Origin of the sequence: Paraburkholderia rhizosphaerae (assembly GCF_004366595.1) — a bacterium.
In the GTDB taxonomy this organism is placed as follows: Bacteria; Pseudomonadota; Gammaproteobacteria; order Burkholderiales; family Burkholderiaceae; genus Paraburkholderia; species Paraburkholderia rhizosphaerae.
In genome coordinates this window covers 1-57,671 of the sequence record NZ_SORE01000019.1, presented here as the reverse complement: position 1 = coordinate 57,671, position 57,671 = coordinate 1, and the positions used below count along the sequence as shown (strand labels likewise).

Genomic DNA, 57,671 nt, shown 5'->3' with positions numbered 1-57,671 from the left:
CCTGGTTTTCCGTTCCCCATCTCCGTCTCCGCTTCTCGGTTTCTGTTTCTCGGTTTCCGCTTCCCGATCCCGTTCACCAACGCATCAGCGCCGCCTCATCCGCCGGCTGTGCACGCTACACAGATCAATGGAATTTTCCGCGCCGGCTTTCGTTTTTGTTCCGTCGCATAACAACGGCCGCACTTTGCGAGCCGCTCGCCTGCGAACGGACAAGGTGAGCAATCATGGAGACGAACGGACCCGGCTGCGTGTTGCGCCGGAATGCGTCACATGTGGTGGACGCAGAACTGGAACATCTGGAATGGGCGACGCGGCAGCCGATGCTGGACCTGCTGGATGCGCAATATTGGCGGCGTCGGGTGCTGGCGCTGCAAAGCGGCTATCAGCTGACGCAGCAACAGGGAATAAGGATCGAACGGATGTTGAGGCGGCTTGCCGGACCAGCCGTCTAGAACCAGCGGCGAGCCGCCGGTCCTTGCCAGCGGCGCTTACTCGTTATTGCCCGAGCCGCCGTGATTGTTGTTGCCGTTGTTATTGCCGTGACCATCGCTGGCGCCCGCGCCGAACAGGCGTCGCCGGCGCGTTACCACGACCGGCGCGTCGGACCCGGAGCGTTCGGGTGTGCCCGGCGCATTACCATATGACTCACGCGGTTCACGGGGTTCACGCGGCTCGCGGGGTTCCCGATGCGAACCGTGCGAACCATGTGGCCCACGCGACGAATGTTCGCCATGCGACGGACGACCGGCGCGCGGCCCTGGGCGCGTGCCGGTATCGAGCTGGATCGTCGAGATGGCGCGCTTGTAGATGCCCTGCAGCCCGACAGGCGTGCGCAGCATCACCAGGTACTGATCGAACGACTCGATGCACCCCGTCAAACGGATACCGTTGACGAGATAAATTTCGACGCGCTTTCTTTCTTTGCGCGCAGCGTTCATGAAGTCGTTTTGCGGATGCGATTCTGCGGAGGGCATGGACGATTGTGTGTGAAGTACGGTTGTTCGCCGGGATTCTACATGGGTCGGCGCATACGCGCGCTGATCGGCGAACCAGACGCCCACTATAACGGCTTGCGACCGCATAAGCATCCGTTAAATACGATGTGTAACGTTGCGTTACGAATCTTTGCATCTTGCGTGGTGACGCACGTCGGGCGCGCCCCGACCTGGTGCGATCGTCCATGCGGTTGCAAGCGTTTGGTAGAGAACAAAACGCGATATGGCATAACTTTAAAAATCGGCGGGAAGGGACGGAATAAAACGCTCCGGAATCTCGTTTTGTTCACGAGTAGTACCTGGTTTCACATTCGACGAATACCGTCCACCTGCTTTCGGACCGCAAGGCCCGTACCTAAAGGAGAGATGTGCATGAAGATGACACGACTCGTCAGCACCCTGTGCATGCTGGTCGCGCTTGGCGCGGCGACGCTCGCGACGACCGCCTGCAGCGATATGAATAGCGGCAGCGGTGGTGCCAGCAGCGGTAGTAGCAGCAGTTCCGGCGGATACTGATCCGCACACAACGCGAGGGTCGCTAGCCGGGTGAATTTCGAAGCGGAAGTCGTATCCTGGCTCCCGCAGTTGCGCCGCTATGCACGCGCGCTGACGGGGGATCATGCTTGGGCGGACGATCTGGTTCAGGATACGGCCGAGCGTGCGCTCGCCCGCTGGTCGGCGTTCCGGCCGAACAGCAATCTGCGCGCGTGGCTGCTGACCATTCTCCGGCACCTGTACATCGACCAGCTGCGTGTGCGTCGCGAGGTTGCGGTGGACGACGAAAGCGCGCCATGGCGCAACCTCGAGGCGCCGCGAGGCGAGGTCGATGGACTGATGTTGCGCGACGTGCAACGCGCCCTTTACAGCCTGTCGGTCGAGCAGCGCGAAGTCGTGCTGCTCGTCTGCGTTGAAGAGCTTAGCTATCAGGAAGCGTCGATTTCACTCGGTGTACCGGTCGGAACGATCATGTCGCGCCTGTCGCGTGCACGCGAGCAAATGAGGCAGATGTTGACGGAAGGCCCGGATCAACAGAACTCACAGGAAAACAGGCACAAGTCCCCGTCGCTGAAAGTGGTGAGAAATTCTTCATGAACAACGACGCCCACCATCCCGAATCCGCGCCCGATCTGCGCATGCTGTCGGCGTTCGTCGACGACGAGTTGTCAGATCGCGAGAAGGCCGCGGTGCGCGAGCATCTCGCGCACGACGAGCAGGCGGCGGCTCAGGTCGCTGCCTGGCGCGCGCAGAAGGCCGCATTGCGCGCGTTGTGCGGCGGCGTGGCCAGCCGCGACGATGCGCAATTCATGGTCCTGCGTTCCCGGTCGTCGTGGTGGCGGCGCACCGCGATCGCCGCGTGCTGGCTGGTCGCCGGCGCAGGGCTCACGCTGGCGCTGCAGCCGCTCGTGCCGCGCCTGACGGGCGGCGAGACGATGTCGTTCGCGCGCCGCGCCGATATTGCCTACGCGGTGTACACGCCCGAGCAGCGTCATCCGGTCGAAGTCGCCGCGGCCGAGGAAGAGCATCTGATCAACTGGCTGTCGAAGCGTCTGAATCGCAAATTGTCGGTGCCGTCGCTGCAGGAGTACGGCTATTCGCTGGTCGGCGGGCGGCTGTTGCCGGGCGAAGCGGGACCGGCCGCGCAATTCATGTACGAGAACCAGACGGGGGGGCGCCTCACGCTCTACGCGACCGGCGTGCCGAAGGACGAGACCGCATTTCGCCTGTTCCGTGATGGCAATCGACGCACGTTCTATTGGGTCAGCGACGGCATGGGCTACGCGCTATCCGGTCCGATTGCCGAGGGCAAGCTCCGTTCGATCGCGATCGATGTGTGCAGCGCGCTCGGCGGCCGTCCGGAAGCGTGGCAATAGCACGCAACGCAACCTGCCGTGACGGTTACGGCAAGGTTCATCACGCGAGGCCTCTGTCAAACAACGAGGGTAGCCGGCGCGAATGCCGGTGAACCCGTGTCGTGTCAGTCTCGCAGCCGTCTCTCAGCCGCCGTGCATCGCATGCTGGCGATGCTTCATTCCACGAGCCGTCGAGCCGCCCGGAAATACCGCGTAACGAAGCCACTGTGCGGCCCGTCGAAAGCGGCGGAATAGCGGTGCGCATCACCGCGTTTATAGATTGCAGGCCCGTCGTCGCAGTGCATCAACGCAACGGCGATGCCCGGGCTACGCAGGCGAATCGACAGGGCCTTCACGGCGTCGACACACGGTTGTGTCGCGGTGCCGCACCGTCGAAGCGGGATACAGGATGCGCACCATATCTGTCATTGCAGTCGTGCTGTTCGTGTTTGCCGGTTGTGCGGCGGCGGCGCCGCCGATGTTTGCAGAGCCGGCCGGTCCGCAGCACAATGCGCTGCCCGGCGACGAATTGCCGGGGGCGCCAACGGACAGTGACGACCCGTCCGGCGGCGACCCGCAGTACGCGCAGCAGTTCGCTCAGCCCGCGGAGCAGGCCGAGCAGGCCGAGCAGGAGTGCCGCGAAGTTACCGGCAATGCTGAAATCGACGGCCAGCAACAGCCGATCACCGGTCTCGCGTGTCGGCAACCGGACGGCACATGGCGTATACAGAAGGCAGACGACAATAGCGGTGCGATTTATCCGGCACCTTACGATCCGAATCAAGTGTCTGGCGATGACTATGGTCCGTACCCGTACTATCCGTACTACTGGGGGCCGCCGTTTGTGCTCGGCGTCGGCGCGACGTTCGTATTCGTCGATCGCTTTCATCACTTCCACCACATCAACGATGTCCATTTCGGACATCCGTACGGATTCAGCCATTTCCGTCGAGGCTTTCATGGCGGGTTCCATGGCCGTGGCGGATTTCCCGGCGGCTTCCACGGCGGCGGCTTTCATGGAGGCGGTGGCTTCCACGGCGGCGGCGGCCACGGTCGCTAGCGCGGGCACGCGCGGCGCGCGGTCGGCGCGATGGCGTTTCACTCCGCGGCGATGCGGCAAGATCGGGGGCGCCGTATGACGCCGCCCGCGATCCGCATCCTGCCGCCTGGCGTGACCACCACGCAATTCGAGCGCGCGCTTGCCGCGTGGCAGTCGCTGCTCGGTAGCGAGCATGTGCTCGACGGCGCGGCGCTCACGCCGTATCTCGATCCGTTTGCGCCGGGTCCCTCCGGCGCGGCGTTTATCCCTTCGGCTGCGCTGCTGCCGTCATCGGTCGAAGAGATTCAGGCGGTACTGCGGGTCGCGAACGAGTACCGCGTTCCGCTATGGACCGTATCGACCGGTCGTAACTATGCGTACGGCGGCGCGGCGCCGCGCCTTGCCGGTTCGGTGGTGCTCGACCTGCAGCGGATGAACCGCGTGCTGGCGGTCGACGACACGCTCGCGTATGCGCTCGTCGAACCGGGTGTCAGCTATTTCGATCTGTACAACTACCTGCACGAGCACGGCCACAAGCTGTGGGTCGATCCGCCGGCGGCCGGCTGGGGCAGCGTGGTCGGCAACACGCTGGAGCGCGGATTTGGCTACACCGCCTACGGCGATCACGCAGCGACGCAGTGCGGGATGGAAGTGGTGCTCGCCAACGGCGATGTCGTGCGCACCGGCATGGGCGGGATCGAGATCGGCACATCATGGCAAGCGTACCGGCCGGGCTACGGTCCGTCGTTCGACCCGATGTTCATGCAATCGAACTACGGCATCGTCACGAAGATGGGCCTGTGGTTGATGCCTGCTCCACCCGCGTATCTGCTTGGCGAGATCCAGTTTCATGACGAGCGCGATCTCGAGGCGATCGTCGATATCCTGCGGCCGCTGCGGCTGGACGACACGATCACCAACCATGCGGTGATCGAAGGCGGTTTGCGCCGCGCAGCGGGCCTGTCGCCGCGCGCGCAATGGTATGACGGCGATGGTGCGATGCCCGATAGTTCAATCGACGCGATGCTGAAGAAGCTGCAGGTCGGCCGCTGGAACCTGCATTACGCGCTGTACGGCGCGCCCGAACTGATCGACGCCCGCAATGCGATTGTGCAGCGTGCATTTGCGCGCGTGCCGGGCGCGTCGATGTTTGCGAAAAAGTATGCGGGCGACGCACAGCCGACCGGCGGCGGCGACCGCAACCTCGCGGGCATTCCCGCGATGACCGCATTCCGGATGCTCGACTGGCGCGGCGGCAGCGGCGCGCATATCGACTTCTCGCCGATCTGTCCGGCAACCGGCCGCGACGCGTTGCGTCAGTACATGATGGTGAAAGGGCGCGCCGCGTCGTATGGATTCGATTACTACGGCGGCTTCACGGCGGGTGTGCGGCACCTGCATCATATTTTCGCGGCGATCTTCAATCGCGACGACACGAAGCAGAGCGAACGGGCGGGCGACCTGCTGCGCGCGCTGATGAGCGACGTCCGCGCAGCCGGGTATGGCGAATACCGCTCGCACCTTCTGCATATGGATTATGCGGCGGCACAGTACAGCTTCAACGACGGCGCGCTGCTGCGCCTGTCGGAGACGGTGAAGGATGCGCTCGACCCGGCGGGGATCCTGTCGCCGGGCAAGCAGGGGATCTGGCCGCGCGCGTGGCGCGACAAGCGAGGCTATACATGATGGCCTGTCAGCACCGGACGCGGGTCCTGGCTCGCATTCACACTCGCGCGCGGGCGAGGTATTGACGATGGACCGGCGCACGTTCATCGCGACAGGCGCTTGGTATTCAACCGGCGCGTGGGCGCCGGCGTGGCTTACTGTTAACCATGCCGAAGCCGCCGGCGCCGTGCCAGGCGGAATCGCGCGAGCGTCCGCGCGCCAGACGCTCGCACTGTTCGATGCGACGCTTGCACAAGCCGACGCATTCACCCGTCATGCTTCACGTCTGCGCATCCCGGCATTCGACATCGGCGACGATATCGGCGCGCTCTGGCACACTGCGCTCGCGCCGCGTGTCACGCAGACTCCGTCGACGCTGCTCGGACTGATTCGCGCGTCGGATTTCTTCGTGTTGACGCGTCTTGCATTGCGCCCGGACCGGCTGGTTGCGCGCACAACCGACGCAAGCCGGCCGCATGGCAACGCGGCGGTTTCATTTGTGATCTGCGTGTAGCAGCCTGACGCGCATGGATCAGAAACGGTACGCGGGATTCTTCGGATCGAAGGTTTCGTCGTCGAAGGTTTTCGGCGTGATCGTCTGGAAGACGATACGTTCGAAGATGCGTCCATCATTGTCGTACGACTCGATGGTGCGAAAGTACGGGTGTCGCAGGTCGAGCCCGAGCGTTTCCCTTTTCGCGTAAAACGCCGGCATGCCCGTGCTGGTTTCGTACGTAAACGCGACGACGCGCACGCCATTGAGCGTCTTGACTTCGATGCGCGTCGGCCGCGTGACGCCCGCTTGCGCATATTTTTCGCCTTCGGACAGAAACTGCCTCGCGATGTACTCGGTGCCGAGGTCGCGCACCTGATGGTTCGATTGCGTGTGCGCGAGCGCGCCGTTCAACGACGCCCATACCGGCATGATGTTCAGGAAGCCGCCCAGGTGGCCGTACATTTCGTCGCTGCGCCGGGTCTCGTCATAGATGATCTCCTGGCCCGCATGCGCGCCGTCCGGCAGCCATTTCGCGTAGATCCGGATCGGGTCCCGCGTGACGCGCACCAGCATGTGGTCGGGCTTGTTTGGCCACACGCCGCGAATGCGCTCCTGGCGGATCATCGTGAACTCGTATGACGGGTAGCCGTTCGGGCCGTCCTGCACGTAGCGCGGCACTGTCAACGGATCGAACGACTGGAAGAGGGCGGTGAGGTCGGCGTCGTCGAGTTTTTCGAGCAAGCCGCTTTGCGCGGCCTGGCGTAGCCAGCGCACCTGGTCATCGGGCTTGAGCTTGCCGGCTTCGCTTGGTGGAACCGTTGGCGCACTGACGGTGCTCGCAACGCCGGGCGCGCTGACCGTGCTGGTGGCGTTCGCCGGTGAAGGGGTTGCAGTGGATGCCGCGGGTGTAGCAGGCGCGGCAGGCACAGCGGACGCAGGCTCGAGCGCAGGCGACGAGTTTGCTACCGGCGCCTCGCTTTCCTGCGCAAGCGCCGCAGTGGCCGCGCTTAGGGCCATCGCGCAGGCGAGCCGACAAACCGCGCGCAGCAATGGTGCGCGGCGAGTCGAATTCGTCGATGGCGGGTGCGGCATGAGTGGACTCCCTCAGGAACCGGTGACGGCAGAGCTGGTGACGGCCCTTCGCGCCGCACATACGTTGTATCAGGCAGGTTTTTGCTTCGCGAGTTCCTGATCACGCAACTCACGGCGCAGAATCTTGCCGACATTGGTTTGCGGCAGATCGTCGCGAAACTCGACGAGCCTGGGCACTTTGTACGCAGTCAGATTCTTGCGACAGTGTTCTATGACTTGCGCTTCAGTCAATGAAGCGCTGCGCCGCACGACGAACACCTTGACGCGCTCGCCTTGCGCCAGATCAGGCACACCGATCGCCGCGACTTCGCGCACGTCCGGATGCATCGCGATCACGTCTTCGATTTCATTCGGGTAAACATTGAAGCCCGACACGAGAATCATGTCCTTTTTGCGGTCGATCAGCCGGATATAGCCGAGCTTGTCCATGATGCCGATATCGCCGGTGGCAAGCCATCCCGCGTCGTCGAGGACCTTCGCTGTTTCATCCGGACGATTCCAATAGCCTTTCATCACTTGCGGACCTTTCACACATAATTCGCCCGCTTCACCTATATCAGCCCAGCTGCCATCGTCCTTGCGAAAACGCACGGCCGTCGACGGCGCGGGCAGTCCGATCGACCCATCGAAGTCGCGCCGATGCTTCAGGTCCACCGGATTCATCGTGACGATCGGCGAGCACTCAGTGAGCCCGTAGCCTTCGATGATCGGCACGCCGGTGACGGCCTTGAAGCGCTCGGCAACCGCTTTCTGCATCGCCATGCCACCGGCCATCGCGAGCTTGAGCTTCGAGAAATCGCGCTTGCAAAATTCTTCGTTGTCGAGAAACGCGTTGTACAGCGTATTGACGGCCGTGATACCCGTGAAGGTTTCGTGACGGATGATCTTCATCACGCGCTTCGTGTCGCGCGGATTTGCGATCAGGATATTGCGGCCGCCCAGCAGCATGAAGATCATCGCGTTCAATGTCAGCGAGTAGATGTGATAAAGCGGCAACGGCGTGAGCACGGTTTCGATGTCGCCGTCGAGCTCGCGCTCCGACCACGCCTTCGCTTGCAGCACATTGGCGATGATGTTGCGATGCGTGAGCATCGCGCCTTTCGCGACGCCGGTGGTGCCACCGGTGTACTGCAGGAACGCGACGTCGGTCGGGTTCACGGGCACCGGTGCGCTCGCGCGGCGCGCGCCGAGCGTAAGCGCTTCGCGCAGGCGGATCGCTTGCGGCAACCGGTAGGCGGGCACCAGCTTCTTCACGTGCTTCATCAGCGCGTTGATACAGCGGCCCTTTACGTTGAGGCCGTCGGCGAGCAGATCGCCGAGTGCGGTGATCACGATGTTCTGGACACGTGTGCCGGGCAGTGCGTCTTCGACAGTCCTGGCGAAATTCTCGAACACGACGAGCGTTTGCGCACCGCTGTCCTTCAGTTGATGGGCAAGCTCGCGTACGGTATAGAGCGGATTCACATTGACGACCACCGCGCCCGCTTTGAGTGTGCCGAACAGCGCGACCGGATACTGGAACGTGTTCGGCAACATGATCGCGACGCGCTCGCCCGGTTTGACGCCGATGCCTTGCAGCCAGCTCGCAAACGCGTTCGCCTTACGCGCGAGTTCGCCGTACGTGAGGTCGGCGCCGATGCTGACATACGCGACACGCTCGCGATACTTTTGCGTGCATTCGTCGAAGAGCTGCACGATCGATGCGTACTGCGTGACGTCGATCTCGTGCGGCACGCCCGGCGCGTACGACGCGTACCAGATACCGTCGGTATCGGGCGCCGGTTGCGGCGGCGCATGCGAAACGCGTACGTCGCGGGCGGGCGGCAGCGACTGGGTCGGTTGGTTCATGGTCGTCTCCTGATTTTTTTGTGCGTGATCGGTTGTACAAATAGTATGGCAGCCGATTGCATGGGTTTTCGAGGATACGGACGGCAGCGACGAACCGGCAAGAGACCGGCGTCGGTAAAGCCTTCTAATGGATTGCGGGCATGTGCGCGTCGCATCGCGGCAGCGGCACGATAAAAAGGCCGTGCCGAGGGGGGCGGCACGGCCTTGGGTTTCGGCCCCGGTCTGAGCCTTGAGTTTCGACCTGCAGTCCGGGCCTCGGCTTCGGCTTGCTCCCGTTGGGCGTCACGCACCCAACCTGGCGGAACAAGCCGGGGCCGCGCCGCGCCTACTGGGTTGTCGCGGTAACCTGCTGCGCGGACTGCGTCATATCGATGCCGCGCCGTTCGCGGCTGAACAGGATCAGCACCGCAATCACGACGGCCACCGTGCCGGCGACGACCGCCATCGCAAGCCCATAGTTGTTGTTGTTCGCGGCCGCGAACGACGCTTGTAGCGTCGCGTTGACCGATGCGAGCAGATTGCCCAGCTGGTACACGAGACCGGGGAAGGTCGCGCGAATCTCGTCTGGGGAGATTTCGTTCAGATGCACCGGAATCACACCCCATGCGCCTTGCACGGAAATCTGCATCAGGAACGCACCGATCGCGAGCATCACCGCGGTCGACGAAAACGCCCACAGCGGCAGCACCGGCAGCGCGATCAGCGCGGCGATGCAGATCGCGCGGCGGCGGCCGATTCTCTCCGAGATCGCGCCGAACAGCAGGCCGCCGACGATCGCGCCGATGTTCAGCGTGATCGTGATTAGCGCCACGGTATGCGGATCGAAATGATGTTGTTCGCGCAGGAACGTCGGATACAGATCCTGCGTGCCGTGCGAGAAGAAGTTGAACGCGGTCATCAGGATGATCGCGTAAATCGACAGCATCCAGTTGCGCTTGAACGTGGTGAGCAGGCTTGGACGCGGCTTCTTTTCCATCGCAATCCATGCGGGCGATTCCGGCACGTGCGAGCGCACGTACAGCACGAGCAGCGCCGGCACGACGCCGACGAAGAACATGCCGCGCCAGCCGATGTACTGGTACAGCACGCCGAATACGATCGATGCGAGCAGGTAGCCGCTTGGGTAGCCTGCCTGCAGCAGACCGGACACGAGGCCGCGCGACTTCGTCGGCACCGTTTCCATGGTCAGCGCGGAGCCGACGCCCCATTCGCCGCCCATCGCGATGCCGAACAACGCGCGTAGCACGAGCAGCGTTGCGAGGTTTGGCGAGAACCCGGACAACAGTTCGAGCAGCGAGTAGATCGCAATGTTGACCATCAATGTCGGCCGGCGGCCGAACTTGTCGGCAAGGCGACCGAAGATCAACGCGCCGAGCGGGCGCATCGCCAGCGTTAGCGTAATCGCGAACGCGACTTCCGGAATTTCCGTATTAAATTCGGCCGCAATATCCTTCAGGATAAAGACCATCAAGAAGAAATCGAATGCGTCCAGTGTCCAGCCGAGATAGGCGGCGATCGTGACGTTTCTTTGCTCGCGTGTCCAACTCATCGTCTTTTTTCTCCTCTTACCGATTGTCACTTTGCGTGGTGAGCGTTGAGCATTCCGCGTTCCCCGTGGCGCGGGCGCCGGACGAGTGTACGCCCACGCTTAGGTATCTGCATTCAATCGCGTATCGATTCAGTGGTATTCCCTGGGGATATTCGAAGAATTGCCGTGCATGTTTTGTAAATGTAATAAATGAATTGATATGGATAATAACCAGAAAGTTATTGGTAATTTCAGGTCGAAAGTGAGCCAGTCCGCGAAGCGTAAATTGGCCGGAAGCTGGTGTCGAATACCGACGACCATCTGCGCAACCACGGTTTTTTGCTGATGCCCGACAAGGGCTGGGCGCTGTCGCCGGCGTTCGATATGAATCCGACCGCCGATGCGCACGGATTGAAGCTCAATATTAGCGAGGCGGACAACGCGATGGATCTCGAACTGGCGTTTTCCGTCGCGCATTATTTTCGTGTGCCGGTGGCTGCGGCTGAGGAGATCGTCGAACGGCAGCGGCGGATTGTGCCCCGGTGGCGCAGGATCGCGGAGTCGTTGGGTGTCGCGGCGCGTCAGCAGGAGCGTATGGCGACGGCGTTCCGGCTTGCTTGATGTCTTCAGCCGGGAGTGCAGCGCGCAGGCGCTTTGCTTGCTGGGCCTGAAAATGAAAAAGGCCGGCATTGCCGACCTTTTTAAACCGTGGTGCCCAGGAGAGGACTCGGTCACACGTGCGCGACCCCGGCCGCGCTTGCAAGCGCGGCCTTTCGAGTCCTCACGCAAAGCGCGCAGGCGCTTTGCTTCCTGGGCCTGAAAATGAAAAAGGCCGGCATTGCCGACCTTTTTAAACCGTGGTGCCCAGGAGAGGACTCGAACCTCCACGGTGTTGCCACCGCTAGGACCTGAACCTAGTGCGTCTACCAATTCCGCCACCTGGGCACGTTTCAAGCTAGACCGCTATTGTAGCGGGATGATGCAGTGTGTCAACTTCGACGATCGAACTTCGAAACGAATGAAAATCGAATCGAAGAGCAGCGTCTAAAAATGATAAAGGCCGGCAAGCGCCGACCTTTTCATCAAACCTTGGTGCCCAGGAGAGGACTCGAACCTCCACGGTGTTGCCACCGCTAGGACCTGAACCTAGTGCGTCTACCAATTCCGCCACCTGGGCCAAGTGTTCATCTTTTCGCCGCTCCGCACTTTCAACCAACGTGGAACAGCAAAGACCGCAATTATAGCGAGCTGTCTGGTTCTGTCAAGCGCCGAGCGGAACCTGCGCACTGCGCGCCGAATGCACGCCGGAAGCCCCGTGCACGCGGCCTTCAACGCGCTTCGCATTAAGAGACGGATGATAGAATGGCCGGGCAGTACGTTGACAGAGCGAGCCAGGCGCCCTCATCAGGCATAAGGCCAGGGCCAAAGCGGGCAAGCCGCCCGGCGCCGCCGCACTTCATCCGCCGACGTCCACGCACCGAGAAAAATCATCGATAAGCCCTTGAGCAAATATCCGTATCCGATTCCGAGTCGCGAAGAAATCCTCGGCGTGCTGCGCACGAGTGAAACGCCGCTTGCTGCGAACGACATCGCCGAGGCGCTTTCGATCAAGCGCCAGGAGCGCGAAGGCTTCTTCAAACGTCTGGCCGCGATGGAACGCGATGGCCAGATCCGGCTCGATCAGCGTGGGCATTATCAGCTGACCCATCCGTCGAATTTCGTCGCCGGCCGCGTGCAGGGCCATCGCGACGGCTACGGCTTTCTCGTGCGCGACGACGGCCAGGACGACCTGTTCCTGCCGAACGGCGAAATGCAGAAGGTGATGCACAACGACCGCGTGCTTGCGCGCATCGTCGGCTATGACCGGCGCGGGCGGCCGGAAGGGCATATCGTCGAAGTCACGGATCGCGCGAACAAGCGCGTGATCGGCCGCCTGCTCAACGAGAACGGCGCACTGATCGTTGCCCCCGAAGACAAGCGCATCGGCCACGACATCCTGATCACGCAGAACACGAAAAAGGCGAAGGTCGGGCAGGTCGTGGTGGTCGAGCTAACCGATTTTCCGAGCCGGCATTCGCAGCCGCTTGGGCGCGTCGTCGAAGTGCTCGGCGATATCGACGACCCGGGCATGGAAATCGAAATTGCGGTGCGCAAGTACGGCGTGCCGCACGAGTTCAGCGACGCGGCGCTCGAGGTGGCCGCGAAACTGCCGGACGAAGTGCGTCCCGCGGACATGCGTCACCGTATCGATCTGCGCGATGTGCCGCTCGTCACGATCGACGGCGAAGACGCACGCGATTTCGACGACGCGGTGTATTGCGAGCCGGTCAAGGTCGGCCGCGGCGATGGTTTCCGCCTGATTGTCGCGATTGCCGACGTGTCGCATTACGTGTTGCCTAACAGCGGGCTCGACGTCGACGCGCTCGAGCGCAGCACGTCCGTGTATTTCCCGCGCCGCGTGATCCCGATGCTGCCGGAGAAGCTGTCGAACGGGTTGTGCTCGCTGAATCCGGCCGTCGATCGTTGCGTGCTGGTTTGCGACATGGTCATTACCGCACGCGGCGAAATCAAGGCCTACCAGTTCTATCCGGGCGTGATGCATTCGGCCGCGCGCCTCACGTACACCGAAGTTGCCGCAGTGCTCGCGAATACCAAGGGTCCGGAGGCGGCACGCCGTGCGTCGCTGCTGCCGCACCTGCAGAATCTGTACGGTGTGTACAAATCGCTGTTCGCGGCGCGCCAGAAGCGCGGCGCGATCGACTTCGACACCACTGAAACGTATATCGTCTGCAACGCGCAGGGCAAGATCGAGCAGATCGTGCCGCGTCATCGCAACGACGCGCACAAGCTGATCGAAGAATGCATGCTGGCGGCGAACGTCTGCGCGGCAGACTTCATGAAGCGCAACAAGCACGCCGGGCTCTATCGTGTGCACGCAGGGCCAACTGCAGAACGACTCGAAAACCTGCGTACATTCCTGCGCGGCATGGGCCTGACGCTGACCGGGGGCGAGACGCCGCACGCGAGCGACTACGCGGCGCTGATGGCGCATATCCGCGACCGGCCCGACGCGCAGATGCTGCAGACGATGCTGCTGCGCTCGATGCAGCAGGCGGTCTACAGCCCGGACAACATCGGTCACTTTGGTCTCGCCTATGAGGCGTACGCGCACTTCACGAGCCCGATTCGCCGCTATCCGGACCTGCTCACGCACCGCGCGATCTACGCGATCCTGCAGGGGCGCAAGTATCAGCCGGAGACGCCCGAGGGCGTCGTGCTGAACACCGCGCTGTCGCCGCGCGCACGCGCGATGCAGGCCGACGACGAAAAACGCAGTGGCCGCCGTCGCGAGAACACGGCGATCTGGGAAGAACTCGGGCTGCATTGCTCGTCGAACGAACGGCGCGCCGATGAAGCATCGCGCGATGTCGAAGCATGGCTCAAGTGCTATTTCATGCGCGACAAACTGGGTGAAGAGTACGGCGGCATGGTGAGCGGCGTGACGTCGTTCGGCATCTTCGTGCAGTTGGATGCGTTGTTTATCGAAGGGCTCGTGCATGTGACCGAACTCGGCTCCGACTATTTCCAGTACGACGAAATTCGCAACGAACTGCGCGGCGAACGCACGGGGATCCGCTACCGGTTGTCGGACCGTGTGCGCGTACAGGTCAGCCGCGTCGATCTCGATGCGCGCAAGATCGATTTCCGTCTCGTGCGCGACACGCCGATCAAACCGCCGTCGAGCCGCGGCGTGGCGCTCGATAAGTCGGGCGGCGAGCGTGGCGATAACGGACCGCGCGTGCGGGCGCTGCCGGTGAGCGAGGGCGGGCGCCGCAAGAAGGCCGCGCCAGCGGCGAGCGTCGCGGTGAAGGAAGCGCGCGCGGCGCGCAGCGCGGCGAAAAAGCGTGCGGCGTCGGCGAAATCAGCGAAGGGGCAGGCGAGAAAGAAGCGCTGACGCGGACCGTCCCGAGTTGGTCCGACACGTATCGCGCGCAACGCGGCGGCGGCCTGGGCCCGATTGTGACGCTGCGCCGACCGTGCCGATCGGTTGGTCTGGTGTTGCATCGAGCCGCTAGTCGCGCGCAGCATCGTCGCGCACTGTTTGTCACTATCGATGGCGCCCGTTCGGGCGCGTCATCAAAGGTTGTCCAGTCATGTCACGTCTTAAGGTTCTATACGGGTTTCATGCGGTGACCGCGCGTCTGCGGCACGATGCGTCGACGGTCGAAGAGATCTACTACGATCAGAGCCGGCGCGACCGCCGCATGAATGAATTCCTGCATGTCGCGAAGGAAGCGGGCGTGCGCGTGATTGCCGCCGACGAAACGCGTCTGTGGGGTCTTGCACACACCGAGCGCCATCAGGGCGTGGTTGCGCGCGCAACCGATTTGCCGCTTGCGCAAAATCTGGCTGAACTTCTTGACGTGCTGAACGGGCCGGCGCTGCTGCTCGTGCTCGATGGCGTGACGGATCCGCATAACCTTGGCGCCTGTCTGCGCGTCGCTGACGCAGCGGGGGCGCACGCAGTGATCGCACCGCGCGACCGTGCGGTCGGCCTCAACGCGACGGCGGCGAAGGTCGCGAGCGGCGCGGCGGACACGGTGCCGTATATCACGGTCACGAATCTCGCCCGCGCGCTGCGTGAACTGAAGGACGCCGGCGTGTGGGTAGTCGGCACCGCCGGCGATGCGCCGGCGAGCCTTTATCAAACGAAACTCGATGGACCGGTCGCGCTCGTGATGGGCGCGGAAGGCGAGGGCATGCGCCGTCTCACGCGCGATACGTGCGATGAGGTGATGCATATTCCGATGGCGGGGAGCGTCGAGAGCCTGAATGTGTCGGTGGCGAGCGGGGTTTGTCTGTTTGAGGCGGTGCGGCAGAGGGTGGCGGCGACACGCGCATAACGCTCGGCCGGCATCTTGCCGGCACGTCAAAAACTCGTACCACACAATGACCTTCGCCCGACCCCACCAGTTCGCCGCGTCGCTCACCCGCGCATCGATCGCTTGCGCCGCGCTGCTGCTCGCCGCCTGCAGCACCACGACGATCGACCGCGGCACCTATTACGCCGACGTAAGCCATCCCGCGCGCTACGCGGACACCCGCATCCGCTTCCTCGTGATGCACTACACGGAAATCGACGAAGCGCAATCGCTGAACGTGCTGACGACCGAGCAGGTGAGCGCGCATTACCTGGTGCCGGCGGCACCACGCACTAAAAATGGTGAGCCCGTCGTCTGGCAGCTCGTGCCGGAATCGCAACGCGCGTGGCATGCGGGCGTCAGCTTCTGGCAGGGCACGACTGAGCTGAATGCCGCGTCGATCGGCATCGAAAACGTGAACCTCGGCCCGATCGATACGCCGCAAGGCCGAACCTGGCAGCCGTATCCGCCCGCCCAGGTCGACGCGTTGATCCGCCTGTCGAAGGACATCGTCAGCCGCTACGGCATTCCGCCAACGCGCGTCGTTGGGCATAGCGATATCGCGCCGCAACGCAAGACCGACCCAGGTCCGCTGTTCCCTTGGAAGCAGCTGTACGACGCGGGCGTCGGCGCATGGCCCGACGCGGTGACCGTCACCGCCGACCTGGCCGGCCGCGCGCCGGACGCGCCGGCGGACGTGCGCGGCCTGCAGCAGAAACTCGCGCGCTATGGCTATGACGTCGCGACCGACGGCATCCTCGACGAGAAAACCCGGCGCGTGTTCGCAGCATTCCAGATGCATTTCCGGCCGCGCGACTATTCAGGTAATCCGGACGCGCAAACCGATGCGATCGCGCAAGCGCTGCTCGACAAGTACATGCGTGACGCGCCAGCCGAAACGAAACCCGCGTCTTGACCGCGCGGCGCGGCCGATGCGTCCCGCGCCGCACACCGCACACTGCGCACGCGACATACCCGTTGTCCAGCCTCCGCGCGACTCCGGTAAACTAACGGTTTCCCGCGTGCCAGCATTTCAATCCCCATGACTCAAGACGAACTCAAGCAACTGGTCGGCCAGGCTGCCGCCGACTATGTGAATGCCCACGTGCCGGAAGGCGCGATTATCGGCGTCGGTACCGGTTCCACTGCGAACTGCTTCATCGATGCGCTCGCGGCCAATAAAGGCCACTATCGCGGCGCGGTGTCGAGTTCGGTGGCAAGCACCGCGCGTCTGCAGGCGCACGGTATTCGGGTGTTCGACCTGAACGAAATCGACTCGCTGCCGGTGTATGTCGACGGCGCCGACGAAATCGATCGCAGCGGCGCGATGATCAAAGGCGGCGGCGGCGCGCTAACGCGCGAGAAAATCGTCGCGTCGGTGTCCGACGTATTCGTCTGCATTGTCGACGCGAGCAAACGCGTCGACCTGCTCGGCAAGTTTCCGCTACCGATCGAAGTGGTGCCGATGGCGCGTACTGCGATCGGCCGCCGTGTCACGGCGCTTGGCGGTGTACCGGTCGTGCGCGTGACGAAAGACGGCGCACCGTTCATCACCGACAACGGCAACGAGATCATCGATGTCAAAGGTTTGCAGATCAGCGATCCGCTTGCGCTCGAGACGCAGATCAACGCATGGCCCGGTGTGGTCACCGTCGGGCTGTTTGCGGGCCGCGGCGCGAATATCTGTCTGCTCGGCACGGACACGGGCGTCGAGCGGATCGATTATCCGCCGCGCTAACCCGGTTACCATCGCGGTCCGCTTCCGCCAAGGTCTCGACGGTCAGGTCACGGCGGTCAGGTCACGAAACGCCGTGCGTTGCTGCTAGCTCGAACCGCTAGCTCAAGCTGCGCACGGCGTTTTTGCTTCGCCGCTGCATCGCACACGCGAGCTCGCCGTTGCTACGTGCGATGCCGAACAGAATCGCGTTTTGTGCCCGGCAATAATGCGCTGGCGCATCGCGATCACGCTGTTCGAAGCAACGTAACCCGCCGCTAGCTCGCCGATTCACGTTGCAAAGCAGCGTCGCGCGCAACGCAGTGCCTCTCTCAACGACGCAGTACCGGCATCCCCGACCGGTTAGAAGCTCGGAGAGTCGCTTCATCACGAAGCAGATCCTCGCAGTTCAAACGCAATCTCTACGCTCTTCAGTCTGGCAGTCACTTGCTTTAAACCCGCTCGTCCACGCATCGCGAGATGCTTGAAATCGCGATGTAAATCGACAGAAAGCTCATTGGTTGGCAAGCCACGTATGTGCGCTTGACCACACTGCGCGGAGTACGTTGAGGACCGCACACAAAACGACCGATTGCAATGGCGGGCCGCGCGACGCGTGCGGTATAAATGAACCGCCGATCAAATCGGATCGTCGTCTGTACGATGCGTGGGACCGCAAGCTGTGACGTGGGACGTGGAGCGACGCGGACGAAGTGACGTTATCGACGTGCGCTTGCACCAGGCCGAATCTTCGATGACGGATCAACGTTCAGACTATTTCGGATAACAAACTATCTGAAAGGAATCGGCGCCATGGCTTTCAACGCTTTCATTCGAATCGGCATAAGCGCAAGCGGCCACGTGGGGATATCAAAATGACGCACGCGGGGACGGAAAAGACGGGGGCTGGCGGACTTGCCACGGGCGATTGCGCGTCTCGCGCGTTATGCGTCGTGGGCATTGTTCTGTCGGAGGGTTTCTCACTGCTCGGCGCCGGCATCATCGCCGAAGCATTTCAGCTCGCCAACGAGATGAGCGCATCCACGCGCGGCGACAGTGTGCGCTACCGCGTCCGATTGCTGTCGCTGCATGGCGGTAGCGTCACGTGTTCGTCGTCGGTGCAGGTGTGGACCGATGAACTCGACGTGCGCACGCAGCACGGGTTCGACGCGCTGTTCATTTCGGGGGGCGGAGCGGGCGCCGCTCGCACCGGCCGGTTGCCCGCGGAACCCGCGGCGATGTCCGAACGGCTATCCGCCTCAGCATGCGTCGATACCGTACGCACGACGCTCGTTTTCGATCTGCCGGCGGCGCAAGCCGACGACCGCTTCGACGCGGTCAAAAGCGCACTGACGCTTGTCGTGCGGGATCATGGCCTGGACGTCGCACGCGAGATCGCGGAACAGCTGATACCCGGTTCGAGTGCGAAGCTGATGCCGCTGCTTGGCAGCGTCGGCGCGACGGTCGCCGATAAAGTGCGCCGCTGTGCGCAATGGCTTCGGGAAAACTGCGACCGGCCAATCTCCGTGTCGGATGCGGCGCAGGAAGCCGCGATGAGCGAGCGCAATTTCCTGCGTCGCTTCAAGCTCGAAATGGGCAGCACGCCGTCCGAATATCTTTTGCAGGCGCGCCTCGATATGACCTGCCGGCTGCTTGCCGGCACCGAACTGCCGGTCGACAAGATCGCCCGCCGTAGCGGCATGGGTAACGGCGACCATCTCGCGAAGATTTTCCGCAAGCGCTGGTCGATTTCACCGACCGAATACCGCGTGCGCGTGCGCCGCGATCGCGATGCACTGAGCGCCGTCGTCGCGCCGGCGACGGCAGCGGAAATCGAAACGCGTGACTTTGCGTTCTGAGCACCGCGCACCCGCCACGGATCGGGCGCACGAACCAGATGCATCGCTACGCGCGCTGGCGCACCGTTTTTCGATTCCGCTAAAGGGAAACTGAAAGCCAGCCGGATGCAATGAGGTCCTTCGTCGCCGGAACGGCGAAACATCTACATGTTTAGGAATCTGAAATGCTGGATAGCGAACAGACCGAAGTCATTTCCCGCACCCTCGATGAGCGGTCGCGCGCATGTGTCGCCGGGGAACTGCCGGTTACGCAGGGTCTCGCGCTCGCCCCGGTCGTGCTGGCAGGCGGCTCTGGCACGCGGCTGTGGCCGATGTCGCGTGCGAACTGCCCGAAGCAACTGCTCGACATCGTCGGCCCGGACTCGCTGCTGCAGACCACCGTACGGCGGATGTCGAACTTTCCCGCGGCGCGCAAGGTGAACGGCGCGCCGATCATCATGTGCGGCGAAGAGCACGGTTTCGTCGCGGTCGAACAGTTGCATGCGAACGGCGTGGATGCGCGGCTCGTAGTCGAGCCCGCGCGACGCGATACGGCGCCGGCGCTGACGCTCGCAGCGGTCGTCGCGTCCGCGCACGGTGAGGATGTGATCCTCGTCGCGATGCCGGCCGATCACTCGATTGCCGATGTCGATGCATTCCAGCGCGCGATACTCGCAGCCGCCTGTCACGCCGAGGCAGGCGCGATCGTGACCCTCGGCGTGCCGCCGACGCGTCCGGATACCGGTTTTGGCTATATCAAGGTCGGCGCGGCACTGCAGGACGGCGCGCGCCATATCGAATGCTTTGTCGAAAAGCCGGCGCACGAGATTGCCGTGCAATACCTCGCAAGCGGCGAATACTGGTGGAACAGCGGCATTTTCGTGGTGCGTGCATCGATCTGGCTCGAAGCGGTCAAGCGACTGCAGCCGGCAATGCACGACGCGTGTGTCGCTTCGTTTGCCAATAGCCGGAAAGACGGCGCATTCCTGCGCCCGGGCGCCGCGCAATTCGAGCAGAGCCCGTCCGATTCGATCGACTACGCGGTGATGGAGCACCTGGGCACCGGCAATCTGCGGTGCCAGGGCGTCGTCGTCCCGCTCGAAGCGGGCTGGTCCGATCTCGGGTCGTGGGACGCCGTCTGGGATGCGCACGAGAAGGATGCGGACGGCAACGTCGCGCGCGGCCGCGTGATGTTCGAAGGCGCGACCGCGAGCTACGCGCACTCGGAAGGCCGCCTCGTCGCCTGCGTCGGCACGACCAATGTGGTGGTGGTCGAGACCGCGGATGCGGTGCTGGTGGCGGATCGCTCGCGCGTGCAGGACGTCAAGGGCCTCGTGGCGCGCATCAAGGCCGAGCGGGCACCCGAAGCCGATCAGCACAGAAAGGTGCGCCGCCCCTGGGGTTTCTTCGATTCGATCGACCGCGGCGAGCGTTTCCAGGTGAAGCGCATCGTCGTGCAGCCGGGCGCGCGCCTGTCGCTTCAACTCCATCACCATCGCGCCGAGCACTGGATCGTCGTGCGCGGCACCGCGCGAGTCTGGCGCGGCGACGAGCAGTTTCTGCTCGGCGAAAACGAGTCGACTTACATCCCGCTTGGCGTGCGCCATCGCCTCGAGAACCCCGGCAAGTTGCCGCTCGAAGTGATCGAGGTGCAATCCGGCGCCTATCTGGGCGAGGACGACATCGTGCGGTTCGACGACAACTACGGAAGGGGATGACGTGTTGACTGCGTGCCGGAAAGCGCAACGCTCACCGCCGAACGCGACGCCGCACTGCGTCGCGGGCGCGGCTGCTTGTGCCGCGCCGGCCGCCGTCGGGCGTCGTTGAAGGGAGCGCGATCGCGATGTCCGATACGGATCACGTTGTCGCGCGAAAGACGGCAAAGGTGTGGAGTGAAGACATGGCTGGACTATTCCATCGGGCGATCGATGTCGCATTGATAGTGCTGGGCGCCTTTGGCGCCTTGCATCTGAACGTGACGGCGGCCGGCGCTCACTATGAACTTGATTCACTGCTCGTCGCGTTCGTCGCCGCGCTCGCACTGTCGGTCTTTCCGGCGTGCGGCACGTATCCAACCAAAGCCCAGATCAAACGCTCGGTCGTCAGCTCCGCTACCCGCACCGCGATTGCGTGGCTGGTCGTGCAAATGTGCGGCCTTGCGTTGCTGTACCTGATCCAGCGCACCAGCGTGCTGTCGGTGCCATGGTTCCTCTACTGGACGTTGACGAGCGGGATTCTGTTGCTCGTCGCACATACGTTGACTGTCGTTGCGTTCAATATCGCGAGCCAGTTGCGGCAGCGCGTCGTCACCGCGGACGGCATGCCGGTGCAGCGCGTGTATGTGTCGCTCGGTCCGACGGCGGCGAGCCAGACCGTCAAGCGCGGCTTCGACGTGGTGGTCGGTCTCGCGCTGCTGATCGCGCTGTCGCCGCTACTTGCGGTGATTGCGCTGGCCGTCAGACGCGATGGCGGGCCGGTCGTGTTTGGTCACGTACGAGTCGGACTCAACGGCCGCCGGTTCCGATGTCTGAAGTTTCGCTCGATGGTCGTGAACGCGGATCAGGTGCTCAAGCAACTGCTGGAAACCGATCCGCAGGCGCGTGCCGAGTGGGAGCGCGAATTCAAGCTGAAGAACGACGTGCGCGTGACGCCGATTGGCCGCTTCCTGCGGCGCACGAGTCTCGACGAACTGCCGCAGCTGTGGAATGTCGTGCGCGGCGATATGAGCCTCGTCGGGCCGCGCCCGGTGATCGATCAGGAACTCGAACGGTATGGCGCGGACGTCGACTACTACCTGATGGCGAAACCGGGTATGACCGGTCTGTGGCAGGTCAGCGGCCGCAGCGACACCGACTACGCGACGCGGGTTTCGCTCGACGTTGCGTATGTGAAGAACTGGTCGCTGGCGCGCGATATCACGATTCTGTTCAAGACGTTCAAGGTGGTGGTGTACGGCAGCGGCGCTTACTAGGCCGCATCGGCCGCGGCGTTCAGGCGCGCGGTGTGCGCCGCGCGCGGCCTGACCGAACCAGCTCAGGCGCGCGGCCGCGTTAGCGGGTCCACGGTGAAGACGGCGCGACCTGAGGAGTGATCGGCGAACCGTAGATCTGGCTGTTGCCGTGGGTCACGTCGCCGCTCCAGCCGTCATACGCATACGGGTTAGGCATCGACGTAGCGGTTTGCGTGGAAGGGCGGTAGCGGAAAGTTTGCATCGAAGGGCGCGCTGCACGAATTGGCGCTGCGTTGCCCGCGGTAGCGCCGGCATGTTGCGCAGGGCCCGCTACCTGGCTCGACGTAGCAGTTGCAGTGGAGGTGGAAGGGATCGGGCTCGAGTATGTGGGGCGGGCTTGCGTGGCGGCGATCCGGGTTGGACCCGTGTAAGTGGGGCGAATGTGGGTTACCGCACCCGTAGCGGCGTTCCGATTTGGCGTCGCGCCGGTTTGTCGTGCAGTCTCGGTAGTTGTAAGTGCTTGACGGGGGGATACCAGTTGAGCCGCGGCGTGAATCGAAAATGCGGCAAGCGGTATCAGAGAAAGCGTGCGGAACAGTTCTTTGCTCATTGCGATGCCTGAACAGGTAAGTGAGCGGGATCTGCAAACAGATGGGTAGAACCATGTTACACAGCGAGTCCGGTTTTGCAAGCTCGGTAAAAGCCGTTCAGTACGGCGAAACGCTTGCAGATGCAACTAATTCCCCGAACCCAGTGCACGGCCGGCACGGGGCCATTGTGAAGGCACTGCGCCGCCATCTTTCGCTCGTTGCAGGCGCTGCGATCGTGGCCGTGCTGTCCGGATGCTCGATGGCGCCGGGCATGAGCTACAGCAGCCGCGTCAACAGCGCGGGCACGATCCAGTCCGACCCGCTTGCGAGCACCCGGCCGGGCGCGCCCAAAGCGGACGGCAAGGATGTGCCGCCGCCGAATGCGCTGGTGGAGATCAACAGCGAGCTGGTTTCGAAGCAGGAAGCAGAACGCCCGAAAGGCGTTCCGGACGGCGTGACTGCGTTGTTTGCGAAGCCGGCTCCGTACACGCTCGGCCCTGGTGACATTCTGTCGATTGTCGTCTGGGATCACCCGGAACTGAATATGCCGGAGGCCACCGGCGGTGGCGGACAGGACGCGACCGGCTCGAACTCGGTCGTGTCGGGTTACACGATCGATAACGGCGGCATGGTCCAGTACGCGTATATCGGCCCGGTGAAGCTATCGGGCCTGACGGAAATGGAAGCGCGCGATCTGATGACCACGAAGCTGGCCAAATATATTAGGAATCCGCAGGTCACGCTGCGCATCACCGCATACCGCAGCAAACGCGTGTATGTGGATGGCGAAGTGCGCAACCCCGGCCTGCAGACGCTCAACGACATGACGATGACGCTGCCCGAGGCGATCAACCGCGCCGGCGGCTTCACGACGAATGGCGACCGCTCGCAGATCGCGGTCACGCGTAACGACGATACGGTGGTGGTGAATCTTCCGGATCTGATCGCGAAGGGGACCAATCCGAATCACATCGTGCTGCGCGACGGCGATATGGTGCGCGTCTTCTCGTCGAACGACAGCAAGGTCTCGGTGCTCGGCGAAGTCGAGCATCCAGGAAGTTTCGTGTTCAACAACGGTCGCATGTCGCTTAGCCAGGCGCTCGGCGATGCAGGCGGGATCAATCAGAGTTCCGGCGACGCGTCGCAGATTTTCGTCGTGCGCAATCGCGAGTCGGCGCAACCGACTGTGTTCCATCTCGATGCTTCGACGCCGACCGCGATGGCGACGGCCGACAGCTTCCTGCTTAAGCCGAACGACGTGGTGTTTGTCGATGCGTCGGCGCTGGTCAGATGGGCACGCGTGGTCGGCCTGCTGCTGCCGAACATGCAGGCGGCGGCGACATCCCGGGCTCTTGGCTATTGATGAATCACACCTGACACAACTGATCGACGCAGCGGTAATGCATGCGGTAGGCCGATACCGGCATGCCTGGAACCAACGCATACCGATGTGGAGAGGGAACATGACCCAGCGCGAACTGCTACTTCAAACGACCGATGCCGACTCGCCGCAAGGCTCGCACGTCGGCAACCTGTTCGATGTGCTGTACCACAACCGAGGCCTGATCGCGGCCGTGACTTCGTGCTTCGCGCTGATCGGCGTGACATACGCGATGCTCGCGGAGCCCGTGTATCAGTCGGACATTCTGGTGCAGGTCGAGGAAAACCCGAACTCGGCGCGTAATGTGCTGAGCGACGTGTCGTCGATGTTCGCGATGCACACCGCCGCGTCCGCGGAGATCGAGGTACTGCGCTCGCGGATGGTCATTTCACGCGCGGTCGATCGCACGAAGATGTTTATCGGCGCGCAGCCGCGCTACTTCCCGGTGATCGGAAAATGGATCGCGCGGCATTTACCGGGGCTGGTGCGCTCCGGGCTCGGCGGCTATGCATGGGGTGACGACCGGATCAACGTGTCGAGCTTCGACGTGCCGGGCAACCTGTACGGCGCGCCGTTCATGCTGAAGCTCGAAAACGGCGGCGCTTACACGCTGTCGTCGAAGGAACTGCATCTGCAGGGGCGCGTCGGCGAAATGCTGCACGCGCAAACACCTGCCGGCCCGATCGAATTGATGGTCGACGAAGCAGTCGGCGAACCGGGGGCCACCTTCGAAGTCTCGCGGCGTTCGCGGCTTTCCACGATCGAATCGCTGCAGAAGGCGCTGGTGATCACCGAAAAGGGTAAGCAGTCGGATGTCATTGGCGTGTCGCTCGAAGACAACAACCCGCGGCGCGCCGCCGAGATTCTGAATGCGGTCGGCGCCGAATATGTGAAGCAGAACATGGAGCGGACCGAGGAAGAAGCGGAGAAGTCGATTCGCTTCCTCGAGCGGCAATTGCCGGAACTGAAAACGCAGCTCGAAGCGGCGGAAAGCAAGTTCAATGCGTTCCGCTCCGAGCACGGCACCGTCGATCTGAACGCGGAAGCGAGCGCACTGTTGCAACGTTCGGTTGAAGCGCAAGGTCGCATTGCCGACCTGAAGCAACAGCGTGAACAATTGCTCGCGCGTTTTACGTCCGAGCACCCGGCCGTGCTCGCGATCGATTCGCAACTGGGCGCGGCCGGCCAGGAACTCGATCACATCTCGGCGACGACCAAGGCGCTGCCGCCGCTCGAGCAGAACCTGCTGCGTCTGCAGCGCGACGTGCAGGTCGACACCGATCTGTACACGAACCTGCTGAACACGCAGGAACAGTTGCGTCTGCTGAAGGCCAGCAAGGTCGGCAATGTGCGGCTCGTCGATAACGCGATCGTGCCGGAAAGCCCGATCCGGCCGAAGCGTGCGTTCGCGGTGGCGGGCGCGGTGCTGACCGGACTGTTCCTGAGCATCGCGCTGGTGCTAGTGAAACGCAAGCTGATCGACGGTGTCGGCGCGGCCGAGGAAATCGAATACGGGACCGGCATGATGGTCTATGCGACGGTGCCGCGCAGCAAGCTGCAGGAGCAGATCACACGCAGCCTGCCAACCAACACCGGCACCAATCTCGTGCTCGCCCGCACATCGGCCGGCGACGCCGCGATCGAAAGCCTGCGCAGCTTCCGGGTCGCACTCGAGTTCGCGCTGCTCGATGCGCCGAACAAGATTGTGTTGCTCGCGGGCCCGACTCCGGTGGTCGGCAAATCGTTCGTGTCGGTAAATCTCGCGACGCTGATCGGCTCTTCCGGCCAGCGCGTGCTGTTGATCGACGCGGATTTGCGGCGCGGCTCGCTGCATCACTACCTGGGTGCGACATGCACGCCTGGCGTGACCGAGATGATCGTCGGCGGCTTGAGCTTCGAACAGGTCGTGCGTCGCGAGATTCTGCCGGGCGTCGACTTTATCGCGAGCGGCGGCTTCGTGCCCAATCCGGCTGAAGTGCTGATGCACCCTAAGTTCATCTCGTTCGCGCAACGCGTCGAACAGGAATACGACGTGGTGCTGATCGATGCGCCGCCGATCCTGCCGGTCGCGGACTCGGGAATCGTCGCGAAGCTGGCCGGCAATGTGTTCGTGATTGCACGCCAGGGCGTGACGAATCTCGCGGAACTGCGTGAATCCGCGCGGCGTTTCGCGCAGATCGGGGTGCCGATCCGTGGCGTGATCTTCAACGACATGACGTCGCGTCCGAGCCGCTACGGCAAGGAATACGGCGCATACGGCTACACGAGTTACGGCAGCGATGCGCCGGAACCGGCAAAGGACTAGACGCGATGAAGGACATGACGATCATCATCTGTAGCTATAACTACGAGCGCTTTATTCGCGAGACGATCGACTCGGCACTCGCGCAGGAGCCCGACAGGACGCGCGTCGTCGTGATCGACGACGGCTCGACCGACGGCTCGCGCGCGATCATCGAAAGCTACGGCGAGCGGCTTACCGCGGTCTTCAAGGAAAACGAAGGGCAGGCGTCCGCGTACAACCAGGGGCTCGAACTCGTCGATACCGAATATCTGATCTACCTCGATTCGGATGACGTGCTGTACGACGGCGCGGTCAAGCAGGTGCTCGACGCATTCGAACGCGGCGGCTACGCGAAGGTGCAGTTCACGCTCGATGTGATCGCGCAGGACGGCACGCAGACCGGTGCGCGGGTGCCGAACTCGCAGCCGCCCGCGGACTGCCGCAAGCCGCTGCAGAACGGCTGGCTGTATCCGTCGCCGCCAGCGTCCGGCAACGCGTATCGCGTGAGCGCGCTGAAACAGATTCTGCCGGTCCCGCTCGCGGGCGGGCGCCGCATCGCGGCGGATTTCTTTGCGATCTACGGCATCGCGATGGTCGGCCCGATTCATTCGATCGACACGCCGTTGGGCGGCTATCGCGTGCATCGCTCGTTCGTCGTCGACGAGCGCGGCGGGGCGCCGAAGATCAGCCTGTCGATTGCGAATTGTCAGGACTTCAACGAAGTGATCGATGGCTTTCCGGTGCGCTGGAACGCGCTGCGTGAGCTGGTCGCGCAGCGTCTGGGCGAAACGCTGCCCGCGCACGGCAATGACTTTTCGTACCAAAAGGCGCGCCTGTGCTCGCAAGTGTATGAGGCGCCGCTCGCCAAACGCTGGCACTGGTTCGCGTTCGAGTCCGGCCGCTATTTCCAGTCGGTGCTCGGCAATCCGTTCTGGAGCACCGGCAAGAAGCTCGGCGCGCTCGCGTTGACCGCGCTATGTCTCGTGCCGTCGCGGCGCGTTAGCGATTACGCGATCCGCTATATCGCGAATCCGCTCGCGCGGCAGGCGCATCCGACGCGCTAGCGGCGCCGCCAGCACGCACGAGCGGCCGCAGCAGCACAGACAAATACTACGGGGATGGCAGATGGCGACAACGGCAGCACGCGGTCTGATGATCAATGGCCGCTTTCTCGGCCGGCAGGCGACCGGCGTCGACCGCTTCGCATTCGAGACGGTGCGCGCGATCGACCAGCTGTTGCAGAGCGGCGATCCGCTGGTCGCCGGCCTGAACGCGCAGATCGTCGTGCCGCGCGCGCTGGGCGCGTTGAACAATCCGTTTGCGCGCATTCCGTTGCGCGCGGTCGGCAACGGGCACGGCATGCGCTGGGAGCAGCTGAGCTTGCCGCACGCGGCGCACGGCTCACTGCTGTTAAATCTGTGCAATTCGGGTCCGCTGTTCTTCCGTCAGCAGGTGACGGTGCTGCATGACGCGGCGCCGGTGCGCGTGCCCGATAGCTATAGCCGCGCGTTCAGCACGTGGTACCGCGTGATGGCGCCGCGCCTTGGGCGCGTCGCCCGACGCGTGCTGACCGTGTCCGAGTTTTCGCGGCGCGAGTTGTGCGACGCGTACCGGATACCGCGCGCGAAGATCGGCGTGGTGCCGGAAAGCGGCGAGCACATGCTGCGCGTGCCCGACGCCGGCGCCGGTTCGTACGGCGCGACCGCGCAGCGCCCGTATGTGCTCGCCGTCGGCAGCCTGAACCGGCACAAGAACTTCAAGCTCGTCAGCGATGCCGCAAAGCTGCTCGGCGATGCGGCGTTCGACATTGTCGTGGTCGGCGGCGGCGATCCACGCGTCTATGGGACGTCGCATGAGCCGCTGCCGTCGCTGATCAAGCATCTCGGCTATGTGAACGACGCGGACCTGAATGCGCTGTACCGGCATGCCGCGTGTTTCGTCTACCCGTCGCGCTATGAAGGCTTCGGTTTGCCGCCGGTCGAAGCGCTTGCGCTCGGATGCCCGGTGATCGCGTCGCGGCTGCCTGCGGTCGTCGAGGCGTGCGGCGACGCGGTGCTGTATGTGTCGCCGGACGATCCGCGTGAACTCGCCGGCCTGCTCGAACGCATCACCACCGATGCGGCGCTGCGCGACACACTGCGCGCGAAGGGCAACGCGATCACCGCGCAGCTGACGTGGCGCGCGACGGCAGTCAAGTTACTCGAAGAGATCTCGCCATGGCTGACCTAGCGCAAAGTGAAGTGAGCTCCGATGAGCGGCCGCACTACGGCCGTGTCGCGATTGTCAACGACTGGCTGGTCACCTATGCGGGCTCCGAGCGCGTGCTCGAACAGATCATCGCAATGTGGCCGGATGCCGACCTGTTCAGCCTCGTCGACTTCTTTCCGGAGGATGAACGCGACAAGCTACTCGGCAAGCGCGCGAAAACGTCGTTTATCCAGCATCTGCCGCGCGCGCGTACCGCGTACCGGTCCTATCTGCCGCTGATGCCGCTGGCGATCGAGCAGTTCGATCTATCCGGGTACGACCTCGTGATTTCGTCGAGCCACGCGGTGGCGAAAGGCATCATCACCGGGCCGGACCAGGTGCATGTGAGCTACGTGCATTCGCCGATCCGCTATGCGTGGGACTTGCAGCACGAGTACTTGCAGCAGGCCGGCATGACGAAGGGCCTGAAGAGCTGGATCGCACGCGGCGTGCTGCATTACGTGCGGATGTGGGATCTGCGCTCGGTGCCCGGCGTCGACGCATTCATCGCAAATTCGGGCTTTATTGCGCGCCGGATGCGCAAGACCTATGGGTGCGATGCGACCGTCGTGTATCCGCCGATCGATATCGAGCGCTTCGTGCTGGGTACGCAGCGCGAAGATTTCTACCTGACCGCGTCGCGGATGGTGCCATACAAACGCGTACCGCTAGTCGTCGACGCATTTTCGAAGATGCCGGACAAGCGGCTCGTCGTGATTGGCGACGGTCCGGAATTCGAGCGGGCCAGGGCGCTCGCGGGTCCGAATGTCACGCTGCTTGGCTATCAGCCGGGCAACGTGCTGATCGACCATATGCAGCGCGCGCGCGGCTTTGTGTTTGCCGCCGAAGAGGACTTTGGGCTGTCGGTGGTCGAAGCGCAGGCGTGCGGTGCGCCGGTCATTGCATACGGCCGCGGCGGTGCGCGCGAGACGGTGATCGAATCGCCGGATCCGATGGCGCGTACGGGCGTGTTCTTCCGGCAGCAGAGCGTCGAAGCGATTGTCGAAGCGATCGCGCGTTTTGAAGCAAACGGTCCGTTTCATCCGGAGGTGTGCCATCGCAACGCGCTGCGTTTTACGCCCGAGCGATTCCGGCGCGAGTTCCGGCACGTCGTCGACGATGCGGTGCGCGCGGCGCAGCGCCGGCTCGCGGAGGGCGCCGCGCTCGATATCCGAACCGCGGACGCGAGCCCGGTCGATATCAGTCGCGCCGACGCCGGCCCTGGCGCGACGCAACGTCCGGTCCTGATGGTTGAGGAGTGACATGAAAAAGTACGTGATCATCGCGACAAAGGGGCGTGCGGTCGAAACCGCGACGCTATTCGATTTCCTGTTCGAGCAGGACGCGCGTCCGGATGCGGTGTATGTAGTCGGCGCGGAAACAGCCGATCTTCCCGATGTCGTCGGCCATCCGCTGCACGCGCATGCAAACGTCAAGCTGATGCTCGCGAAAGGGCCTGGACTCACGGTGCAGAGAAACGCGGGCGTCGCGGAACTGTTGCGCGACCTCGAGCGCGACCGGGTCGATGAGCCGTGGTTCGCCGCGTTCTTCGATGACGACTTCCGGCCGCACCGTGGATGGCTGCAGCAGTGCGATGCGCTCTTCACGGAGCAGCCGGGGGTGATCGGCATGACGGGGCAGATCCTCGCCGACGGCGTGCGCGGGACCGGCGTGTCCGAAGCGGACGCGCTGCGGTATCTGTCCGGCGCGCTCGCGCCGCAGGAGCATTGGGCGTCGGGTGCCGAGCGCCGGCCGCTGAATTCCGCGTATGGCTGCAACATGGCGTTCGAGGAGCGGGTGATCCGCAACTGCCGCTTCGACGAGGCGCTGCCGCTATACGGCTGGCAGGAAGATCAGGACTACACGTCGCAGGCGCTCGCGCTGGGCGAGTTCGTCTACGAGCCGGCATGCCGCGGCGTGCATCTGGGCGTGAAGAACGGTCGCATTTCCGGTGTGCGTTTCGGTTACTCGCAGATCGCCAATCCGATCTTTCTCGTGAAGAAGAACACGATGGCGCGCAAGAAAGCGTACGTGTTCATCACGCGTCATCTGTTGTCGAACGTCTATCACAGCCTGCAGCGCGATCCGATCTTCGACTATCGCGGTCGCCTCAAAGGCAATGTGCTTGCGTTTATCGACTATCTGCGCGGCAGCAGCCACCCGCAGCGCATTCTCGATATCGGCCTTGCTTCGCGCGGCGCGCGCCGGCCGTGACCGAACCGGCGGGTCCCCGCATGGCTGATTAGACAGTGATTTAGGCGGATTCAGCGGGGCTTGCTTACGTACAGTAAGTCTGAAGAGTAAGGCAGGTGTTGCGTTGCAAAGCGGGCCGTCCCGCGACGCAAGCGATGTCATCGCGTGAAGTATCGATTCCGAACGGACGAAACGTGCGAGTAATCATATGGACAACCAAAAAGCTAGCTTTGTGCCGGTGACCCAGCCGTACCTTCCGCCGCTGGCGGAGTTCACCCCGTATCTGGAGCAGATCTGGAGCAACAAGTGGGTGACCAACGACGGCCCGTTTCATCACCAGCTTGAAGCCGCGCTTTGCGAGCGTCTCGGCGTCGAGCACATATGCCTGTTTTCGAACGGCACGATCGCGCTGATCACCGCACTGCAGGCGCTCGATATCAGCGGCGAGGTGATCACCACGCCGTTTTCGTTCGTCGCGACCACGCATGCGTTGCACTGGAACAGAATCAAGCCGGTGTTCGTCGATATCGACCCGGTCAGCATGAATCTCGACCCGGCGAAGATCGAGGCCGCGATTACGCCGCGGACCTCCGCGATCCTGCCGGTTCACGTGTATGGCAATCCGTGCGAAGTCGAGGCGATTGAACGGATTGCCGCGAAGCACGGGTTGCGCGTTCTTTATGACGCCGCGCACGCATTCGGCGTGCAACGCGACGGCCAGTCGATTCTGCGCGCGGGCGATATGTCGATTCTGAGCTTTCACGGCACGAAGATTTTCCATACGTTCGAGGGCGGTGCGATCGTGTGCCGCGACGCTGAAATGAAACGGCGCATCGACAGGCTGAAGAACTTCGGCATTGTCGACGAGGTGACGGTTGCCGCGACAGGCCTGAATGGCAAGATGAACGAAGTACAGGCTGCCTTTGGCATGCTGCAGCTCAAGCACGTCGACTACGCGCTCGCCCAGCGCGCGCGCATCGATAGCCGGTATCGCGAAGCGCTCGGCGGCCTGCGTGGACTGAAGCTGCATCAGATCGACAGCAACAACACGCGCAATCACGCGTACTTTCCGATTCGCATCACGCCGGAGTTTCCGATTAGCCGCGACGCGCTGTTCGAGCAGTTCCGCGAGCGCCATATCGCAGTGCGGCGCTACTTCTATCCGCTGATCAGCGAGTTTGTGCCGTATCGGGATCTGCCGTCCGCGTCGCGCGAGAACCTGCCGGTCGCGAGCGAAGTGTCATCGGAAGTGCTGTGCCTGCCGATGTACACGATGCTCGAGGCCGCGGAGCAGGAGCGGATTATCGAAATCATTCTGTCGTGCGCAACGCATGCTCAGGCGGCGTGACAAACGGGGAGGCCGGGTAGCCCCCGGCATTTTGCGCGGCGTGCGGCGCGAACGTGGATCCGGTGCGCAGCGGGCGTGACGGGTCAGACATAGAGAGCGTGCGGGATAAACGACCCGCGCACACGGGGTAGGGAAAAGCGCTGTGGAGGCAGCCATGCTCGACATTGCACCGGATGACGTGCCAGGCGCGGGGGCCGAGCGCCGCATCGCGCAGTCGCGCACGGTGGGCGCATCCGCGAGTGCGGCGACGGTCAAGGCCGCGGGCGCCGCGCAGCGCGTGCGCGTGCTGTTCTCACCGTTTACCAATACGACGAATCCGTATATCGACATCGTCAAGCGTGTGCTGAGCCACGTCGGTTACGACGTCGAGCCGTTGTCGGCGCGCGGTTTGTTCCGTGGCGGCTTCGCGCATCTGTTCAGTTCGAAAACGGTGCTGGTGTTCCACTGGCTCGAGTTGCGGCCGTTCAGGCGCAAAGGCACGCGCACGCTGCTGTCGCCGGTCGGCTGTCTGATTTTCGCGTTCTATTGTTTTGTGATCTGCGTCGGCCGCGCGAAAGTTGTGTACTTCGTGCACGACCATGCGGTGCACGATACCGTCGGCTTGATGCGGCGCCTGTCGATGAAACTGATGGCGTTCGTGCGTGGACTCGCGGATGCGCGTGTCGTGCATGCACCGACCTTCGAGGGCAAGTACCGTGCACGCTATCTGCCGCACCCGCTGTATTGGGACGTGCCCGGCTACGAGGCGACGCCGCGCGCAAGCGACGATATCGGCGCGGCGGACACGGCACGCACCAGCGGCCCGCACGGTTCGGCGCTCGACCGGCAGCCGCTGTTCGCGATGCTTGGCACGATCCGCCCGTACAAGGATCTCGCCGCGGTGCTCGACGTATGGCCACAGGAATGCCGGCTCGAGATCGCGGGTAACGGCAGTGCCGATTATGTGAAAACGCTTCATGACGTGATGGATCGCCGCGCGTTGAACGATGCGGTCACGATCGACGCGCGCTTCCTGTCCGATCAGGAGTTCGAGCAGCGTATCAGCCGTACCGACGTTCTGGTGTTGCCGCACGTCGCGGATTCGATGCTGGTCAGCGGTGCGTTTTTTGAAGCGATAGGCCGCGTGCCGATGCTGATTTCCCGGGCGACTCCGTTCATGGTGTGGGCGGCGAAGAAATTCGATAACGTGCTGCTGTTCGATCGCATCGACCAGTTGCCCGAACTGGTCCGCTATGCGCAGCGCAACTGGCTTGACGCCGCGCGGCAGGACAAGCGCGCGCTCGCGACGGACGAGTTCGGCTGGGTCGCGTGCTGCCGGGAGTATCGTCAGTTTTTCGATGCGGTGGTGAGCGGCACGCTCGCCACCGACGAACGCAGTTCTTTCAACTGAAGCGAGGTTCCCTTGTCGGTCAAACGAGACGCGGCGCTGCTATACGTAATACAGGCATGCGGCTACCTGGTTCCGCTGATTGCGCTGCCTTATCTGTCGAGGACGCTCGGTCCGGACCGGTTCGGCCAGGTGAGCTTCGCGGTCGCGTTCATGCAGTTCTTCATTACGGTGACCGACTTCGGTTTCGATCTGACCGCCGCGCGGAAAATATCGATTCATCGCGGCGACCGCGAGATGCTGACGCGACTTTACTGGATCGTCACGATTTCGAAAGGCCTGATTGCGCTGCTGTGCGCGGTGATCGTGATCGCATCGGTCGAGTTCGTGCCTGCGCTGCACGATGATAGAGGCGTGATCCTGATCAGCCTGCTGTCGCTGGCTGGCACGGTGTTGAGCCCGGTCTGGCTGTATCAAGGGCTCGAGAAAATGCCGATGATGGCGGTGATTACGCTCGCCACGCGCATTGTCAGCCTCACGGCGCTGTTCTTTATCGTCAAGTCGTCGGCGGACTACCTCGCGACGGCAGTGTGCTTTTTCGCGCCGCTGCTCGCATCGGGACTGATTCTTACCGCGATCGCCCACGGCACCGGCATGCTGACGTCGTGGCAGAAAATCACGCGCAAAGACCTGTGGGAGCAGTCGGTCGAGGCATTTCACGTGTTTTCAGGGTCGGCGTTCGCGTTTATGTACACGTACCTGAACGCGATCATCCTGAAGTTTCTGACCGGCAACGATGCGGTCGGCTTCTATGTGATGGCCGACAAGATCGTCAGCCCGATCAAGCAGTTCTTCGGACCGCTGATCCAGACGATGTTCCCGCGTATCTGTAAGCTGCACGCGGAAAATCGCGGCAAGGAGGCCGACCACATCGTCAGAAAGGTGGTGCTGACGGTGTTGCTGCTGAATGTCTGTGCGATTCTCGTCGTGTTCGTCGGCGGCGAGAAACTGGTCGTGCTCGCGTTCGGCGACAAGTTCCTGCCGGCCGTGCCGGTGCTCAAAGCGCTGATCTTCCTGCCGGCCGTGGTCGGTATCGCGTCGGTGCTGATGCAGTTGGGATTGATTGCGCAGGGCGAGGTACGGCCTCTAAAACGTATCTATGGCGTTGCCGCCGCGTTCCACTTCGTGCAGTCGATCATTCTCGTGAAGGAGTTTGGCGCGACGGGCACCGCGGTGTCGGTGGTGCTCACCGAGGTGCTGGTGATCGCGCTGATCTGCTATGAGCGCCGCGGTGCGCGTAGCCGACGTATCGCGGCCGGCGCGCAGGGGGCGCAATGAACGGTTCGATGCACCGCCAGGTGCATCGCTCGGTGAACCGCTCGGAGAACCCCTCAATGGCCACCGAGCTTGACGTCTTCGGCGGCGGGCGCAAAGCGCTTGCGCAGGTTGCCCAGCGCGAACACACCGACAAGCAGGTCCTTGAGCGCGCTGCGCCCGCCCTTCGCCCACACGTCGTGGTTGCGGTAGCCGCCGCTTGCCCTGATGCGGAAAAAAACCGCGAAGCGCTCGACGAGCGACGGCGCGTTGTACAACTCGAGCCGGTTGAAATAGAGCTGCGCATACGAGTCGAAGCGCTCAGCGCCGGCAAGCGCCGCATGCGCATAGTGCGTCGGATAGCGATGCGCGACTTCGCGCAGCAGTTCGGCGCGGCGCGCGCAGCTGTCGGCGAAGTTGCGCCAGTGGTGCTGGTTTTCGAACAGGAATGGCAGCCCGCGCGCGACCCACGATGCGCCTGCCCAGCGCGTGTTCGTTGCGGCCGACGCATGCCGGCGGTAGCACGCAAGCGGCGTGTCGATATACACGATCGGGCCGAAGACGTTCGCGAGGAAAAAGAACCACTGGTCGTGGCCTTCGCGGTTCGTTCCATCGTGGAAATCGATCGACTGCGGCCACAGCGGCGCAAATTCCATCAACTGCCGGCGAAAAAGCAGCGTGAAGCCGAGCCCGTATGCGAGCGGGCCGACGCTCAGCGCGGCGTTGTACGCGGCAGGCGGCGCATCGCGTGCCAGCGTGTCGATTGCGAGCAGCTCGCTGTCGGTGACAGTCGCGTTATGGCAGACCAGCAGCGCGTCCGTATGCACGAAGCGTTCGATGCAGACCGCGAGCTTGTCTTCGAGCCACACGTCATCCTGATCGCAGAACGCAATCACGTCGGATTCGCATAGCTGCGCGGCTTTCATAAAGTTCGCGCGATAGCCGAGCCGTTTGGGATTGATATGAAGCCGCACCGGAAAGGGCGCGGTGCGCGCGAAGACTTCGACGATCTTCACCGTGTCGTCGCTCGAGGCGTCGTCGGTGACGACCAGTTCGGCAGGCAGCCAGGTCTGACGCGCAAGACTTTCCAGCTGCGCAGCCAGATACCGCATGCCGTTACAGGTCGCCATCGCGACCGATACGGATGTCGTCATTTCGCTTTGTCCTTGCTACGTCATTATTTATATGCGCGGATTACAACGGGTGCAGCGGGGTACCGAACGTTGGCCGCATCCGGCTCGCGGCCCAACGTGCGAGGCTTACGTCTGCAACGCGTGGTGCTGGCTGCCGAAGCTCATCGAGTCGACCACACGCACGTCGTGCAAAACGGCGGGTTCTATCGCGAGCGGCTCGGGTTGCCGCTCGTTGACGATGCCCAGAAGGTAGGCTCCGTAGCCGCTTTTTGTCAGCGGCGCCGCGAGCTTTTGCAATTGCTGCGTGTCGATCCAGCCCTGCCGGTACGCGACTTCCTCGGGGCTCGACACAATCAGCCCCTGGCGCTTTTGCAACGTCGCGATAAACATCGACGCGTCGAGCAGTGAGTCGTGCGTACCGGTGTCGAGCCACGCATTGCCGCGGCCCATGATTTCGACGTTCAGGCGTCCGTCGCGCAGATAACACGCGTTGACGTCGGTGATTTCCAGTTCGCCGCGTGCGGAAGGCTTGATGCTCGCTGCGATGTCGCACACGTCGTTGTCGTAGAAGTACAGTCCCGTTACCGCGTAGTTCGAGCGCGGCAGCGTCGGCTTTTCCTCGATCGATAGCGCGCGCTGCCGGCTGTCGAACTCGACTACGCCGTAGCGTTCCGGGTCGCTCACGTGATACGCGAACACGGTTGCGCCGTGCCGTGTCGTGCTGGCGCGCGCGAGGCGTGTCGGCAGATCGTCGCCGTAAAAGATGTTGTCACCGAGTATCAGCGTCGACGGCGAGCGGCCGATAAAGCGCCGTCCGATAATGAACGCCTGCGCGAGGCCGTCTGGCGACGGCTGCATCGCGTACTGGATGTTCATTCCCCATTGATGCCCGTCGCGCAACAGCGTTGCAAAGCGCGGTGTGTCCTGTGGCGTCGAAATGATCAGCACGTCGCGGATGCCGGCGAGCATCAGCGTCGAGAGCGGGTAGTAGATCATCGGTTTGTCGTACACCGGAATCATCTGCTTCGATACCGCATGCGTGACCGGGTACAGACGCGTGCCCGAGCCTCCCGCCAGAATGATGCCCTTGCGAGCCATCGCAATCTCCTTCGAGTCGGCGCGCATCGGTGCGCATCCGCCACGCCGTTGCCGGCGTGTCGGACAGGTGTGCATTGCGCGATGCGCACCTACGCTTGTTATGCATTCTAGGCAGCCGGGGCCTTCCGCTTCGGCCCAAATCCCGGCGGGATCGGCCAATCGACGTGACTCTTCGACGCTGCGCAATGCGGCGTCGAACGGGCTCGCAACCGTGCGCGCCGGCAATGATCGGAAGGCCGCATTACAGGTTCGAAAGTGCGGTATACCGACCGTTCGTCCGTCGGTTGCGATGCTAGTATCGTCTCGCATTCGATGTGACGCGCGTGCGAGGCACCGGTTAGCGTGCGCCGCAAACCAAAGATCGCTCAGGGTTTCGTACATGACGACAAATGACCAGACGACGCCGATTCATCTGCCGCAAGCCGCCGCTGGCGCTTCGCCGAAATCCGGGCAGCGGCACGACGAACGCGCGGGTTTCTTTTCTTATCTGATCTACAACGCACTCGAGTTTTCGAAGGCGCATATCCGGCGTATTGCGAATGCGCATCAGGTGTCCGCGGTGCGGATCGCGCCCGGGTTGTCCGCCGCGTCGCACGTGCTGATCATGACGGTGCATAACGAAGCGCACCGCATTCCGTATTTTCTTCGTTACTACAAGGCGCTGGGTTTCGAGCAGTTTATCGTGCTCGACAACGAATCGACCGACGGTCTGCGCGAGCTGCTCGCCGGCGAACCGGGCGTGTCGCTATTCGCCGCGCGCGGATCGTATAGGCGCTCGCGCTTTGGCAACGACTGGATCAACTTCGTGCTGTCGCGCTATTGCAGCGGCAAATGGATTCTTTACGTCGACGCTGACGAGTTCTTTGTCTATCCGCACAACGACCGGCGCCGCATCGCCGATCTGACTGCGCATCTGGCGCGCAACGGCCAGCGTTCGATGAATAGCCTGATGGTCGACATGTATAGCGCGAAGCAGACGCGCGATAACGCGTGCATGCCGGGTGAGGATCCGGCGAGCGTATGTCCGCTGTATGACGCATACGGGTACCAGACCCGCTTCGATCCACGCTCGCGAACCACGTGGACGAAAGGCGGCGTACGTGGCCGCATTTTCTTCAAGAACGCGTGGGACGGTCCGGCGCTGAACAAGACGCCGCTCGTGTACTGGAGAAAGTCGTACGCCTTCCTGAAGTCGTCGCACCAGCTATGGCCGGCACGTTTGAATCAACCGGCGCCGCGCTCAGGCAATGCGATCTCGAGCGCGCTGCTGCACTTCAAGTTTCTCGCGGACCTCGACGACAAGCTGCAGGCCGAAGCACGGCGCCGCCAGCATACGTCGGAATATGGCGTCTACACCGATCAGTTGCATGTGAAGCGCGACGAGCCCGATTTCGTCGGCGCGCCGACTGCCCGTTACGAAAGTTGGCGCTCGCTGGTGCGCGACCGGTTGATGGCCGGTGACGATTCGTTCAATTGATCAGGCTTGTAGTGTGCCAATTGTCGCGTGCCCGGGCGAACTGCCCGGTCGACGCGCGGTTTGCCTACGCGCGGTCCAGATTCAATCGGATACCTGATGCGCGGCTTCGTCGGCGCGCGGCTATTGCGCCGGGTGCGCTGAAACCGTCAACGGGCGCACACCGGGCCGCGGCGCATCCATCAGAGCGGCGATGAATTGCTGGAAGTGCGGCGCGAGCAGACGGTTCGCGTAACCGCTGATATGGTCGCCGTCAAAGAACAGCGGCACGCCGTCCGCGTGCATCGAACAGACGGCATCGGGGCAGAGAATAGGGAGCGGATCCCACACACTGACCGACGGCACCGCCTGCGCGATGCGCGCGTAGGATTCGAGAACCGGCGCGCGGTACGCTTCGATGTCCCCGCGCGTCACCTGTGAGCCGGGCGTGCAGATCGGGTTGTTTCGATTGAACCAGTCGGCGCAGCGGAAGGCGGGCATCTTGAACACAGGCTCGGGTGCTTCGAGCACAACCTTCGCGCCCTTTGCGGTCAGTTCGCCTAGTTGCCGGATCGCTTCCTGCTCGCCCGCGTGGCGCTGCTCGAGGGAAGCGTCACTGAACATCGCGTCGTGTGCGGCGCGATCGTCGAAGCGTGCGAACTGGTCGGAAAAACGCGGCAGTCTGAGAGACGGCATAAAAACCACGTCGCCGGGCCGCACTTTCTCGAGTATTTCAGCGAATGCGTCGTCGTCGTAAGCTTTGCAACGCTCGACGTCCGCGCTCGCCACCGGCAGGAAACCGATAAACGCGCAGCCGCCGTTGTTATACGACAGGACTTCGACGCCGGTATGCAGTGCCAGTTCGCGGAACATCAGGCTATACGCCATCGCATGCGAATCGCCGATCACGAAAAGGCGCGACGTATATTGCGCCGGCACGTCGCAGCCGACTCGCGAGTAGGTCCAGACAGGGCCGTCGTCGAGCTTGCGGGCGTCCCACTTTTCGCTGCAGCCCGCGTAGCGCTGGTTTAGCGAGCCGTACGGATACCAGTCGTCGGCCTGATGCGCGACCACGCTCAACGATAGCCGCGGCTGCGCGTGATAAAGGCCGAATGTGAGCGCGGCGCCAAATACGACTGCCGCGAATCCGGAGCCGACGACGGCTGCGCGTGGCCATTGACGCAGGCGGGGCGCGCGGCGGATCGGGTTTTCGACGAAGTAATACGACGCGGTGGCCAGCGCGAACGTCGACACGGCAGCAACCGCTTTCAGCGCTGGCGTATCGACGCCGGTGGTCCAGCGCATCAGCACGATCACTGGCCAGTGCCATAAATAGAGCGAGTATGAAATCTTGCCGACGAACACCACGCCACGCGATGCAAGCACCCGATGCAGCACGCCGTCGGTGCGCCGCCCATGCAGAAAGGCGAGCAGGCCGAGGGTGCCGACGACTGGCAGCAACGCGCCGGGAAACGGAAAACTGGTCGGTGTCGAAAACACGAGACCCGTACCGACGAGCGCGAGCGACAGCAGCGCGGCGCCCGATGTGAAAACCGTGGCGCCGCGGTCGGCGACGCCGAACGGGCGACCGCTCAGCGCGAGCGCCTGGTAAAGCAGCACGCCCGCCGCGAGCTCCCAGAAGCGGCTGAAGATCAGGTAAAACGCGAGCGTCTCGTGATTGACCGAAAGCCACTTCGCGCAGATGAGCGATGCAACCAGGCCGCCGCCGAACACCGCCAGCGCGCGTTTTTTTTGCGGCCTGTGGCTGACCCACAGAAAAAACAGGATCGGAAAGATCAGATAGAACTGCTCTTCGACGCCGAGCGACCACGTATGCATATACGGGTTGAACTCGACGCGCGGCGAGAAGTAGTCGTTGCCGGTCTTCGCGAGTACCAGATTGCTTAAACCGAAGAATGCGAAAAGCCCGGTTTTCGAGTTCGTATCGCTTAGCCATGCAGATGGAATGAATAGAACCGATACTAGCGCGGTGGCGACCAGGCAGACGATCAAAGCCGGTGCAATTCGCTGCACCCGGCGTGCATAGAAGTACAGCATGAAGCGCGGCAGGCTCACCGAGCTCAGTCCGCCGACCGATGCGCTCACAACGAAGCCGGAGATGACGAAGAAGATATCGACGCCCGCGAGGCCGCCTGGCAGCCACTGCGCGTGCAGGTGGTAGATGATCACCGCGAGCACGGCGATCGCACGCAGACCGTCGATGTAGGGTGCGTAAGCATGGCGCTCGGCGGCGAGCATGCTGACGTTCATCTGTCGTGGATTCATCGTGCACCCCGAATGTTGCTCATTTCGCGGGTCTCGTCGTGACCCGCGCAACGCCAGGCGCGGCCGGCAGCGTCGCTGGCTAGCGCAACCCGCAAATCAATACTGGCCGCCGCGGCGCGGCGATATCGGCCATTCACCAGGCATCGGCGGACAACTGTATGCGGTTTCCGGTGTAGTGAACGCAGGCGGCGGACGCAGGCGGGACATTGTCTGATCTGCGCTAAATCGTCTGCGTAGAATCGTGCGGCGAATGTCCCGTACGGGTGCCTGATGCGTAAGCTCAACTCAATAAGAATTCTTCGCGCGGTAGCTGCGACCACGGTCATCGTGCACCACGTGATGATCACGAACGGTACGGCATTCGGCGCATTTCGTGTCGACATCTTCTTTGTGCTGTCCGGGTTCGTGATCGCGCTTGCGTTGAGCGCGAGCACGATCACGGTGCGCGAATTCGTCGCGAGCCGCGTCGCGCGCGTCGTGCCCCTGTACTGGCTGATGACGTTCGTCGTGTTTTGCGGCGCACTGGTGCGGCCGGATCTCTTCAATTCGACGACGGCCAATGTCGTCGAGCTGCTCAAATCACTGTTTTTCATTCCTTATACGAAGGAAAGCGGCCAGGTGTACCCGATGCTGTTCGTCGGCTGGACGCTGAACTACGAAATCCTGTTTTACGTGGTCACCGCGGCGGCGCTTCTGTTGATGCGCGAGCGCCGGTTCGTGTTTATCGCACTGACACTCGGCACGCTTTATTTTGTCGCGATGATCGCGCATTCGAGCGATGCATTCGGCCGTTTCTTCGCCGAAGACCGCGTGCTCGAATTCCCGCTTGGCTTCGTCACCTGGTATGTATGGAAGCGGGGCGTGCGGGTGCCCGCGAAGCTGGCGCTGCCTGGCGCGCTCGCGATGTACGCGCTGATGACCTGTGCCGAATGGGCGTTGCCCGGCAGTCCGCCGCTCGTCCGGAACGGCTTGCCGAGCTTCACGCTGCTGATGTGCGCGCTCAGTCTCGAAGAATCGATTCGCGACAATCGGGCGACGCGCGCGCTGATGTATATCGGCGATGCGAGTTACGCGACCTATCTGAGCCATCCGTTCGTCGTCGAATCGATGCGCAAGCTGTTGCCGAAGGTCTTGCATGGCTTCAACATCCGCGCGCCGCTCGGCGCGGTGGTCGCGGTGATCTGTGCAACCTGCATCGGCTGTCTGTTCTACCGGTACGTCGACCGGCCGCTGTTCAGGTTCGTGCGGCGCACGCTCGATACGCGGCCTCGTGCGCCGCTGCCGTCGGGTACGAATCCGCTCGCGGCGGAACGCACTGAGTAACGATGCAGGCGAACGGTACGCCGCTCGTGAAATGGATGCGAGGCCCCGTGTGCCCGGAGCCTCGGTCGGCGTACGGGTCCGCTTACGCGTAACCGCTTTTCGCGCGCAGCCCGGTTGATGCCGATTGCGGACCCGACGGCGCAATCTCATTGCCGAATACCCGGTCGAGCGTAGCGGCGAGCACATCGCTATTGGGCTCGAGAATCATATCGGTGTGGCTGCCGTCGACGTTGGCGATCGCGAGACCGCGCCATGCGATTTTCCGCCATAGCGGCAGCGGATCGCCGCGTTCCGGGTCGAGCAGGGCCGCGCGCACATAGTGAACCGGCCCGCCCGTATACGGGACGGGCTGATAGGTCGTCATTGCAACGCGCATCGCTTCGCGCACGCGTATCAGAACCGGCGGGAAATGCGCGATTTGCGGAAATGGTTTGTGGGCCATGCGGCCAAGCCGCAGCCGGATCTTGTCCACGGCGCCGTTGAGTTTGTGTTTGACAAAACCGACCCGCTGCGAAAGCGGCAGGCCGCTAAACGTTCGCCATTGACGCTTCACGTAGCCGCGCTGGAAACGCAGCCACGCGCCCCATGGCAGGCAACGCTCGTGCACGTACGTGTCGATCAGACAGAGCATCTCGACCTGTTCGCCTGCACGATGCAGTTGCTGCGCGATTTCATAAGCGACCAGTCCGCCGAACGAATAGCCGGCCAGCGAGTAAGGTCCCTGCGGCTGCACGCTGCGCATCTCGGCGATATACGACGTCGCCATCTGCTCGACGTTTTGCAGCGGCGGCGCTTCGCCGTTCAGCCCACGCGCATGGATGCCGATAAACGGACGCGATGTGCGCAGCGCATGGATGACCGCGAGACACTCCATCACTGAGCCGGCCATGCTGTGCACCCAGAACACCGGTGCGCCGGTGCCGCTGCGCAGCGGCAGGATGATCTGCGAAGCGCCGATTTCGCCGGCGTGACTGCCGCGAATGTGCGTGGCCAGTTGCGACACGCTCGGCGCGGCGAGCAGCGTCGCCAGCGAGATTGTCGCGCCGGTCGCCTGCTGCACTTCCGCAATCATCGCGGCGGCGAGCAGCGAGTCGCCGCCGAGGTCGAAGAAGCTATCGTGGCGGCCGATCGGCGTTAGATCGAACAGCCGCTCCCACAGCGCTTGCAGATGGCGTTCGAGGTCTTCAACCGTCTCGCCCGGCGGCGGCAGTTCACGCGCAGTGACGTTCAGCGCCGGATGATTGCGAATTACCTCCAGACATTCGGGGTTGCGCAACGCGCCGGTATTACCGACCGGCAGCCCGTTCACCGCATTGCGCGCGGCGGCCTCCGAAGGTTTGCCGCTGTGCGTGACCGGTAGCGCATCGACCTGCATCACGACGTCGGGCACGTGCGCGCGCGACGCGCGGCGCGCGAGCTCGCGGCGCATATGCGCGATCATCGCGCCATTTAGCGTGACGCCGTTCTGTAGCACGACGAGCAGCACGACGCGCCGGTCGTATTCGACAGGTCTGTGCGTTGGTGCCGCGCGCGACGCCGCGGCGCGGGCTGGCACGTTCTGTTGCACGACCATCGCTTCGCGCACACCTTCGATATCGCTCAGCACGCGGTAGATCTCGCCCGGACCGACGTTGACGCCGCGCACGTTGAGCACACCGTCCGATCGGCCATGCAGCCGCGCGCTGCCGGCCGAGGAGAATTCGATCAGGTCGCCGTGTGTCCACAGGCTCGGATTGGCCGCGAAGTACGCTTTATGGAAGCGCGAGCCATCCGCGTCGCCGAAAAAGCCGAGCGGCCGCGATGGAAACGGGTTGGTGCAAACCAGTTCGCCTGTGCCGTGCGCCGGTGCGCCGGCACTGTTGTCCCATGCCTGTACATCGAGCGCAAGCGACTTGCATTGCGCTTCTCCGATAAAGACCGGTAGGTTCGGATTGCCAAGCACAAAGCAACCGAGAATATCGGTGCCGCCGGAAATCGACTGCAATTGCAGGGGTTTTACGTGGTCTCGCACCCACTCGAACTGCGCGTCGAATAGCACCGCGCCGGTCGACATCATCGCGCGCAATGCATGGAGATCGAATTCCCGGGCCGGTTCGAGACCGGCTTCGCTACACATCTTCAGATAGGCGGGGCTCGTGCCGAACACCGTGACCCGTTCGTCGGCGACCAGCCGCCATAGTGTATCGACGCTCGCAAGCGGTCCGCTGTACGTGACGATTTCGACACCCGATGCGAGCGCCGATAGCTGCCAGTTCCACATCATCCACGCACACGAGGTGTGGAAGTACATCTTGTCGCCGGGACGCAGATCGCTATGTAACCGGTGTTCCTTCAGATGCTCGATCAGCGAGCCGCCCGCGCCGTGCACGATGCACTTCGGCTTGCCGGTCGTGCCCGACGAAAACATGATGAACAGCGGCTGGTTGAACGGAAAGCGGCGCCAGATGAAGTCCGCCGCGTTCGCGCCCGCGATCAGCCTGGCCAGCGAATGGACCGGCTGAAGCACGCTGTTGGGCAGCGGTCCGTCGTCAAGACTCACGATGCCGTCGAGCGAACGGATCGCGGTGGCGAGCCTGGCCACTTTCTCCGCGGGCATCATGCCGGTGTCGGACGGCAGCGTCGCGGTGTGCGCGAACAGCAAACGGGGCGACAATTGTTCGAAGCGATCGAGCAGCGCTTCACTGCCCATTTCCGGCGACGCAGTCGATAACGTTGCACCGAGCGCCGCGACCGCCAGCGCGGTGACGATCGCCTGTTCGTCGTTGCGCATCACCGCGGCAATCCGGTCGCCGCTTTTTACGCCGAGCCGTTCGAGCGCGCCGGCAAGCCGCGCGACGCGTTCGCGTAACTCGCCGCGCGTGATGCGCACGCGGCGGCCGTCGGCGTGGCAGGCGGTGACCGCGGGCGCGCTCGCGGGCGCGATCTGGGTGCCGAGCAGATTGTCCGCGAAGTTCAGCTCGAGATTCGGGAAGAACGTTGCGTGTTCGCACACATCGCCGACGCAGACCGGTTCGGGGTCGCCCGCGTAATCGAGACCGGCGCTCCATTCGATAAAAGCGCGCCAGAAGGTACGGTAGTCGCGCACCGACAACGCGTGCAATGTTTCATAGCGGCTGCAATCGATGCCGGTACGCGCTTGCAGCGCGGTGGCAAACGCGCTCATCTGCGAGTGCGCGATGCGCGCGGGCGTCGGCATATGAAGTGTTGCACGGGTGAATGGCGCGATGTCGGCGCGTGACATCAGGTCGCCGTTTGCATTCGTATCGGTATGCGTCGCCGTGACCTCGCCGATACTGGTCTGTCCTTGCATGTTCCCCTCCGCGAATGGCCCGCTCGCGCTGGTGCGCGAGCGTTGCCCTGAGTTGTGTGTGACCCGTTGCGTGCGATCCGTTGCATGCGACTCGTTGCGTATGACTCGTTGCGTATGACTCGTTGCGGGTGTCCCCGTGCGCGCAATCCGGGTGCGCGTGTTGCGCGCGCGAAGCGCCGGCGCGCAATCGCGGTCGATGTGGCCGATGTGCCGACGTGAGTGGTCCCGGCTGCACGGCCCGTGTCTGTGAAGCTAAGGGTTATCGGCTATGGAATCTGTTCGGAATCGAACCGATGCGGCTCGATGCGCCGGCGCAAGCGTGCGGCGATCGGCACACCGGCCCGACGAGACGCGTGACAGGTAACGCGCAAAAAGAGGTGGTGCGAGCCGTTCACTGCACGGTACGCGCGCGTGATGCGCGTGCTGTTCATCGATGAAACAGCGGCGCCCGACAAGCGGGGCGGCAACCGCCCGTGGCCGCCGCCCGCCTGGTCCCCGTTTTTCTGCTATTGCGAGAAGCCTTTCCACGGACCGATCCTACGCGCCCGCACCCTCGCGGTGTGCGTTCCAGGTAGCGCGCAGCGCCCGGGAAAGCCAAGACAGTTGTTGTCGTTATTCTGATCGGGTTACTGCAACATATAGACGATCTGATTTGCGATACAACCTGGCATCAGCTCACTGCTTCCGCCTGACGCAGGCGCGGCAACAGACGGTCGAACTCGCGCCGTACCAGCCCGTAGCATTCGCATGCTTTCGATTCGAGACCTTTACGGTCAAGCACCTTGATATGTCCGCGGCTGTGATGAATCAGCCCTTCGTTGTGCAGCTTGCCGGCCGCTTCAGTGATCCCTTCGCGGCGTACGCCGAGCATGTCCGCGATCAACTGCTGCGTGACGGTCAGCTCATTCGACGCGGTGCGGTCGACCTCGATCAGCAGCCAGCGGCACAGCTGCTGGTTCAACGAATGATGGCGGTTGCACGCGGCGGTCTGCGCGACCTGCGTGAGCAGCACGTGCATGTACAGCAACATCAGGCGGCGCAGAAAGTCGGAGCGCGCGAACTGCTGTTTCAGACACTGCGCGGTCATCCGGTAAGCAAAGCCGGCCGATTGCACCTGGACGCGACTCGGCATGGTTTCGCCGCCGGTCAGGATCGGCACGCCCGTCATCCCTTCGCGGCCTACCGCGGCAATCTCCACCGAGCCGCCGTCTTCCATCGTCGAGAGCATCGAGATGATCGCGGTAGTCGGGAAGTAAACATGGTGGATGCGCTGTGCGGAGTCGCACAGCAACTGCTCGGCGCGCAGATGCACAAGTTCGAGATGGGGCGCCAGCGCCTGCCATTCATGCGACGGAAGAGCACCCAGCAGGTGGTTGCCGTGCAGGTCGGATTGAAGGGTTAACATGATCGGTCCTCGCATCGAAGCCGCTCGCGGCTTCTGTTGTATTCCGGCCCTGCATCCCTCGTGCTACGCCGCCGGTCGGGCGGCTGAGAGTGGCGGGGGCGGCCCCGTATTGCGGTGCGCATCTGGCTTTAACCGCCGTCTGCGTCCGCGCATGTGTGCTGCGCCTCACAATTAGCGAGGACTATGCCAAGCGTTCGCAAAACAAGAACTGATGCGGTGCAGCGAACCTATGGGCAGCGGTGCGCCAGGCGAAATGGGTGTTTTTGTTTCAATTCTGTAAAACGCGCGCCGGCCGGCGGCGCCGGTATGCATCTTGATTTTGTCTGATCCAAACCATTGATATTATTGAGATTATTCGGGGGAATCCCGGTGCGTCCCCCGGCACCGGGCCGGGCCGGACGGGCGAGTCAGGCGCTTTTTCGCTCGCGACCGGTGTGTGCCAGAAATGATTCAGTTGTGTTCTACGGCCTGTGTGGGCCGCCGCACATAACCGCGGCGGAAATCAGGTTTCGTTAGTCGGGGAAATTCCGCCTGTTGGGTGGCGGCCGACAACCGGACTGTCCGCTGTCAGCCGCGACGCACCTTACAGCCACATCCTGCGACACCATGCGAGAAACCGCCGTTCACCGCCGCACTGTTCGCATCAAATGGCAGCATCAAATCTTTTAAAGCGCCGATGCCAAGCTTGTATCGTCAACTTTAAACAGAGTAATGAGCTCCAATATCTTCTGCTTTTTAATTGCGTATTCATCGCACAGATATCTAGGATTGCGAAAGAAGTTTAAACGTGCTTATTCGACAGACCAGATTCATGTGAAAGATAAAGCACGATATCCGATGCATTCTCTTCTCACAGTGCCCGGCGTGTTTTTGTGGCATATCGCTGGTACGCGACGCGGTCGTCGTTATACAGGGTTGTCCATATCGAATTGATCCCGAACACAGTGAGACCTGTTTGAGAAATACGTCACACGGAATGTGCGTTGTACGAATAATCACGTTTGGCTGTGTGTTCCCTCGCACAGAGTGAGCGGTAAATCGTCTGTTCCAATCGACCGCGAGTGCCGTAAGACGTTTGCATTCGGGGGACGCGGGGTAATGCAATATTTTCTGCCCGGCGTATCAGGTGTCCACATCAGACGTGCGTCGCTTCATTGCGCGTTGCACGGACGAAACAATTCGTAAGAGGGATAACCCTGTTAGGACGTTTCCTAACTGGCGCGTGGATATCTGAGGAAGCAACGTGTCGAAATTAGTACGACTACAAGGCACTTGAAGGCCGCGTGATCAACAGGCACAAAACGCCGATTCGGGGAGTGTGAGTCATGGAACAGGGAACGAAAGAGCGATCGCTGGTCAGCAAGGTGATGGACGGTCTCGTCACGGGGATCGTCGAGGAAAAGTACGGTGCTGTATTGCCGCCGCAGGACGTGCTGTCGAAGGAGTTCGATGTGAGCCGCACCGTGATGCGCGAGGCGCTGTCGATGCTGCTCGCGCGTCACATGCTCGACGTGCGGCCGAAAATCGGCACTCGCATCAGGCCGATGCGTGACTGGCGGATGATCGATGAGGATGTCGTGAACTGGCGGTTTCGCGCGAAACCCGATCCGGCGTTTTTGCGCGATGTCATCGAGTTCAGGATGCTGATCGAGCCCAAGGCTTCTGCGCAAGCGGCGAAACGCGCGAACGCGGCTGACATCGTGGCGATTCGCGAGGCGTTCGAGCACTTCCGGACGGTGAGTCCCGACGATCCGGCGCATCAGGCTGCAGACGAACAGTTGCACACGCGGATCGTCATCGCGAGTGGTAACCAGTTCTTCCAGCAGATGGCGGCGATTGTACGTGGCGCGCTGTCGGCTTCGAACCAGCTTGTGCTCGCGAATCAGGTGTGGGAAGAGGTGGTTCGCAAGCACCAGCGTGTCGTCGAGGCGATCGAGCGCCACGATGCAGTGGAAGCCGAGGCTGCATCGCGCGACCTGATCGACTTCGCGGCGGATGAACTCGGCAATGCGATGCCGCTAAACGGCAAGCACGATTGACCCGGCGGCTGGGCGCCGCGCGTTTCGTGCGGCGTGCGTCCGTGCATGCGCGACAATAGCGCTTTGCACAACTGGACGGGAGTCGATCAGCCGATGAGTGACGATGCGGTGGTTCGCTGGGCAATCGTGGGCGCGGGCCGTATTGCGCGTCGTTTCGCGCAGAGCCTCGCGCGCGTGCCGGACGCGCGGCTCGCGGCCGTGTGGTCGCGTCGCGCCGAGGCGACCGACGCGTTCGCGCGCGAGTGCGGCGCGCCCGGCTGCGTGCCGTGCGCAAGCTTCGATGCGCTGCTCGGAAGCGCGATCGACGCGGTTTATATCGCGACGCTGCAGGACAGTCACGCCGAATACGCGCAGGCCGCGCTGCGCGCGGGGCATCATGTGCTTTGCGAAAAGCCCGCGACCATCAACGTCGCGCAGCTGGACGAGGTATTAGATGCGGCACGCGGCGCGCAACGGCTTTTCATGGAAGCGATGAAGCCGCCGTTCTATCCGCTATATCGCAGGCTGCGCGCGCATCTCGCCGCGGATCCGATCGGCAGAGTCGGGTTCGTGCGCGCCGGCTGTTCGATTGCGAATGCGCCTGCCGATCATCCGGCCTTTTCGTTCGAGCATGCGGGTGGTGCGCTGCTCGATATCGGCATTTACGAGCTGTTTCTTGCGGTCGACTGGCTCGGCGCGCCGCTCGACGTGCAAACGCTCGGGCGGCTGGGCCCGACTGGTGTCGATACGTTCGCGAGCCTGAACTGCCGGCACGAGCATGGCATTGCGCAGCTCTTTTGCGGTCTCGACCTGCACGGCAAAGGCGATGCATTGATCGCCGGAAGTGCGGGCCATGTGACGATTCACGAGAACTGGTGGAATCCCGTGCGTGCGACGATCCGCTACGTCGACGGACGGGTCGTCGAACTCGACGAACCGTTCGACGGCGGCGGGCTCAACTATGAGATCGCGCACTTCTGCGAACTGATTCGCGCGGGGCAACGGGAAAGCCCGGTAATGCCGCACGCGACATCGCGGCACATGATTGCGATGGCCGACGCGGCGCGTGAGGCGCTTGGCCTGCGGTTCGCCGGAGAGTGAGTGGGGCAATGAGCGGGGCAATGAGCGGGGCAATGAGCGGGGCAATGAGCGGGGCAATGAGCGGGGCAGGGCAGCGAGCCGATGGCGATCGGGCGGGGACACCTGGTGGCGCGGCAGTGGCACCACGGCTCTCTGGCACTGCTGCGTGGTGTCCATTAAGGCGCGCTGATTGATCGAGCGTGTTCCGACTGGTCCGGCTTGAGCACGCTCGCGCGCGCTCGACCCGGTTTGATCTCGCTTGTCAGGCGTTGCTAGCCGACACTTGCGCGCGCAACAGCTTGTACGCAGTCGGCGACCAGCGACGGCCCGCGGTAGATGAACCCCGTATAGAGCTGCACGAGTGACGCGCCGGCCGCGATCTTCGCTCGCGCATCGTCGCCGGAGAAAATGCCGCCGACGCCGATAATCGGCACCGTATCGCCGACTTCGCTGCGCAGCCTGCGGATCACGTTGTTCGACGCATCGAAGACCGGTCTGCCGGATAAGCCGCCGGCCTCGTCGGCATGCGGCAGACCCGCGACTGCGGCGCGCGACAGCGTGGTGTTGGTCGCGATCACGCCTTCGATCCGATGCCGCAGCAACGTGCCGGCAATCGATTTCACCTGTTCGTCGTCGAGATCAGGCGCAATTTTCAGTGCGAGCGGCACGAGCTTGCCGTGCAGGTCGGCGAGCTTCTGCTGCTTTTCCTTGAGCGCCGCGAGTAGCGCGTCGAGCTCGTCCGCGCCTTGCAACTGGCGCAGATTCTTCGTGTTCGGCGACGAAATGTTGATCGTCACGTAGCTCGCGAACGGATACACACGCTCGAGGCAATACAAATAGTCTTCCGCCGCTCGTTCGATCGGCGTGTCCGCATTCTTGCCGATATTCAGACCGAGCACGCCGCGATAACGCGCCGCTTGCACGTTCCTGACGAACTGGTCGACGCCCGCGTTGTTAAAGCCCATCCGGTTGATCAGCGCGTTCGCCTGCGGCAGGCGGAACATGCGCGGTCGCGGATTGCCCGGTTGCGCCCGCGGCGTCACCGTGCCGACTTCGATAAAACCGAAACCGAGCGCCGCCAATCCGTCAATGCACGCGCCGTCCTTGTCGAGGCCCGCCGCGAGGCCGACCGGATTGCGAAATTCGAGCCCCATTACGGTGCGCGGCACGTCGGGCACCCGCGGCGCAAGCGCACTCGCGACGCCGGTGCGGCCGGCTGCACCGAGTATGCGCAGTGTCAGATGGTGAGCGTCTTCCGCGTCCATGCGAAAGAGTTGGGCGCGTACGAGCGGATAGAGAGAACTGAACACGAAGGGTTGGGAGCGGGAAGATGACAACCCGCTATTTTACGACAACGCGCCACGCGTCTTTCCGTCGAGCGATCACGGACCGCGCGGCAGCCGCGGCGGGCGGCAGAATCGTATGTGTGAACCAGTGGTGGAGCGCGTGGATTTTTACAGGTAGACCGGGCCGCGGCGGCGTGGTGTCGGTGCATCGATAGTCGATACGACCGGGTTCGACGGATCGAGCACCTTCCAGTTGCCGTCGACGAGCCCTTCCAGCGGACGGTAGTTCGATTTGTACGCCATCTTCGGGCTTTCCCGAATCCAGTAGCCGAGATACACGTACGGCAGATTCAGGCTGTGCGCCTGCTCGATCTGCCACAGGATGTTATAGGTGCCGTAGCTGCTGCGCGGTTGATCCGGATCGAAAAACGTGTAGACCGACGAGAGCCCGTCGCCGAGGATGTCGATCATGCTGATCATGCGCAGCGCGCCAGGCTGCATGCTGTCATTCAGCACCGGCTCGCGGAATTCGACCAGCCGCGAGTTGATCCTGCTTTGCAGCAGGAACTGCTCGTACTGGTCGCGGCTGTCGCGGTCCATGCCGCCGCCCGCGTGACGCGCCGATTGGTAGCGCATATAGAGCGCGTAATGTTCTTCGTCGTAGTGCAGCGGCGTGACTTTCGCGACAAGCCCGCCGTGCAGCTTACGCACGCGGCGCTGCGTGCGGTTCGGCGTGAACTGCTCGACCGGCACGCGCACTGGAATGCATGCGCGGCAACCGTCACAGTAGGGCCGGTAAGTGAAGACGCCGGAGCGCCGGAAACCGGCCTTGACGAGGTCGGTATAGACGTCTGAGTTGATCAGATGGCTCGGCGTGGCCACCTGCGAACGCGCGATGCGTCCGTCCAGATAGCTGCACGGGTACGGCGCCGTTGCATAGAATTGCAGCGCGGAAAGCGGTGAAAGCGGCAGCTCGTTCGGGTGAGTCACGTTGGCAGCTCTCGAAGCGTCTCTATCACTGGCAAACCCGCGACGGCGGGGCGGGAGGTCGCATCAGGTGTCGCTCATCCGACGGGCGCGTGGTGCCGCGAGCACGCCGGGCGTGAGCGCGATTGCGGCCGCGGGTGAAGCCACAGTCGAGGCCGCGGTTGACTTCTCCGCAGTTGAGTTCCCGGTTGCGTCCTCGTTTGTGCCGCATGCGCGCCTGCGGTTGCGTTATCTTGCGCGGCCGGTGAGGTCAAGCAGTACCGATTTGTCGAAGCGCCAGGGAATCTGCGGGGCATCGACCGATGCGCGTACATGCGCGACGAACGCCTTGCGCGCGATCTCGCAGCCGCCCAGCGACGCCAGATGCGATGTGTTCTGCTGGCAGTCTATCATTTCTATTTCGTGGCGTTGCAAGTGCGCGACGAGCGCGGCGAGCGCGATCTTGGATGCATCGGTCACCTCGGCAAACATCGATTCGCCAAAGAACATCCGGCCGAACGACACGCCATACAATCCGCCGACACGCGTGCCGTTGCGCCACGTCTCAATGCTGTGCGCATCGCCATGCCGATGCAGCGACGAATACGCGTCGATCACATCGGCAGTGATCCATGTGCCGCGCTGTCCGCGGCGCGGCGCCTGGGCGCAGGCGCGCATCACCGCGGCGAAGTCGTGGTCGACGCGGACTTCCCATGCATCGTCGCGCACCACCCGCTTGAGCGTTTTGCGCAACGACGGCGAAACCTTGAATTCGCGCGGCCGCAGGATCATCCGTGGGTCGGGGCTCCACCACAATACCGGCTGGCCATCCGAGTACCACGGAAAGATGCCGCGTCGATAGGCGTCGATCAGGCGCGACGGCAGCAGGTCCGCGCTCGCGGCGAGCAGGCCTGGCGCGCCGCTCGCTTCACCGAGTGCGCGTTCGACGGACGGAAACGGGTCGTCGGGGCCGAGCCAGGGGACCATGCGTGCGCCGCTCAGCCTTCGCGCAACGAGCGAAAAATGTCGCCGGTGTGCAGGCCGAAGCTACCCGAAGTCCGGTCCGCGAAAAAGAACCGCAGCGTCTGGCCAACCGTGGGGAACGCGATGTCGTCCCATGGAATCTCGTGCTCTTCGAAGAGCTTGACTTCGAGGCTCTCTTCGCCGGCCGCGATATCGAGGTCGAGCAGGCGCGCGAGGTAGAACAGATGCACCTGATGCACGTGAGGGACGTTGAGGAGCGTAAAGAGGCTCTGCACTTCCACGCGCGCGCCGGCTTCCTCGAGCGTTTCGCGTGACGCCGCCTCCGATGTGGTTTCGCCCATCTCCATGAAGCCCGCGGGCAGCGTCCAGTAGCCGTAGCGTGGCTCGATCGCGCGTCGGCACAGCAGCACCTTGTCGTCCCAGACCGGAACGGTGCCGACCACATTGCGCGGATTCTGATAGTGCACGGTGCCGCAGCTCGCGCAGACGAAGCGTTCCCGGTTGTCGCCGGGCGGAATGCTCACGCTGACCGCGTGGCCGCAGACAGAACAGAATTTCATGGAGACGGGGACGGAAATCGGTGATGGGAGTTTATCACCGGGCAGGTTTTCAGGAATCGCGGCGCTCGTGCGGGTGACCGGCGGGGCGCCGAAGGTCATGAGGACAGGCTGGCGAGTCGACGAGACGAGTCGGGTGAGAAGATCCCCTGGCCGATTGGCTAGCGTGCCAGAATTCGCGGGATGGGAGGCATGTGTTGAGTTAGGATTACTACCATCATAAAGAAGCGATTGAACAGGGAGCAGTGGTGAAACGTCACCATCTTTGGTCGTCTGCGGTGTGTCGCTAACTGCGCGTTGTTCGGCGGCATTACGTTGAGCGTCTTCTTTGGGTGGATCGACCGGGCCATCGATCTGCATCCAATCGGAGCAATCATCGGCGCAACAGCGGCTTCGCTTAAGCTGTTTCATACGGCTTAAGAGTGCTTGAGAAACTCGCGCGCTGTCTATGGATATATTCGGACTACGGATTGATGGTTTATTGGGCCGACGACGGTTCTTTTTTTGTAATTGGGGCGATGTGGGCGGTTGCACGCTATGTGCGTCGGCGGCAACTCCCGCAGCCAGCGTCGCGCGGTTCATCGCGGTTACTTCATCGGTTGCGCACGGCCACGGAGGTGGATCAGTGATTTTCCAGCCGGACGACGACAGCTCCTTTTCGCCGATATGTGAGCGGGTGCATGGCCCCGACGCAGACCCTGAATCACGATCTGAACAACTTCGTCTACGTTGTCGGGCTTTGCGGGAACAAGACGGGCAGAGACTTGACTGATGTCTTCACTGTCGGCTACGCGGCCTACTGGGAGCACCCTTCCATGCCGGTAGTAACGGAGTCCGTCTTCTGCGAAGGCCGCTTCAATGCGAGCCTTATTCTCTTTCCATGCAAGATCGTCCGGGCTCGCAGGAACAGTGTCCATATACTCTTCGAGCACATTTCCCAAAACCTGGAGGCTATCGACTCGGGCGTCTTGCCCGGATCGGAAAAGCCATTCCTTCCACTTTCCGGCATGCGAGCGCGCAGGCGGCTCTCCAGAAGCGCCAGAAGTTATGAAGAGGGCATCAAGCGTTGAATGGCCACCTGTAGACTGGATAACGTCGCCGACGATCTTGCAGAGTGCCCGTGAAAGCCGTGTGTTTGTCTTTGTAAACAGCACTATACCTGAGCGCCGAGGATCGATTTCGAACGGCAAACCGCTCGTCCAATGCCAACTTCTGAGTACCGCCATGAACCGTCCTTCGGGAGGACGTGACGTGCGACCGTTATCCGACACGGGACCGACGTTTGTTTGCCATTATCGACCAGTAGCGCCCGCAGGCTCACTGCCTTTGCCTGGCAGCAAACGATGAGAATTCCTGGCCTCTAGCAAAAGAGGCTCGCTGTAAGAGCCAAAAACGCAGGATGATCGCGGTGAATGCACGGGCCGATTGTAGTCAGATTCGACTAGATCGTTTCCCTGATGCCATGCACATTCAGCCTCACGATCCAGTCTCAGGATAGTGTTTCATGAGCTCGAAAATCGTCTGTCGGAGCCATCTGTGGCCAGGATCATTGTGCTGGCGCGCATGCCAAAGCGAAAACAGTCCGTAAGGGGTCGCAGGTTCCGGCAAGCAAAATTGCATTACGTCCGCTGCGGTTGCAAGGTCTTCGCTCAACCGTGTGGGGACGGTTGCAATCAGATCTGTGCCCCTGATTAGCCACGGAACGGACAAGAATCCACCGACGTGAACGAATGCTTTCCGGTGTATTCCCCGTGGCTCCAGTAACGTCGCTTTAAGGTGTTCGTCCGAGCCAGAAGTTACGACTACGTGCTCCTCCCGCTGGAAGTCGTCCCAGGATATTCGCGAGCGAAGGCGGGGATGGCGTTTCCATGCCAACACGACATAGTCGTGTTGGAACAGCATCTGCCGATAGATCGAATCACGAGACAGCATGACATTGCCAAGCGCAAGTTCCACTGTGCCGGTGTCGAGCGCATCAGCAATATTCTCAGTCGGCATGCGTCGTGTACGGAGCGTGCAGGCCGGCGCATGACTTTTGAGGCGACGCATGAGCGGCGGCAGAAACACGACCTCAGCCATATCCACCATCGCAAGCGAAAACTCACGCTGCGCGGAAGCGGGTGAAAATTGCGAGACCGACAGCACCTCGGACGACAGTGTTTCCATAATGCGTCGCACGGGAAGCCTGAGCGCATCCGCGCGCGTGGTGGGCTCCATCGACATTCCCTTCCGTACGAACAGTTCGTCGTGAAATGCTAGGCGCAGCTTACGCAAACTATGGCTGAGCGCCGATTGCGTCACGCCGAGTACTTCTGCAGCACGCGTGAGATTTCGGTGGGTATAGATCTCATCGAACACCGCCAGCAGATTCAGGTCCATGGCCGGTGGATTAATTTTGCTCATCATGATCATGATCAGTATGATATTTACTAATTATCTCACCGCAGGTCCAATTCCAGCACTTCAACACGTCAACTGGAGGCGCAAAAGTGTTTGTGCAGAACTGCTGGTATGTGGCTGCCTGGGACCACGAGGTGCGCGATGACGCTTTCCTGAGCCGTACGATCACTGGCATTCCGCTGGTTTTCTGGCGGAACTCGAAAGCGGAGATCATCGCTTTGGTAGACCGGTGCTGCCACCGCGGCGCCAAACTCTCAATGGGGCGAACGGAAAACGGCGGTGATTGCATTCGATGCATGTATCACGGGCTTGTGTTCGACCGTTCGGGAGCGTGCATCAGCGCGCCGGCGCAGGACCGGATCCCGCGCAATGCGCGGGTTCGTGCAATCCCGGTTGTCCAGCAGCATCGCTGGATATGGGTATGGATGGGTGATCCGGAGAAGGCGGACCGTAATCTTATCCCGGACACTCAGTGGCTCGATCATCCGGAGTGGCGATCGCTTGATGGCTACTTGCACTACGACGTCAACTATCTGTTGATCGCGGATAACCTCCTCGACTTTTCGCATTTACCATTCCTGCATCCGACCACCGTTGGCGGATCGCCCGACTACGCGGCGGTATTGCCGCGCGTTGAAAGGACAGAACGCGGCGTACGGCTGACGAAACGGGTGACGGATACGGAGCCACCCGCCTATTCTGCGAAGTACGCGGATTACCCTGCTGGAACGCGGGTAGATCGCTGGATGAACTATGATTTTGTGGTTCCTGGAATCCTGATTATGGATTCAGGTATGGTCCCCACCGCTCGTGGGGAGCGTGACGGCCGACGGGAAAACGCATTGGCGTTCCGTGGCTGTCAGGCGTTGACACCGGAAACCGGGAACTCCACCCACTACTTCTTCGGACACCCGCACAACTTCCTGATCGATCGACCGGAGGTGACGCGAGAAATTCATGCGGGAATCCTGCACGCGTTCGAAGAGGATCGCGAGATGATCACATCGCAGCAGCAGAACCTCGCTCTGGATCCCGACTTCAGGATGGCGCCATTGAGCGTGGACGCGGCGTTGTCCCAGTTTCGCCGGATCGTGGAAAAGATGATCAAGGCGGATTCAACTTACGCTGAAGTCACGCAGCCATCACGGGCATGAGGGGCGGCGATGACATCGGATCTGATAGAACTACGGGTTGTAACACGGCTGGCCAAAGGGCTGGATATTGTCTCGATTGAATTGCGCGATCCGGAGGACCGCCCGGTTCCCGCGTTTGCCCCGGGCGCGCACCTCGGGTTCGTGCTGGATGTCGGCACTGGCGTGCCAAGCTACTCGACATTGCCAGGACTATAAGAAAAATGAGTTGTTTGCGTTTCATTCTTGCCCACGTGGATGCGTTGCGAGGAAGCCCCGCCGGAACGGGGAAAACGTAGAGATGCTTAGTAACTCTGTCGTGCTCTGCCCTGTTCTACATTCTCAGCAATATCGAAGGTAGCCGTAACGACACCCGCACTGGTTCCAGAAAAGTTTTGCAGCTTGTATTCTTGCGTGACCTTGGAGAACGAGAGGCTAACTTGCTCGCGGTAGTGATTGTCGTAAACGATGGGCTCGACAAGGGTAATCACGACGTTGCTCAGCTTGATTTTCAGGAATTCGAGCGGGACCTATCCGTGATTTCGTGGGCGAGGCATATCATGAGCGATAAAAATCATGGATATGCCAATGAAGAAGAAACGCACGGTGGCGTCTCAGGCA

46 protein-coding genes, 2 tRNA genes and 1 pseudogene are annotated in these 57,671 nt (G+C 62.6%); 31 read left to right on the top strand and 18 right to left on the bottom strand.

The genetic code is table 11. The features are described from left to right. Positions 1-224: 224 nt before the first annotated feature. On the top strand, positions 225-452 hold the full coding sequence (locus BX592_RS22980; protein ID WP_134194855.1) for a hypothetical protein: 228 nt from the start codon (positions 225-227) through the stop codon (positions 450-452). A 36-nt stretch (positions 453-488) separates the two neighbouring features. Here the strand turns inward: BX592_RS22980 and hfq are convergent, their stop codons facing one another. Next, entirely contained in the window at positions 489-974 is a 486-nt protein-coding gene (gene hfq / locus BX592_RS22975; RefSeq protein WP_134194852.1) for an RNA chaperone Hfq, read from the bottom strand. Between the two features lie 393 nt (positions 975-1,367). On the opposite strand from hfq, the gene BX592_RS33970 reads away from it, so the two are divergent. From BX592_RS33970 to BX592_RS22950, 6 genes are all read left to right on the top strand, one after another. Next, positions 1,368-1,511, top strand: coding sequence for a hypothetical protein (locus BX592_RS33970; protein ID WP_166676436.1), 144 nt, complete (start codon positions 1,368-1,370; stop codon positions 1,509-1,511). A 30-nt stretch (positions 1,512-1,541) separates the two neighbouring features. Further along, positions 1,542-2,087 carry an RNA polymerase sigma factor gene (locus BX592_RS22970; protein ID WP_134194850.1) on the top strand — a complete coding sequence of 182 codons (546 nt, stop codon included), beginning with the start codon at positions 1,542-1,544 and terminating at the stop codon, positions 2,085-2,087. Then, positions 2,084-2,866 (top strand): anti-sigma factor family protein, encoded by a 783-nt coding sequence (locus BX592_RS22965; RefSeq protein WP_134194848.1) that lies wholly within the window; start codon positions 2,084-2,086, stop codon positions 2,864-2,866. Before BX592_RS22970 ends, BX592_RS22965 begins: the two co-directional genes overlap by 4 nt. Before the next feature lie 388 nt (positions 2,867-3,254). Beyond that, positions 3,255-3,905, top strand: coding sequence for a hypothetical protein (locus tag BX592_RS22960; RefSeq protein WP_134194846.1), 651 nt, complete (start codon positions 3,255-3,257; stop codon positions 3,903-3,905). A 75-nt stretch (positions 3,906-3,980) separates the two neighbouring features. After that, the gene (locus BX592_RS22955; RefSeq protein ID WP_134194844.1) at positions 3,981-5,570 is read left to right on the top strand and encodes an FAD-binding oxidoreductase; all 1,590 of its coding nucleotides are present in this window, start codon (positions 3,981-3,983) and stop codon (positions 5,568-5,570) included. A 166-nt stretch (positions 5,571-5,736) separates the two neighbouring features. Continuing rightward, on the top strand, positions 5,737-6,063 hold the full coding sequence (locus BX592_RS22950; RefSeq protein ID WP_243849684.1) for a hypothetical protein: 327 nt from the start codon (positions 5,737-5,739) through the stop codon (positions 6,061-6,063). Positions 6,064-6,081: 18 nt separating this feature from the next. Here BX592_RS22950 and BX592_RS22945 read toward each other — a convergent pair whose 3' ends face one another. The 6 genes from BX592_RS22945 to BX592_RS22920 form a co-directional block, all read right to left on the bottom strand. After that, entirely contained in the window at positions 6,082-7,137 is a 1,056-nt protein-coding gene (locus tag BX592_RS22945) for a DUF1571 domain-containing protein (protein WP_243849683.1), read from the bottom strand. Positions 7,138-7,206: 69 nt separating this feature from the next. Beyond that, on the bottom strand, positions 7,207-8,985 hold the full coding sequence (locus BX592_RS22940; protein ID WP_134194840.1) for an AMP-binding protein: 1,779 nt from the start codon (positions 8,983-8,985) through the stop codon (positions 7,207-7,209). Between the two features lie 325 nt (positions 8,986-9,310). Continuing rightward, the gene (locus BX592_RS22935) at positions 9,311-10,534 is read right to left on the bottom strand and encodes an MFS transporter (protein ID WP_134194838.1); all 1,224 of its coding nucleotides are present in this window, start codon (positions 10,532-10,534) and stop codon (positions 9,311-9,313) included. Between the two features lie 129 nt (positions 10,535-10,663). Continuing rightward, the gene (locus tag BX592_RS35265) at positions 10,664-11,401 is read right to left on the bottom strand and encodes a hypothetical protein (RefSeq protein ID WP_425022117.1); all 738 of its coding nucleotides are present in this window, start codon (positions 11,399-11,401) and stop codon (positions 10,664-10,666) included. Continuing rightward, positions 11,372-11,458 (bottom strand) — tRNA-Leu (locus BX592_RS22925). The genes BX592_RS35265 and BX592_RS22925 overlap by 30 nt, the downstream gene beginning before the upstream one ends. A gap of 145 nt (positions 11,459-11,603) precedes the next feature. Further along, positions 11,604-11,690 (bottom strand) — tRNA-Leu (locus tag BX592_RS22920). 324 nt (positions 11,691-12,014) lie between these two features. On the opposite strand from BX592_RS22920, the gene rnr reads away from it, so the two are divergent. From rnr to BX592_RS22885, 7 genes are all read left to right on the top strand, one after another. Continuing rightward, positions 12,015-14,468 carry a ribonuclease R gene (gene rnr, locus BX592_RS22915; RefSeq protein ID WP_134194836.1) on the top strand — a complete coding sequence of 818 codons (2,454 nt, stop codon included), beginning with the start codon at positions 12,015-12,017 and terminating at the stop codon, positions 14,466-14,468. Between the two features lie 199 nt (positions 14,469-14,667). Further along, the gene (rlmB, locus tag BX592_RS22910) at positions 14,668-15,417 is read left to right on the top strand and encodes a 23S rRNA (guanosine(2251)-2'-O)-methyltransferase RlmB (protein WP_134194834.1); all 750 of its coding nucleotides are present in this window, start codon (positions 14,668-14,670) and stop codon (positions 15,415-15,417) included. Positions 15,418-15,463: 46 nt separating this feature from the next. After that, entirely contained in the window at positions 15,464-16,351 is an 888-nt protein-coding gene (locus tag BX592_RS22905; RefSeq protein WP_134194832.1) for an N-acetylmuramoyl-L-alanine amidase, read from the top strand. A 126-nt stretch (positions 16,352-16,477) separates the two neighbouring features. Beyond that, positions 16,478-17,173: a ribose-5-phosphate isomerase RpiA gene (gene rpiA / locus BX592_RS22900; RefSeq protein WP_134194830.1), complete on the top strand. Its 696-nt coding sequence runs from the start codon at positions 16,478-16,480 to the stop codon at positions 17,171-17,173. An 851-nt stretch (positions 17,174-18,024) separates the two neighbouring features. After that, entirely contained in the window at positions 18,025-19,008 is a 984-nt protein-coding gene (locus tag BX592_RS22895) for a helix-turn-helix domain-containing protein (protein ID WP_134194828.1), read from the top strand. A gap of 191 nt (positions 19,009-19,199) precedes the next feature. After that, positions 19,200-20,705 (top strand): mannose-1-phosphate guanylyltransferase/mannose-6-phosphate isomerase, encoded by a 1,506-nt coding sequence (locus tag BX592_RS22890; RefSeq protein WP_377681533.1) that lies wholly within the window; start codon positions 19,200-19,202, stop codon positions 20,703-20,705. A gap of 182 nt (positions 20,706-20,887) precedes the next feature. Further along, positions 20,888-21,958, top strand: coding sequence for an exopolysaccharide biosynthesis polyprenyl glycosylphosphotransferase (locus BX592_RS22885; RefSeq protein ID WP_134194824.1), 1,071 nt, complete (start codon positions 20,888-20,890; stop codon positions 21,956-21,958). A 79-nt stretch (positions 21,959-22,037) separates the two neighbouring features. On the opposite strand, the gene BX592_RS33965 is transcribed toward BX592_RS22885, so the two are convergent. Then, positions 22,038-22,199 carry a hypothetical protein gene (locus BX592_RS33965; RefSeq protein ID WP_166676435.1) on the bottom strand — a complete coding sequence of 54 codons (162 nt, stop codon included), beginning with the start codon at positions 22,197-22,199 and terminating at the stop codon, positions 22,038-22,040. Positions 22,200-22,798: 599 nt separating this feature from the next. Here BX592_RS33965 and BX592_RS22880 point away from each other — a divergent pair. The 9 genes from BX592_RS22880 to BX592_RS22840 all read left to right on the top strand — a co-directional run bounded on the left by BX592_RS22880 (position 22,799) and on the right by BX592_RS22840 (position 34,645). Then, positions 22,799-23,890, top strand: a complete 1,092-nt coding sequence (locus BX592_RS22880; protein WP_341804897.1) for a polysaccharide biosynthesis/export family protein — start codon at positions 22,799-22,801, stop codon at positions 23,888-23,890. A gap of 100 nt (positions 23,891-23,990) precedes the next feature. Beyond that, the gene (locus BX592_RS22875; protein ID WP_134194820.1) at positions 23,991-26,213 is read left to right on the top strand and encodes a GNVR domain-containing protein; all 2,223 of its coding nucleotides are present in this window, start codon (positions 23,991-23,993) and stop codon (positions 26,211-26,213) included. 5 nt (positions 26,214-26,218) lie between these two features. Further along, complete coding sequence (locus tag BX592_RS22870; protein ID WP_134194818.1) at positions 26,219-27,256, top strand: glycosyltransferase family 2 protein; 1,038 nt, start codon at positions 26,219-26,221, stop codon at positions 27,254-27,256. 61 nt (positions 27,257-27,317) lie between these two features. After that, positions 27,318-28,421, top strand: coding sequence for a glycosyltransferase family 4 protein (locus tag BX592_RS22865; RefSeq protein WP_134194816.1), 1,104 nt, complete (start codon positions 27,318-27,320; stop codon positions 28,419-28,421). Beyond that, the gene (locus BX592_RS22860; protein WP_134194814.1) at positions 28,409-29,701 is read left to right on the top strand and encodes a glycosyltransferase family 4 protein; all 1,293 of its coding nucleotides are present in this window, start codon (positions 28,409-28,411) and stop codon (positions 29,699-29,701) included. The genes BX592_RS22865 and BX592_RS22860 overlap by 13 nt, the downstream gene beginning before the upstream one ends. Before the next feature lies 1 nt (position 29,702). After that, a complete protein-coding gene (locus BX592_RS22855; RefSeq protein WP_134194812.1) occupies positions 29,703-30,653 on the top strand; it encodes a glycosyltransferase family 2 protein in 951 nt (316 codons plus the stop codon). A gap of 187 nt (positions 30,654-30,840) precedes the next feature. Then, positions 30,841-31,980, top strand: coding sequence for a DegT/DnrJ/EryC1/StrS family aminotransferase (locus BX592_RS22850; RefSeq protein ID WP_134194810.1), 1,140 nt, complete (start codon positions 30,841-30,843; stop codon positions 31,978-31,980). 154 nt (positions 31,981-32,134) lie between these two features. After that, positions 32,135-33,370 (top strand): glycosyltransferase family protein, encoded by a 1,236-nt coding sequence (locus tag BX592_RS22845; RefSeq protein ID WP_243849682.1) that lies wholly within the window; start codon positions 32,135-32,137, stop codon positions 33,368-33,370. Between the two features lie 12 nt (positions 33,371-33,382). Continuing rightward, positions 33,383-34,645 carry a flippase gene (locus BX592_RS22840; RefSeq protein WP_134194808.1) on the top strand — a complete coding sequence of 421 codons (1,263 nt, stop codon included), beginning with the start codon at positions 33,383-33,385 and terminating at the stop codon, positions 34,643-34,645. A gap of 53 nt (positions 34,646-34,698) precedes the next feature. Here BX592_RS22840 and BX592_RS22835 read toward each other — a convergent pair whose 3' ends face one another. Together BX592_RS22835 and rfbA are read right to left on the bottom strand one after the other, a co-directional pair. Further along, the gene (locus BX592_RS22835) at positions 34,699-35,775 is read right to left on the bottom strand and encodes a glycosyltransferase (protein WP_134194806.1); all 1,077 of its coding nucleotides are present in this window, start codon (positions 35,773-35,775) and stop codon (positions 34,699-34,701) included. Positions 35,776-35,979: 204 nt separating this feature from the next. Continuing rightward, positions 35,980-36,852, bottom strand: a pseudogene (rfbA, locus tag BX592_RS22830) (glucose-1-phosphate thymidylyltransferase RfbA); the annotation flags it as partial. A 379-nt stretch (positions 36,853-37,231) separates the two neighbouring features. Between rfbA and BX592_RS22825 the strand changes: the two are divergent. Further along, positions 37,232-38,329 (top strand): glycosyltransferase family 2 protein, encoded by a 1,098-nt coding sequence (locus BX592_RS22825; RefSeq protein ID WP_166676434.1) that lies wholly within the window; start codon positions 37,232-37,234, stop codon positions 38,327-38,329. A gap of 120 nt (positions 38,330-38,449) precedes the next feature. Here BX592_RS22825 and BX592_RS22820 read toward each other — a convergent pair whose 3' ends face one another. Next, a complete protein-coding gene (locus tag BX592_RS22820; protein WP_134194799.1) occupies positions 38,450-40,591 on the bottom strand; it encodes an acyltransferase family protein in 2,142 nt (713 codons plus the stop codon). Positions 40,592-40,861: 270 nt separating this feature from the next. On the opposite strand from BX592_RS22820, the gene BX592_RS22815 reads away from it, so the two are divergent. Continuing rightward, positions 40,862-41,914 (top strand): acyltransferase family protein, encoded by a 1,053-nt coding sequence (locus tag BX592_RS22815; protein WP_134194797.1) that lies wholly within the window; start codon positions 40,862-40,864, stop codon positions 41,912-41,914. An 82-nt stretch (positions 41,915-41,996) separates the two neighbouring features. On the opposite strand, the gene BX592_RS22810 is transcribed toward BX592_RS22815, so the two are convergent. Together BX592_RS22810 and BX592_RS22805 are read right to left on the bottom strand one after the other, a co-directional pair. Then, positions 41,997-45,110, bottom strand: coding sequence for an acetoacetate--CoA ligase (locus BX592_RS22810; protein ID WP_279589205.1), 3,114 nt, complete (start codon positions 45,108-45,110; stop codon positions 41,997-41,999). Positions 45,111-45,894: 784 nt separating this feature from the next. After that, positions 45,895-46,629, bottom strand: coding sequence for a Crp/Fnr family transcriptional regulator (locus BX592_RS22805; RefSeq protein WP_134194795.1), 735 nt, complete (start codon positions 46,627-46,629; stop codon positions 45,895-45,897). A gap of 1,325 nt (positions 46,630-47,954) precedes the next feature. Here BX592_RS22805 and BX592_RS22800 point away from each other — a divergent pair. Both BX592_RS22800 and BX592_RS22795 read left to right on the top strand, forming a co-directional pair. Further along, on the top strand, positions 47,955-48,668 hold the full coding sequence (locus BX592_RS22800; protein WP_134194793.1) for a FadR/GntR family transcriptional regulator: 714 nt from the start codon (positions 47,955-47,957) through the stop codon (positions 48,666-48,668). Positions 48,669-48,761: 93 nt separating this feature from the next. Further along, positions 48,762-49,748, top strand: coding sequence for a Gfo/Idh/MocA family protein (locus BX592_RS22795; RefSeq protein WP_134194791.1), 987 nt, complete (start codon positions 48,762-48,764; stop codon positions 49,746-49,748). 251 nt (positions 49,749-49,999) lie between these two features. Here the strand turns inward: BX592_RS22795 and BX592_RS22785 are convergent, their stop codons facing one another. From BX592_RS22785 to BX592_RS22770, 4 genes are all read right to left on the bottom strand, one after another. Further along, on the bottom strand, positions 50,000-51,037 hold the full coding sequence (locus BX592_RS22785; RefSeq protein ID WP_134194787.1) for a quinone-dependent dihydroorotate dehydrogenase: 1,038 nt from the start codon (positions 51,035-51,037) through the stop codon (positions 50,000-50,002). 144 nt (positions 51,038-51,181) lie between these two features. Continuing rightward, entirely contained in the window at positions 51,182-52,003 is an 822-nt protein-coding gene (locus BX592_RS22780; RefSeq protein ID WP_134194785.1) for an arginyltransferase, read from the bottom strand. Between the two features lie 225 nt (positions 52,004-52,228). After that, positions 52,229-52,966, bottom strand: a complete 738-nt coding sequence (aat, locus tag BX592_RS22775) for a leucyl/phenylalanyl-tRNA--protein transferase (RefSeq protein ID WP_134194783.1) — start codon at positions 52,964-52,966, stop codon at positions 52,229-52,231. An 11-nt stretch (positions 52,967-52,977) separates the two neighbouring features. Continuing rightward, positions 52,978-53,523 carry an NUDIX hydrolase gene (locus BX592_RS22770; RefSeq protein WP_134195006.1) on the bottom strand — a complete coding sequence of 182 codons (546 nt, stop codon included), beginning with the start codon at positions 53,521-53,523 and terminating at the stop codon, positions 52,978-52,980. Positions 53,524-54,200: 677 nt separating this feature from the next. On the opposite strand from BX592_RS22770, the gene BX592_RS22765 reads away from it, so the two are divergent. Continuing rightward, complete coding sequence (locus tag BX592_RS22765) at positions 54,201-54,590, top strand: hypothetical protein (protein ID WP_134194781.1); 390 nt, start codon at positions 54,201-54,203, stop codon at positions 54,588-54,590. 406 nt (positions 54,591-54,996) lie between these two features. Here BX592_RS22765 and BX592_RS22760 read toward each other — a convergent pair whose 3' ends face one another. Beyond that, positions 54,997-55,926 carry a LysR family transcriptional regulator gene (locus BX592_RS22760; RefSeq protein WP_166676433.1) on the bottom strand — a complete coding sequence of 310 codons (930 nt, stop codon included), beginning with the start codon at positions 55,924-55,926 and terminating at the stop codon, positions 54,997-54,999. Positions 55,927-56,009: 83 nt separating this feature from the next. Between BX592_RS22760 and BX592_RS22755 the strand changes: the two genes are divergently transcribed. From BX592_RS22755 to BX592_RS34205, 3 genes are all read left to right on the top strand, one after another. Further along, entirely contained in the window at positions 56,010-57,074 is a 1,065-nt protein-coding gene (locus BX592_RS22755; protein WP_134194777.1) for an aromatic ring-hydroxylating dioxygenase subunit alpha, read from the top strand. A gap of 9 nt (positions 57,075-57,083) precedes the next feature. After that, entirely contained in the window at positions 57,084-57,269 is a 186-nt protein-coding gene (locus BX592_RS22750) for a ferredoxin reductase domain-containing protein (protein WP_134194775.1), read from the top strand. Between the two features lie 221 nt (positions 57,270-57,490). Beyond that, on the top strand, positions 57,491-57,671 hold a 181-nt coding region (locus BX592_RS34205), incomplete at its 3' end, for a hypothetical protein (RefSeq protein ID WP_208327956.1).

Excerpts from the sequence above, each read along its gene's own strand:
- BX592_RS22965 (WP_134194848.1), top strand. The coding sequence starts at position 2,084 with ATGAACAACGACGCCCACCATCCCGAATCCGCGCCCGATCTGCGCATG.
- BX592_RS22855 (WP_134194812.1), top strand. The coding sequence starts at position 29,703 with ATGAAAAAGTACGTGATCATCGCGACAAAGGGGCGTGCGGTCGAAACC.
- BX592_RS22870 (WP_134194818.1), top strand. The coding sequence starts at position 26,219 with ATGAAGGACATGACGATCATCATCTGTAGCTATAACTACGAGCGCTTT.
- BX592_RS22795 (WP_134194791.1), top strand. The coding sequence starts at position 48,762 with ATGAGTGACGATGCGGTGGTTCGCTGGGCAATCGTGGGCGCGGGCCGT.
- BX592_RS22765 (WP_134194781.1), top strand. The coding sequence starts at position 54,201 with ATGGCCCCGACGCAGACCCTGAATCACGATCTGAACAACTTCGTCTAC.
- BX592_RS22875 (WP_134194820.1), top strand. The coding sequence starts at position 23,991 with ATGACCCAGCGCGAACTGCTACTTCAAACGACCGATGCCGACTCGCCG.
- BX592_RS22960 (WP_134194846.1), top strand. The coding sequence starts at position 3,255 with ATGCGCACCATATCTGTCATTGCAGTCGTGCTGTTCGTGTTTGCCGGT.
- BX592_RS22845 (WP_243849682.1), top strand. The coding sequence starts at position 32,135 with ATGCTCGACATTGCACCGGATGACGTGCCAGGCGCGGGGGCCGAGCGC.
- rpiA (WP_134194830.1), top strand. The coding sequence starts at position 16,478 with ATGACTCAAGACGAACTCAAGCAACTGGTCGGCCAGGCTGCCGCCGAC.
- BX592_RS22905 (WP_134194832.1), top strand. The coding sequence starts at position 15,464 with ATGACCTTCGCCCGACCCCACCAGTTCGCCGCGTCGCTCACCCGCGCA.
- BX592_RS22955 (WP_134194844.1), top strand. The coding sequence starts at position 3,981 with ATGACGCCGCCCGCGATCCGCATCCTGCCGCCTGGCGTGACCACCACG.
- BX592_RS22800 (WP_134194793.1), top strand. The coding sequence starts at position 47,955 with ATGGAACAGGGAACGAAAGAGCGATCGCTGGTCAGCAAGGTGATGGAC.
- BX592_RS22880 (WP_341804897.1), top strand. The coding sequence starts at position 22,799 with ATGAGCTACAGCAGCCGCGTCAACAGCGCGGGCACGATCCAGTCCGAC.
- BX592_RS22770 (WP_134195006.1), bottom strand. The coding sequence starts at position 53,523 with ATGAAATTCTGTTCTGTCTGCGGCCACGCGGTCAGCGTGAGCATTCCG.
- BX592_RS22895 (WP_134194828.1), top strand. The coding sequence starts at position 18,025 with ATGACGCACGCGGGGACGGAAAAGACGGGGGCTGGCGGACTTGCCACG.
- BX592_RS22760 (WP_166676433.1), bottom strand. The coding sequence starts at position 55,926 with ATGATGAGCAAAATTAATCCACCGGCCATGGACCTGAATCTGCTGGCG.
- BX592_RS22980 (WP_134194855.1), top strand. The coding sequence starts at position 225 with ATGGAGACGAACGGACCCGGCTGCGTGTTGCGCCGGAATGCGTCACAT.
- BX592_RS22820 (WP_134194799.1), bottom strand. The coding sequence starts at position 40,591 with ATGAATCCACGACAGATGAACGTCAGCATGCTCGCCGCCGAGCGCCAT.
- BX592_RS22885 (WP_134194824.1), top strand. The coding sequence starts at position 20,888 with ATGGCTGGACTATTCCATCGGGCGATCGATGTCGCATTGATAGTGCTG.
- BX592_RS22805 (WP_134194795.1), bottom strand. The coding sequence starts at position 46,629 with ATGTTAACCCTTCAATCCGACCTGCACGGCAACCACCTGCTGGGTGCT.
- BX592_RS22835 (WP_134194806.1), bottom strand. The coding sequence starts at position 35,775 with ATGACGACATCCGTATCGGTCGCGATGGCGACCTGTAACGGCATGCGG.
- rlmB (WP_134194834.1), top strand. The coding sequence starts at position 14,668 with ATGTCACGTCTTAAGGTTCTATACGGGTTTCATGCGGTGACCGCGCGT.
- BX592_RS22935 (WP_134194838.1), bottom strand. The coding sequence starts at position 10,534 with ATGAGTTGGACACGCGAGCAAAGAAACGTCACGATCGCCGCCTATCTC.
- BX592_RS22865 (WP_134194816.1), top strand. The coding sequence starts at position 27,318 with ATGGCGACAACGGCAGCACGCGGTCTGATGATCAATGGCCGCTTTCTC.
- BX592_RS22940 (WP_134194840.1), bottom strand. The coding sequence starts at position 8,985 with ATGAACCAACCGACCCAGTCGCTGCCGCCCGCCCGCGACGTACGCGTT.
- BX592_RS33970 (WP_166676436.1), top strand. The coding sequence starts at position 1,368 with ATGAAGATGACACGACTCGTCAGCACCCTGTGCATGCTGGTCGCGCTT.
- aat (WP_134194783.1), bottom strand. The coding sequence starts at position 52,966 with ATGGTCCCCTGGCTCGGCCCCGACGACCCGTTTCCGTCCGTCGAACGC.
- BX592_RS33965 (WP_166676435.1), bottom strand. The coding sequence starts at position 22,199 with ATGCAAACTTTCCGCTACCGCCCTTCCACGCAAACCGCTACGTCGATG.
- BX592_RS22860 (WP_134194814.1), top strand. The coding sequence starts at position 28,409 with ATGGCTGACCTAGCGCAAAGTGAAGTGAGCTCCGATGAGCGGCCGCAC.
- BX592_RS22815 (WP_134194797.1), top strand. The coding sequence starts at position 40,862 with ATGCGTAAGCTCAACTCAATAAGAATTCTTCGCGCGGTAGCTGCGACC.
- BX592_RS22810 (WP_279589205.1), bottom strand. The coding sequence starts at position 45,110 with ATGCCGACGCCCGCGCGCATCGCGCACTCGCAGATGAGCGCGTTTGCC.
- BX592_RS22850 (WP_134194810.1), top strand. The coding sequence starts at position 30,841 with ATGGACAACCAAAAAGCTAGCTTTGTGCCGGTGACCCAGCCGTACCTT.
- hfq (WP_134194852.1), bottom strand. The coding sequence starts at position 974 with ATGCCCTCCGCAGAATCGCATCCGCAAAACGACTTCATGAACGCTGCG.
- BX592_RS22750 (WP_134194775.1), top strand. The coding sequence starts at position 57,084 with ATGACATCGGATCTGATAGAACTACGGGTTGTAACACGGCTGGCCAAA.
- BX592_RS22945 (WP_243849683.1), bottom strand. The coding sequence starts at position 7,137 with ATGCCGCACCCGCCATCGACGAATTCGACTCGCCGCGCACCATTGCTG.
- BX592_RS22825 (WP_166676434.1), top strand. The coding sequence starts at position 37,232 with ATGACGACAAATGACCAGACGACGCCGATTCATCTGCCGCAAGCCGCC.